The 57409-nt window shown below is 69.5% G+C and carries 51 protein-coding genes (2 of these 51 running past the window's edge); 28 read left to right on the top strand and 23 right to left on the bottom strand.

Features of this window, described 5'->3' with window-relative positions:
* Positions 1–159: the beginning of an MFS transporter gene (locus tag AB0E78_RS19370; RefSeq protein ID WP_361833751.1), read on the bottom strand. 1557 nt of this gene lie to the left of the window's left edge; the window shows 159 of its 1716 coding nt (coding positions 1–159); its start codon is at positions 157–159; its stop codon lies beyond the left edge, outside the window.
* Between the two features lie 127 nt (positions 160–286).
* Between AB0E78_RS19370 and AB0E78_RS19365 the strand changes: the two genes are divergently transcribed.
* Positions 287–925, top strand: a complete 639-nt coding sequence (locus tag AB0E78_RS19365) for a TetR/AcrR family transcriptional regulator (RefSeq protein ID WP_361833749.1) — start codon at positions 287–289, stop codon at positions 923–925.
* Here the strand turns inward: AB0E78_RS19365 and AB0E78_RS19360 are convergent.
* Positions 922–2316, bottom strand: coding sequence for a cation:dicarboxylase symporter family transporter (locus tag AB0E78_RS19360; protein ID WP_361833823.1), 1395 nt, complete (start codon positions 2314–2316; stop codon positions 922–924). The genes AB0E78_RS19365 and AB0E78_RS19360 overlap by 4 nt on opposite strands.
* A gap of 181 nt (positions 2317–2497) precedes the next feature.
* Between AB0E78_RS19360 and AB0E78_RS19355 the strand changes: the two genes are divergently transcribed.
* The 6 genes from AB0E78_RS19355 (at position 2498) to AB0E78_RS19330 (ending at position 10911) form a co-directional block, all read left to right on the top strand.
* Positions 2498–4222, top strand: a complete 1725-nt coding sequence (locus tag AB0E78_RS19355) for a sensor histidine kinase (RefSeq protein WP_361833747.1) — start codon at positions 2498–2500, stop codon at positions 4220–4222.
* Positions 4219–4905: a response regulator gene (locus AB0E78_RS19350; RefSeq protein ID WP_361833745.1), complete on the top strand. Its 687-nt coding sequence runs from the start codon at positions 4219–4221 to the stop codon at positions 4903–4905. Before AB0E78_RS19355 ends, AB0E78_RS19350 begins: the two co-directional genes overlap by 4 nt.
* Before the next feature lie 210 nt (positions 4906–5115).
* Entirely contained in the window at positions 5116–6477 is a 1362-nt protein-coding gene (locus AB0E78_RS19345) for an extracellular solute-binding protein (protein ID WP_361833743.1), read from the top strand.
* 333 nt (positions 6478–6810) lie between these two features.
* On the top strand, positions 6811–7671 hold the full coding sequence (locus AB0E78_RS19340) for a sugar ABC transporter permease (RefSeq protein WP_361833821.1): 861 nt from the start codon (positions 6811–6813) through the stop codon (positions 7669–7671).
* Positions 7672–7743: 72 nt separating this feature from the next.
* Positions 7744–8571, top strand: a complete 828-nt coding sequence (locus tag AB0E78_RS19335) for a carbohydrate ABC transporter permease (protein ID WP_361833819.1) — start codon at positions 7744–7746, stop codon at positions 8569–8571.
* A gap of 60 nt (positions 8572–8631) precedes the next feature.
* A complete protein-coding gene (locus tag AB0E78_RS19330; RefSeq protein WP_361833741.1) occupies positions 8632–10911 on the top strand; it encodes a protein kinase in 2280 nt (759 codons plus the stop codon).
* Between the two features lie 24 nt (positions 10912–10935).
* Here AB0E78_RS19330 and AB0E78_RS19325 read toward each other — a convergent pair whose 3' ends face one another.
* On the bottom strand, positions 10936–11424 hold the full coding sequence (locus tag AB0E78_RS19325) for an HIT family protein (RefSeq protein WP_361833739.1): 489 nt from the start codon (positions 11422–11424) through the stop codon (positions 10936–10938).
* Between the two features lie 206 nt (positions 11425–11630).
* Here AB0E78_RS19325 and AB0E78_RS19320 point away from each other — a divergent pair, with 206 nt between their 5' ends.
* From AB0E78_RS19320 to AB0E78_RS19295, 6 genes are all read left to right on the top strand, one after another.
* Positions 11631–12284, top strand: a complete 654-nt coding sequence (locus AB0E78_RS19320; protein ID WP_361833737.1) for a hypothetical protein — start codon at positions 11631–11633, stop codon at positions 12282–12284.
* Positions 12272–13306 carry a hypothetical protein gene (locus tag AB0E78_RS19315; RefSeq protein ID WP_361833735.1) on the top strand — a complete coding sequence of 345 codons (1035 nt, stop codon included), beginning with the start codon at positions 12272–12274 and terminating at the stop codon, positions 13304–13306. The genes AB0E78_RS19320 and AB0E78_RS19315 overlap by 13 nt, the downstream gene beginning before the upstream one ends.
* A 379-nt stretch (positions 13307–13685) precedes the next feature.
* Positions 13686–13988 (top strand): hypothetical protein, encoded by a 303-nt coding sequence (locus AB0E78_RS19310; protein WP_361833733.1) that lies wholly within the window; start codon positions 13686–13688, stop codon positions 13986–13988.
* A gap of 115 nt (positions 13989–14103) precedes the next feature.
* Positions 14104–18654, top strand: coding sequence for a DUF6531 domain-containing protein (locus AB0E78_RS19305; protein ID WP_361833731.1), 4551 nt, complete (start codon positions 14104–14106; stop codon positions 18652–18654).
* Positions 18651–18953: a hypothetical protein gene (locus AB0E78_RS19300; protein ID WP_361833729.1), complete on the top strand. Its 303-nt coding sequence runs from the start codon at positions 18651–18653 to the stop codon at positions 18951–18953. The genes AB0E78_RS19305 and AB0E78_RS19300 overlap by 4 nt, the downstream gene beginning before the upstream one ends.
* A gap of 101 nt (positions 18954–19054) precedes the next feature.
* Positions 19055–19744, top strand: coding sequence for a helix-turn-helix transcriptional regulator (locus AB0E78_RS19295; protein ID WP_361833817.1), 690 nt, complete (start codon positions 19055–19057; stop codon positions 19742–19744).
* A 45-nt stretch (positions 19745–19789) separates the two neighbouring features.
* Here the strand turns inward: AB0E78_RS19295 and AB0E78_RS19290 are convergent, their stop codons facing one another.
* Complete coding sequence (locus tag AB0E78_RS19290) at positions 19790–20815, bottom strand: 6-phosphofructokinase (protein ID WP_361833727.1); 1026 nt, start codon at positions 20813–20815, stop codon at positions 19790–19792.
* A 320-nt stretch (positions 20816–21135) separates the two neighbouring features.
* Here AB0E78_RS19290 and pta point away from each other — a divergent pair, with 320 nt between their 5' ends.
* The 3 genes from pta (at position 21136) to pyk (ending at position 26003) form a co-directional block, all read left to right on the top strand.
* Positions 21136–23220, top strand: a complete 2085-nt coding sequence (gene pta / locus AB0E78_RS19285; protein ID WP_361833725.1) for a phosphate acetyltransferase — start codon at positions 21136–21138, stop codon at positions 23218–23220.
* Between the two features lie 44 nt (positions 23221–23264).
* Positions 23265–24485 (top strand): acetate kinase, encoded by a 1221-nt coding sequence (locus tag AB0E78_RS19280; RefSeq protein WP_361833723.1) that lies wholly within the window; start codon positions 23265–23267, stop codon positions 24483–24485.
* An 87-nt stretch (positions 24486–24572) separates the two neighbouring features.
* Positions 24573–26003, top strand: a complete 1431-nt coding sequence (gene pyk / locus AB0E78_RS19275; protein ID WP_361833721.1) for a pyruvate kinase — start codon at positions 24573–24575, stop codon at positions 26001–26003.
* 103 nt (positions 26004–26106) lie between these two features.
* Here pyk and AB0E78_RS19270 read toward each other — a convergent pair whose 3' ends face one another.
* The 4 genes from AB0E78_RS19270 to AB0E78_RS19255 all read right to left on the bottom strand — a co-directional run bounded on the left by AB0E78_RS19270 (position 26107) and on the right by AB0E78_RS19255 (position 30404).
* Positions 26107–27294, bottom strand: coding sequence for a hypothetical protein (locus tag AB0E78_RS19270; protein ID WP_361833719.1), 1188 nt, complete (start codon positions 27292–27294; stop codon positions 26107–26109).
* A 127-nt stretch (positions 27295–27421) separates the two neighbouring features.
* Positions 27422–27976, bottom strand: a complete 555-nt coding sequence (locus AB0E78_RS19265; RefSeq protein ID WP_361833717.1) for a DUF6114 domain-containing protein — start codon at positions 27974–27976, stop codon at positions 27422–27424.
* 136 nt (positions 27977–28112) lie between these two features.
* The gene (locus AB0E78_RS19260; RefSeq protein WP_361833715.1) at positions 28113–28730 is read right to left on the bottom strand and encodes a DUF6230 family protein; all 618 of its coding nucleotides are present in this window, start codon (positions 28728–28730) and stop codon (positions 28113–28115) included.
* Positions 28731–29417: 687 nt separating this feature from the next.
* On the bottom strand, positions 29418–30404 hold the full coding sequence (locus AB0E78_RS19255; protein WP_361833713.1) for a tetratricopeptide repeat protein: 987 nt from the start codon (positions 30402–30404) through the stop codon (positions 29418–29420).
* 374 nt (positions 30405–30778) lie between these two features.
* Here AB0E78_RS19255 and AB0E78_RS19250 point away from each other — a divergent pair, with 374 nt between their 5' ends.
* A complete protein-coding gene (locus AB0E78_RS19250; protein ID WP_361833711.1) occupies positions 30779–31411 on the top strand; it encodes a TetR/AcrR family transcriptional regulator in 633 nt (210 codons plus the stop codon).
* A 17-nt stretch (positions 31412–31428) separates the two neighbouring features.
* On the opposite strand, the gene AB0E78_RS19245 is transcribed toward AB0E78_RS19250, so the two are convergent.
* A complete protein-coding gene (locus tag AB0E78_RS19245) occupies positions 31429–32436 on the bottom strand; it encodes an SDR family NAD(P)-dependent oxidoreductase (RefSeq protein ID WP_361833709.1) in 1008 nt (335 codons plus the stop codon).
* Entirely contained in the window at positions 32433–33614 is a 1182-nt protein-coding gene (locus AB0E78_RS19240; protein WP_361833707.1) for a UDP-N-acetylglucosamine--N-acetylmuramyl-(pentapeptide) pyrophosphoryl-undecaprenol N-acetylglucosamine transferase, read from the bottom strand. The genes AB0E78_RS19245 and AB0E78_RS19240 overlap by 4 nt, the downstream gene beginning before the upstream one ends.
* Before the next feature lie 64 nt (positions 33615–33678).
* Between AB0E78_RS19240 and AB0E78_RS19235 the strand changes: the two genes are divergently transcribed.
* Together AB0E78_RS19235 and AB0E78_RS19230 are read left to right on the top strand one after the other, a co-directional pair.
* The gene (locus AB0E78_RS19235) at positions 33679–34419 is read left to right on the top strand and encodes a response regulator transcription factor (RefSeq protein WP_361833705.1); all 741 of its coding nucleotides are present in this window, start codon (positions 33679–33681) and stop codon (positions 34417–34419) included.
* Positions 34416–35804 (top strand): HAMP domain-containing sensor histidine kinase, encoded by a 1389-nt coding sequence (locus AB0E78_RS19230; protein ID WP_361833703.1) that lies wholly within the window; start codon positions 34416–34418, stop codon positions 35802–35804. The genes AB0E78_RS19235 and AB0E78_RS19230 overlap by 4 nt, the downstream gene beginning before the upstream one ends.
* Here AB0E78_RS19230 and AB0E78_RS19225 read toward each other — a convergent pair.
* The 5 genes from AB0E78_RS19225 to AB0E78_RS19205 form a co-directional block, all read right to left on the bottom strand.
* Positions 35801–36898, bottom strand: a complete 1098-nt coding sequence (locus tag AB0E78_RS19225; protein ID WP_361833701.1) for an alpha/beta hydrolase — start codon at positions 36896–36898, stop codon at positions 35801–35803. The genes AB0E78_RS19230 and AB0E78_RS19225 overlap by 4 nt on opposite strands.
* A gap of 189 nt (positions 36899–37087) precedes the next feature.
* The gene (locus AB0E78_RS19220) at positions 37088–38788 is read right to left on the bottom strand and encodes a methylmalonyl-CoA mutase family protein (RefSeq protein WP_361833699.1); all 1701 of its coding nucleotides are present in this window, start codon (positions 38786–38788) and stop codon (positions 37088–37090) included.
* Between the two features lie 85 nt (positions 38789–38873).
* Entirely contained in the window at positions 38874–39206 is a 333-nt protein-coding gene (locus tag AB0E78_RS19215) for a DUF3817 domain-containing protein (RefSeq protein ID WP_361833697.1), read from the bottom strand.
* 101 nt (positions 39207–39307) lie between these two features.
* Positions 39308–39817, bottom strand: a complete 510-nt coding sequence (locus AB0E78_RS19210) for a MarR family transcriptional regulator (RefSeq protein WP_361833695.1) — start codon at positions 39815–39817, stop codon at positions 39308–39310.
* A gap of 10 nt (positions 39818–39827) precedes the next feature.
* Positions 39828–41135, bottom strand: a complete 1308-nt coding sequence (locus AB0E78_RS19205) for an MFS transporter (RefSeq protein ID WP_361833693.1) — start codon at positions 41133–41135, stop codon at positions 39828–39830.
* A gap of 71 nt (positions 41136–41206) precedes the next feature.
* Between AB0E78_RS19205 and AB0E78_RS19200 the strand changes: the two genes are divergently transcribed.
* Complete coding sequence (locus tag AB0E78_RS19200) at positions 41207–42193, top strand: DUF5937 family protein (protein WP_361833815.1); 987 nt, start codon at positions 41207–41209, stop codon at positions 42191–42193.
* Between the two features lie 82 nt (positions 42194–42275).
* Complete coding sequence (locus tag AB0E78_RS19195; RefSeq protein ID WP_361833691.1) at positions 42276–43304, top strand: glycoside hydrolase family 6 protein; 1029 nt, start codon at positions 42276–42278, stop codon at positions 43302–43304.
* Between the two features lie 15 nt (positions 43305–43319).
* Here the strand turns inward: AB0E78_RS19195 and AB0E78_RS19190 are convergent, their stop codons facing one another.
* The 4 genes from AB0E78_RS19190 to AB0E78_RS19175 form a co-directional block, all read right to left on the bottom strand.
* Positions 43320–45284, bottom strand: coding sequence for a kelch motif-containing protein (locus AB0E78_RS19190; protein ID WP_361833689.1), 1965 nt, complete (start codon positions 45282–45284; stop codon positions 43320–43322).
* A gap of 3 nt (positions 45285–45287) precedes the next feature.
* Positions 45288–47096, bottom strand: coding sequence for a cellulose synthase catalytic subunit (locus tag AB0E78_RS19185; protein ID WP_361833687.1), 1809 nt, complete (start codon positions 47094–47096; stop codon positions 45288–45290).
* Positions 47097–47413: 317 nt separating this feature from the next.
* Positions 47414–47707: an MTH1187 family thiamine-binding protein gene (locus AB0E78_RS19180; RefSeq protein ID WP_249587703.1), complete on the bottom strand. Its 294-nt coding sequence runs from the start codon at positions 47705–47707 to the stop codon at positions 47414–47416.
* A complete protein-coding gene (locus AB0E78_RS19175) occupies positions 47704–48048 on the bottom strand; it encodes a DUF3817 domain-containing protein (protein WP_361833685.1) in 345 nt (114 codons plus the stop codon). The genes AB0E78_RS19180 and AB0E78_RS19175 overlap by 4 nt, the downstream gene beginning before the upstream one ends.
* 176 nt (positions 48049–48224) lie before the next feature.
* On the opposite strand from AB0E78_RS19175, the gene AB0E78_RS19170 reads away from it, so the two are divergent.
* The 4 genes from AB0E78_RS19170 to AB0E78_RS19155 all read left to right on the top strand — a co-directional run bounded on the left by AB0E78_RS19170 (position 48225) and on the right by AB0E78_RS19155 (position 50960).
* Complete coding sequence (locus AB0E78_RS19170; protein ID WP_361833683.1) at positions 48225–48863, top strand: AIM24 family protein; 639 nt, start codon at positions 48225–48227, stop codon at positions 48861–48863.
* 1 nt (position 48864) lies between these two features.
* A complete protein-coding gene (locus AB0E78_RS19165; protein ID WP_361833681.1) occupies positions 48865–49548 on the top strand; it encodes an AIM24 family protein in 684 nt (227 codons plus the stop codon).
* A gap of 8 nt (positions 49549–49556) precedes the next feature.
* Positions 49557–50363, top strand: a complete 807-nt coding sequence (locus tag AB0E78_RS19160; RefSeq protein WP_361833813.1) for an AIM24 family protein — start codon at positions 49557–49559, stop codon at positions 50361–50363.
* A 120-nt stretch (positions 50364–50483) separates the two neighbouring features.
* Positions 50484–50960: a MarR family transcriptional regulator gene (locus AB0E78_RS19155; protein WP_361833679.1), complete on the top strand. Its 477-nt coding sequence runs from the start codon at positions 50484–50486 to the stop codon at positions 50958–50960.
* A 3-nt stretch (positions 50961–50963) separates the two neighbouring features.
* Here the strand turns inward: AB0E78_RS19155 and AB0E78_RS19150 are convergent, their stop codons facing one another.
* Both AB0E78_RS19150 and AB0E78_RS19145 read right to left on the bottom strand, forming a co-directional pair.
* On the bottom strand, positions 50964–52397 hold the full coding sequence (locus AB0E78_RS19150; protein ID WP_361833677.1) for a HAMP domain-containing sensor histidine kinase: 1434 nt from the start codon (positions 52395–52397) through the stop codon (positions 50964–50966).
* Positions 52394–53062, bottom strand: coding sequence for a response regulator transcription factor (locus tag AB0E78_RS19145; RefSeq protein WP_361833675.1), 669 nt, complete (start codon positions 53060–53062; stop codon positions 52394–52396). Before AB0E78_RS19145 ends, AB0E78_RS19150 begins: the two co-directional genes overlap by 4 nt.
* 145 nt (positions 53063–53207) lie before the next feature.
* Here AB0E78_RS19145 and AB0E78_RS19140 point away from each other — a divergent pair, with 145 nt between their 5' ends.
* Positions 53208–53891, top strand: coding sequence for a PepSY domain-containing protein (locus AB0E78_RS19140; protein WP_361833673.1), 684 nt, complete (start codon positions 53208–53210; stop codon positions 53889–53891).
* Between the two features lie 294 nt (positions 53892–54185).
* Here AB0E78_RS19140 and meaB read toward each other — a convergent pair whose 3' ends face one another.
* Positions 54186–55142 (bottom strand): methylmalonyl Co-A mutase-associated GTPase MeaB, encoded by a 957-nt coding sequence (meaB, locus tag AB0E78_RS19135; protein WP_361833671.1) that lies wholly within the window; start codon positions 55140–55142, stop codon positions 54186–54188.
* A 63-nt stretch (positions 55143–55205) separates the two neighbouring features.
* On the bottom strand, positions 55206–56408 hold the full coding sequence (locus AB0E78_RS19130) for an acetyl-CoA C-acetyltransferase (RefSeq protein ID WP_361833669.1): 1203 nt from the start codon (positions 56406–56408) through the stop codon (positions 55206–55208).
* 136 nt (positions 56409–56544) lie between these two features.
* Between AB0E78_RS19130 and mce the strand changes: the two genes are divergently transcribed.
* Together mce and scy are read left to right on the top strand one after the other, a co-directional pair.
* Positions 56545–56985 carry a methylmalonyl-CoA epimerase gene (gene mce / locus AB0E78_RS19125; protein ID WP_249587713.1) on the top strand — a complete coding sequence of 147 codons (441 nt, stop codon included), beginning with the start codon at positions 56545–56547 and terminating at the stop codon, positions 56983–56985.
* A gap of 231 nt (positions 56986–57216) precedes the next feature.
* Positions 57217–57409, top strand: the 5' portion of a protein-coding gene (scy, locus tag AB0E78_RS19120; protein ID WP_361833666.1) for a polarized growth protein Scy. 3725 nt of this gene lie beyond the right edge of the window; only the first 193 of its 3918 coding nucleotides appear in the window; it begins with the start codon at positions 57217–57219; the stop codon falls past the right edge of the window.

The following is a 57409-nucleotide window of genomic DNA, read 5'->3' as shown; positions in this document are numbered from 1 at the left end:
CAGACCGAGGTCCATGGTCATGTCGGGCGCGGCCACCGTCAGGGCGGTGTTCGCCATCACGGCGATCAGCAGACTCAGACAGAGAACACCCAGGGCCCACCAGCGGCGGGCGTACGGACGGTCCATCCGTTCGACCGGTTCCTTGATCAGCAGAGGCATCTCGATTCCACCCATCCCATCTTGCACAGTCATGTGCAACTACACACTGCTGTGCAAGGTATCGATGTTGCACATCTTTGTGCAAGTGGGGTGACCGGAGGACCGGTGGAGTGGGCAGAATGGGGCCATGAACCCCCGCCCAGCGAGCAGCGTCCGAGCTGATGCCAACCGCCGCCGCATCCTTGACGTCGCCGTCGCGGAGCTGTTGCGCGACCCCGACGCGTCCATGGACCAGATCGCGCGCGCCGCGGGCGTGGTGCGACGGACGGTGTACGGGCACTTCCCCAGCCGTGACGCGCTGATCGAGGCGATCGTGGAGCGTGCCGTCGAGGCGGTGGAGAGCGCGCACGCGGCGGGCCGCGAGGGCATCGACGATCCCGCGGAGGCGGTGGCGAGCTCGCTGCTCGCCGTCTATGACGTCGCCGACCGCTACCGCCTGCTGCTCTCCCTCGCCCAGCGGAGCGTGACGATGAGCGGCATCCGCGAACGGCTCGGCCGCGTCCACGACTCGGGCATGGAGATGTTCCGACGCGGCCTGGAGGACGGCACGTTCGTGTCGCCCCTGCCGACGCGGGCGCTCGGCTACGTGCTCGAAGGGATCCTGTTCGCCATGATGGAGGCCGTCAACGACGGTGTCGTACCAGCGGAAAAGGCGGGCAGGTCCACCGCGATCACGTTTCTGACCGCGGCGGGCCTGCCCGCCTCACAAGCCACCGAGCTGGTGACGAGGGTCGCCGACCGAAGGGCCGCGACCACCGACGGCTAAGCCGTCAGGGACTTCTTCTCGCTGCTCTCCGGCTGCGACGGGACGCCGTCCGCCGTCTCCTGGCCCGCGCCCGCCGGCTCGGGCTCGGGAGCGTCCTCGTCGAGCAGCGTCCTCTCGTCGAACGGCAGCTTCCCGGCAAGCACCAGGTCGACGCGCTCCCGGTCGACCTCCTTGGTCCACGTACCGATCAGGAGCGTGGCGACCGCGTTGCCCGCGAAGTTGGTCAGGGCGCGCGCCTCGCTCATGAAGCGGTCGACGCCGATGATCAGGCCGACGCCGTCCACCAGGGCCGGCTTGTGCGACTGCAGGCCACTGGCCAGGACCGCGATGCCGGAACCGGACACACCGGCCGCGCCCTTCGACGCGATCATCATGAACAGGAGCAGCGAGATCTGCTCGCCGATGCCGAGCGGCTGGTCCATCGCCTCGGCGATGAAGAGCGACGACATGGTCAGGTAGATCATCGTGCCGTCGAGGTTGAACGAGTAGCCCGTGGGGACGGTGATGCCGACGACCGGGCGGCTGACGCCCAGGTGCTCCATCTTCGCGATGAGCCGCGGAAGGGCGGACTCGGAGGAGGAGGTGGAGAGGATCAGCAGGAACTCGCGGCCCAGGTACTTCAGGAGCTTGAAGAGGTTCACGCCGGTCACCAGGCGCAGCAGCGTACCGAGCACGATCAGGATGAACAGCGCACAGGTGACGTAGAACCCGATCATGATCGTGGCAAGAGCCTTCAGGGCATCCGTGCCGGTCTCACCGACCACCGCCGCCATCGCGCCGAACGCGCCGACCGGGGCGGCCCACATGATCATGCCGAGCACGCGGAAGACCAGCTTCTGGATGTGCCCGATGCCGCGCAGGATCGGCTCCCCGGAACGGCCCATGGCCTGCAGCGCGAAGCCCACGAGCAGCGCGACGAGCAGCGTCTGCAGCACCTCGCCCTGGGTGAAGGCGGAGACGAGCGTCTTCGGGATGATGCCGAGCGCGAAGTCGACGAGACCCTTGTCCGCCTCTTCGGCCGCGTCGTGCCCCGCGCCCTTCTCGGAGTCGGAGATGTCCATGCCCGAGCCCGGGTGCAGGATGTTGCCGACGAGCAGACCGATGGCGAGCGCGACGACCGACATCGCGACGAAGTAGCCGAGCGCGAGACCGCCGACCTTGCCGACCTTGGCGGCCTTGCGGACCGAGCCGACGCCCAGGACGATCGTGCAGAAGATGATGGGCGAGATCATCATCTTGATCAGGTTCACGAAGCCGGTGCCGACCGGCTTGAGCTCCTTGGCGAAGTCGGGGAAGAGCAGACCGACACCGATACCGAGGACCACGGCGATGATGACGGCGATGTACAGATAGTGGGTTCGGTCCCGCTTGGCTGCGGGAGCCTTGGCCACCTGGCTGTCGGTGGTGTCGGCCACGAGGGCCCTCCTTGAACGACTACGTCGGCGTTTTCGGCCAGTGCGTGCGGCTCACGTCCTGGGCAGGCGAATCTCGGGTGACTATCTCTCGCCCTGTGAGGGCGGTCACCCTTGCGTTCATTTAGTTCGCACTTATACGGCCAGGCAGACTGGCAGCATGTCCCTCGCCCGCCCGCCCCGGCCCCGCAGCCTCGCCGGGCAGCTCTTCGCGATGCAGATCGTCCTGGTCACCGTCGTGGTGGCCGGATGTGCACTGTTCACGTTCCTGAGCGACCGGCAGCAGGCCGAGGAGGGCGCGCGCCGGCAGGCGACGGCCGCGGCACGGGCGGTCGCGGACTCCCCTTCGGTACGTGAGGCCGCGCGCGGCAAGGATCCGACGAAGCTCCTCCAGCCGTACGCCACCGACGTACGACGCCACACCGGGGTCGACTTCGTCACGATCATGGACCCGGACGGCATCCGCTGGACGCACCCCGACAAGGAGCGGATCGGCGAGCGCTTCCTCGGCCACCGGGCGGACGCGCTGCGGGGCAGGACCTTCACCGAGACGTACACGGGGACGCTGGGCCCCTCGGTGCGCGTGGTCACGCCGATCCTGGCCGACGACGGCACGGACCGCATCACCGGTCTGGTCAGCGCGGGCATCACCATCGAGGAGATCAGCCAGAAGGCGCGCGGCCAGCTGCTCACCCTGCTGGGCGTCGCGGCGGGCGCGCTCGCGCTGGGCGGACTCGGCACCTACGTCATCAACGCCCGCCTGCGCCGCCACACCCACGGCATGAACGCCGCCGAGCTGAGCCGCATGCACGACTATCACGAGGCCGCGCTGCACGCGGTGCGCGAGGGGCTCCTGATGCTGGACGGGCAGCGGCGCATCGCCCTCATCAACGACGGGGGGCGTGAGCTGCTCGGCGTATCGGGTGACCTGGTCGGCCGGAACGTCGCCGAGCTGGGCCTTCCCGCGCCCCTGACGGGCGCGCTGCTCGCGGCCGAGCCGCGGGTGGACGAGCTGCACCTGACGGCGGACCGGGTGGTCGTCGTCAACACCTCACCGGTGTCGAGCGGCGAGCGACGCGGCACGGTGGTCACCTTGCGCGACCATACCGAGCTCCAGGCGCTGACCGGTGAGCTGGACTCGGAACGCGGCTTCACGCGGGCGCTGCGCTCGCAGGCCCACGAGGCGGCGAACCGCCTCCACACGGTGGTCTCCCTCATCGAGCTGGGCCGCGCCGACGAGGCCGTCGACTTCGCCACCGCCGAGCTGGAGCTGGCCCAGACGCTGACGGACCAGGTGGTCGCGGCCGTGAACGAGCCGGTCCTCGCGGCGCTCCTCCTGGGCAAGGCGGCCCAGGCCAACGAACACGGCGTGGAGCTCGTCGTCTCCCCCGACAGCAGCATCGACGACGGGATGCTGCCCGCGGACCTGCCCGCGCGTGACCTGGTGACGGTCCTCGGCAACCTGATCGACAACGCGGTGGACGCGGCCCAGGGCTCCCCCGCGGCCCGCGTGACGGTGACGGCACGCGCGGACGGGGCCGGACTGACGCTGCGGGTGTCCGACACGGGCCCCGGCGTGGACCCCGCCCACACGGAGGCGGTCTTCCGGCGCGGCTGGTCGACGAAGGCCACGGCGGGCCGCGGCCTCGGCCTGGCCCTGGTCCACCAGACGGTGACGAAGCACGAGGGGACGCTTAAGGTGCGGGAGGCGGCCGGGGGTGGCGCGGAGTTCGAGGTCCGCCTCCGGACGGCGACCGCTCCGACGGGGCCGGGTGCCGGTGACGAGGCGTCCCGTACGGAGGCGTCCAGTACCGAGGCGTCCCGTACAGAGACGTCCCGTACGGCGTCCGGCGCAGGGGACGCAGCAGACGGAGGCACCACATGACAGAGCCCATCCGCGTCCTGGTCGTGGAGGACGACCCCGTGGCGGCGGACGCCCACGTCCTCTACGTGAACCGCATCCCCGGATTCCACGCCGTGGGCAAGGCGCACAGCGCCGCCGAGGCGAAACGCGCCCTGGACCGCACCGAGGTGGACCTCCTCCTCCTGGACCTGCACCTCCCGGACGGCCACGGCCTCCAGCTGGCCCGCACCCTGCGCGCCGCGGGCCACCGCACGGACGTCATCGCCGTCACCTCGGCCCGCGATCTCACCGTCGTACGCGAGGGCGTCTCCCTCGGCGTGGTGCAGTACGTCCTGAAGCCCTTCACCTTCGCCACCCTCCGCGACCGCCTCACCCGTTACGCCGAGTTCCGCGCCGCCGCGGGCGAGGCCACCGGCCAGGACGAGGTGGACCGCGCCCTGGCCACCCTGCGTGCGCCCAGCCCCGCCGCTCTGCCCAAAGGGCTCAGCGGCCCCACCCTGGAGAGGGTGACCCGCACCCTGCGCGACGCGCCCGCCGAGGGTGTCACCGCCGCTGCCGCCGCCGAGACCGTGGGCATCTCCCGCATCACCGCGCGCCGCTACCTGGAGCACCTGGTCACCACGGGCCGCGCCGCCCGCACCCCGCAGTACGGCCACGTCGGCCGCCCCGAGTACGCGTACCGCTGGCTGACGTCGAACACCTGAGCCCTCAAGTCCCCGCCGGGGTACGCCGATTGTCACTGTGCGGGCACCCCGGTAACGCCCTGGCGCCGCCTCCAATAACAACGTTGTCACGTTGATGACAAGGGGCGACGCACGGGCATTGACCTTGCTCCGAGCCCGCCCTTACGTTCACCGGGCAGCCCCGCGTTGCGCCCTGCGTGGTTACCCGGCCGTGTCGGCCAGTAGGAGGTCGTGCCCGTGCGTCCCACCACCCCTCTGCTCCTCGCCACCGCCCTGGTCGCCGCCGCCACCCTCACCGCGTGCGGCGGGGACTCCGGCGACGACCCGGACACCGTGAAGGTCTCCTTCAAGCAGTCCACGGACAACCAGGTCAAGGTCATGGACACCTTCCTGGCGGACATCAAGAAGCAGTTCGAGAAGGCGAACCCAGGCAAGAAGGTGAAGCTGGTGCCGATCAAGGCGCCGGACTCCGAGTACTACACCAAGCTGCAGCAGATGATGCGCTCCTCGAAGACCGCGCCCGACCTGGTCTACGAGGACACCTTCCTCATCAACTCGGACATCACCAGCGGGTACTTGAAGCCGCTCGACCCGTATCTGAAGAAGTGGAAGGACTGGGACCAGTTCATCGGCACGTCCAAGTCGGCGGCGAAGGCGGCGGACGGGAAGACGTACGGCGTGCCGGACGGCACCGACACCCGCGGCCTCTGGTTCAGCAAGAGCATCTTCAAGAAGGCCGGGCTGCCCGCCGACTGGCAGCCGAAGTCGTGGGACGAGATCCTGCAGGCCGCGCGCACCATCAAGAAGAAGGTCCCCGGCGTCACGCCCATGAACGTCTACACGGGCAAGCCCGCGGGCGAGGCGGCCACCATGCAGGGCATGGAGATGCTCCTGTACGGCACGGGCGAGGACCCGATGTACGACTCGCGGTCGAAGAAGTGGGTCACCGGCAGCCAGGGTTTCAAGGACTCCCTGGAGTTCGTCGAGACCGTCTACAAGGAGAAGCTCGGCCCTGACGTCTCCGACGCCCTCGACCCGAACTTCGCGACCCGGGTGCGCGGCGAGCTGCTCCCCGAGGACAAGCTCGGCATCAACCTCGACGGCTCCTGGCTGCCGCAGGACTGGGGCAAGGGCGCTGGCCACGAGTGGCCCGAGTGGTCGAAGAAGCTGGGCCTCGCCCACATGCCGACCCAGAACGGCCAGGCTCCCGGCAAGGTGAGCATGTCCGGCGGCTGGACCTGGGCGATCCCGTCCGAGGCGTCCAACCCCGGCCTGGCGTTCAAGTTCATCGAGCAGATGCAGACCAAGGCCAACGCCCAGAAGTGGTACGTGGCGAACTCGGGCATCGCGGTCCGCAAGGACGTCGCCGCCGACCCCGCGTACCTCAAGGCGCAGCCCGGCCTGAAGTTCTTCACCGACCTGGTGCCCACGACGCACTACCGGCCGGCGTACCCGGCGTACCCGAAGGTGTCCACGGCCGTGCAGGAGGCCATGGAGAAGGTCACGACGGGCGACGGGTCCGTGGACGAGGCGGCGAGCGGATACGACAGCGAGGTCAAGGCGGCGACCAACGGCAAGGTCATCGAGAAGTAGACGGAGGGTATGTCGTGGGGGTGGTGCGACGACCACCCCCACGAGGGCAGCCGCCCGTACGCGCGTCCGTCACGCCCATCGCATCCGTCACGTCTGTCACGTCCGTCACGCCACCGCACCCCTCATGTCCGTCGCATCTCTCACGTCCGTCGCACCCCTCATGTCCGTCGCATCTCTCACGTCCGTCGCATCCGTCACGTCTGTCGCATCCGTACGCAAGGGAAGTGAGTGCCCGAGGTGACCACCGCACCCCCCGCCGGGCCGGGCGACATCGCGAAGACCGCGCCGGGCCCGGGCGCCCCGCGCCCCGCGCGGCCCCCGTCCCGCCGCAAGCTGACGGGCCGGGCCCTGTCCCGCGCGCTGCCCGTCTCCCCCGCAGTCGTCCTGCTGCTGCTCTTCCTCGCGGGCCCCATCTGCTACTGCGCCTACATCGCCTTCACCGACCTCCAGCTCACCGGCCAGGCGGAGTCGAGCTTCGTCGGGTTCGACAACTTCCGTAAGGCCTTCGGCGACGAGGCATTCCTCAACGCCGTCTGGCTGACGCTGGTCTTCACGGTCGTGTCCTCGCTCATCGGGCAGAACACCATCGGCCTCGCGCTCGCGTCCCTGATGCAGCGGGCGTCCAAGCCGATCCGTACGATCACCGGCGCGATCGTGATCACGGCGTGGGTGCTGCCGGAGGTGGTGGCGGCCTTCCTCCTGTACGCGTTCTTCCGCCGCGAAGGCACCCTCAACGCGGTCCTGGACTTCCTCCATCTCCCGTCCCAGAACTGGATGTACACGCTGCCGATCCTGGCGGTGTCGTTCGCCAACGTGTGGCGGGGGACGGCGTTCTCGATGCTGGTCTACTCGGCGGCCCTGAACGAGATCCCCAAGGAGATCACCGAGGCGGCAGAGGTGGACGGCGCGGGCGGCTGGCGCCGCATGTGGCACATCACGCTGCCGATGATCCGCCGCTCCATCGGCACGAACCTGATGCTGAACACCCTGCAGACCCTGTCGGTCTTCGGTCTGATCTGGGTGATGACGCGAGGCGGTCCGGGAAACCGCAGCCAGACGCTCCCCCTGTTCATGTACGAGCAGGCCTTCCAGAAGAGCATGATCGGTTACGGCACGGCGGTGGCTCTTCTGCTCCTGGTCGTCGGCTCACTCTTCTCGCTCGTCTACATGCGCCTGCTCCGCACGGAGGTCTGAGTGCCCGCGAATACCGCCAACACCGCAAGCACCGCAAGCACCGCAAGCACCGTCAAGTCTCCTTCCCGGCGCCTGCGTTCACGCCGCACGACGAGACGCCTGGCCGCGGACGGGGGCCTGCTGGTCGTGGCGGCGGCGTTCGTGCTGCCGCTGGCCTGGGTGATCCTGTCGTCGCTCGACACCAAGGCGGACCTCAAGGTGAAGGTCCCCGACGGCCTCACCCTGGACAACTACGACGCGGTCCTGACCCCGGAGATCACCTTCACGCCGCTCCTCAACAGTCTGCTGCTGTGCGGCGGTGGCACTCTCCTGACGGTGGTCTGCGCGGCGCTCGCCGCCTATCCGCTCTCCCGCTTCAGGTCCCGCCTGAACCGCCCCTTCATGCTGACGATCCTCTTCGCGACGAGCCTGCCGATCACCGCGATCATGGTCCCGGTGTACGCGCTGTTCGTCCAGGTCGACCTGATCGACACGATGCAGGGCACGATCTTCTTCTTCGCGGCGTCCCAACTCCCCTTCGCCATCTGGCTGATGAAGAACTTCATGGACGGCGTCCCGAAGGAGCTTGAGGAGGCGGCCTGGACGGACGGCGCCTCGTCGTTCCAGTCCCTGCTGCGCATCGTGCTCCCCTTGATGGGCCCCGGGGTCGCCGTGGTGACGGTCTTCTCCTTCGTCATGATGTGGGGCAACTTCTTCGTCCCGTTCATGCTGCTCCTGACCCCGGAACAGATGCCGGCCTCGGTCAGCATCAACGACTTCTTCGGCAACAAGGGAACAGTGATCTACGGCCAGCTGGCAGCGTTCTCGATCATCTACTCAACCCCGGTGATCCTCCTGTACGTCCTGATCTCACGCCGCCTCGGCGGGGGCTTCGCGTTGGGGGGTGCGGTGAAGGGATGACCGGCCTCGCTTCGGCCGTCCGACCCGCTGGCTAGGATCACCGGGTCTGAGGGAGGGCACATGCGGGGGCGTTCGCTGAACGGCCGGTACGAGCTCCTTGAGCGGCTCGGCGCGGGCGGCATGGGAGAGGTCTGGCGGGCACGGGACCGGAGCCTGGGGCGGGAGGTGGCCGTCAAGGTCTTCGTGCCGGCTGACTCCGCCGGTGCGGACGAGCTGGAGCAGCTCCTTGCCCGGTTCCGGCAGGAGGCGCGTGCCGCGGCCTCGCTGGACAGTCCGTACATCGTCGCCGTCCATGACCACGGCACCGACGAGAACACCCCGTACCTGGTGATGGCCCTGGTGCAGGGGCGCTCGCTCGACCACGTGCTGCGCGAGAGCGTCCGCGTGCCCGTGGTGGACGCGCTGCGCTGGGCGGCGGACATCTGCCGCGCCCTGGACGCCGCGCACTCGGCGGGCATCGTGCACCGTGACATCAAGCCCGGCAACGTCATGATCACGCCGGACGGCACGGCCAAGGTCGTCGACTTCGGCATCGCGACCTTCCTGGAGCGCGCCGCGGGCGACTCCCGCCTCACACAGACGGGGCAACTGCCGTTCGGCAGCGTGCCGTACCTGGCCCCCGAGCGGTTCCGCCAAGAGGCGGGCGACGGACGCACCGACCTGTACGCACTCGGCTGTGTCCTCTACGAACTCCTCGTCGGCAGACCGCCGTTCACCGGTACGGCGGTCGGTGTGATGTACAACCACGTCAACGACGCACCGCTGCGGCCCTCGCGGGCACGGGCCGAGGTGACGGCGCCGGTCGAACGCCTCGTACTCGACCTCCTCGCCAAGGACCCGGCCGACCGGCCGACGGACGCGGCTACGACGCTCGAGCGGATCCTGGGTGTCGCGGTGGGGGCGCGGGGCGGCTCCTCCGCATACGAGGCTTCGGCTTCGGCGCCGGCTTCGGACGACGTGCAGGATGCCGTTCCGGGTGCGGCCGGGCCGTCCCACCCGCTGACGGTCCGCTCGGAGGACCGGCCCGAGCAGACCGCGCCCGCCGCTGCCCGGGGCGCGAACGCCCGCACCGAGCCCGCCTCCCGCATCGAGGACGCCCGCCCTCACCCGCCATCCGTCCGCAAGGACCCCGCTCCCGAGCCCCGCCGCCGCTCGCGCGGACGGCGTCTGCTGATCCCCGCCGCGCTCGTCCTGGCGGTCAGCATCCCGACGGGCCTCGGCATACGCTCCCTCGCCGCATCCGACACCGGGTCCGCGTCCGGCGCCGGTGACGCCCCGGCCGTCTACACGATCGGCGTCGCCCACAGCTACCGGCACGTCGGCGCCGAACACTCCGGGGGCGGGGACACGTACGAGAAGTCGGAGTACGGCCAGTTCACGACGCAGCAGCGGCGCACCGTCGCGTCCGCCTTCTCGGAGGCGCTCGGCACGAAGAGCCGCAGCCGCTTCCGGCTCGTCCCCGTGTCCGCCGACCCGGACACGACGTCGCGCAAGATGCTCGCCGAGCACCCGGACATGCTTGCCGTCATCGGTGACACCGCCGACTTCTCCTGGGTGCACGACACGGACGAGGCGTTCCTGCCGGAGATCAGCACGTGCTCCGAAGTCGCCCACGCCGAGGGCGCGTTCGCGATCCCGGCCGATGACGCGCGGCAGGGCGAGGCGATGGCCGAGTACCTCCGGTCGGAGACGAAGGCGCGCCGGGTACTGGTGGCCGAGGACAAGCTCTGGGTGAACCGCGAGGACGGCATCGGCACCGCGCTGCGCAAGGGCGGCGTCACCCCGGAGGCGCTGGACGTCGACCCCCACAAGGTGACGGCGTCGCAGATCCCCGCGCTGGTCGCCGGGGCGCGCGCGGACGCGGTGGTGGTGCCCACGGGCACGTCCGCCGGTGTCTGGGCCAAGGCGCTGAAGGCGGACGGCTTCGACGGCCCCGTGCTGACCCAGAGCGGCCCGGTGGGCATCTGCGAGGACTCGGAGGAGCGGGCCGCGGCCGAGAGGCGGGACAAGTCCATCCCCGAAGGGGTCCTGCGCGCCCGCAACTACGCGGGCGAGCCCGACGACAACCTCCCCGCACGCGGAAACCAGGAGCTGTACGACGGCGCCCTGGCCCTGGCCACCGCGCTCAAGGAGCTCCCCGCCGGGGGCGCGGCCACGTCGCTGCGGCACACCCTGGACCGCGGGATCCAGCGCGTCTCGGTCAACGGCGTACTCGCCGGGGTCTCCTTCGAGAAGCGCCGCTCGGCCCGCGAACGGCCGGTGTGGTTCGACCGCCGGGGCGGGCACGCCTGGAGCGAGATCGGCAAGGTGGACAAGAGGTACGAGCCGACGAAGCAGTAGGGGCCGTGGCCATGACCGTGGCCGCTAGGACTCGACGGCGGCCCGGATCCGCGCGGCGAGGTCGGCCAACTCCTCCGGCTCCGCATCCAGTACACCGTTCTCGGTCATGAGGACGTGGAACTGCTGCTCCTCGTACGGGACTCCGGGCGGCAGGGCCGCGATGTGCCAGTGGAGGTGGCTGTTCCCTTCCTGACTGCCGAGGGAGTAGAGGTAGGTCCGCTCGGCGCCGAGGACCTGCTCGACGGCGAGGGCGACCTTCCGTACGACGAGCATGATCCGCGTGTACGCCGCCTCGTCGAGGTCGCGGACGACGTGCTCGACGTGGGCTTTCGGCGCGACGAGAACCTTGCCGGGGAGGGTGGGCCACCGATCGAGGAACGCGACGTGGGCGTGGTCCTCGTAGACGGTGTGATGGGCGTAGCCGGGGTCCCCGGCGACGAACGCACAAACAAAGCAGGGGCCGCTGCGCGCCCGCTCCATATATCCCTCAAGGTCCATGGCTTTCCGGTCCATACCCATGAGCATGCACTCCCCACTCGACTTCTGACTGCCCCCGGTCACAGACCGGTGCGTGAGCCCTGCGATGAATACCCCGCCCGGATTCACCGGGATACGCACCTCCCGCCCCATTGCGTAGCAGATATCTCTCTGGTGCCGCCGATCAGTGCCCACTAGCGTGCTTAGCTCGCGCCAACTCCCACCCTCACCAGGAGCCTCCAGTGAACCGCCCTATCCGTCTCGCGACGGTCGCCCTCACCGCGTCCGCAGCTCTGCTGCTGACTGCTTGCGGAAGCGGCGACGACGAGTCCAAGGACAACGACAAGATCGCTGGAGCGGAGCAGGACGCGAAGAAGTCACCTTCGCCAAGCGCATCGAAGGTGACTGACGTAGAGCGCCCGAAGATCAAGTTGCCGTCGGATCTCCACTACAAGTTCGAGTGGGCCAAGACCGGCGACGAGAACAAGGACACCGTCCTGTCCGACACCGAGGAGTACCTCAAGGCGGTCGACATGGCCATCGCCGAACAGGACGCGCTCCACAAGTCCTACCGCTTCTACTCCGAGGGCGAAGCAGCCGCCGGGAGTCAAAAGTTCATTCAGGAATTTGTCCAGTACAAGGACCGGATCACGGGGACGAAGCGCTTCTACAACGCCCGGGTGAACGTCACGGGCGGAAAGAAGGCATCGCTCGTCTACTGCGAGGACCAGGGCAAGGCATTCAACAAGAGCCTCAAGACGGGGAAGACCGATGTGACATCCCCGTCGAAGGATGACCTGGTCATCTACACCAGCCGCCTGCACCTCAACAAGCAGGGCGTTTGGATCACCGAGCAGACCACATCTGATCGCGGGAGTGCCGCATGCCAGTCATGAAACCGGGACGGCTCGCTGTCGTCATGGCCGTAGCACTGGCCTCGTCCCTGTTCGTCTCCGGACAGGCATGGGCAGGCTACGGGCACGGTGGCAGCACGAACGGCGACGCCGAGGGCCCGGACAAGCCGGGAGGCGACGGAAAGGCCTCCGCCACCGCCTCCGGCATCGTCTACGACCGCTCCAAGAACGGCACCGGAGCCAAGGCCGGCGCCATGACCCCCGCCACGAACTGGACCCCGCCCGCCTGCTGGTATGCCCCCAAGTACTCGCCGGAGGAGTTCAAGAAGTACGTCGAGCCGATCTGGCAGGCCGAATCGACGGGCTACCAGTGGGACTTGGAGCAAAAGAAGCGGTACGTGGACGGCGAGCCCTACAAGAACTTCAACCTGGACAAGGCGGGCAAGGGCTACTGGTGGACGTCCTTCTCCAACGAGAGCTACCCACCCGGCTGGGACTCCTGCGAGAAGCCCACCTTCTGGGTCGACAAGGGCGACCCGCCTCCGGCGGACATCCCCGAGGCCATCACCCCTGAGATCCTCGCGAAGCTCGCGTACGCCGAAGTCCGCGTACCCGGCACCGAGGTGACCCTCGCCCCGGAAGGCAAGACGAAGGTCAACCTGCCGACCTGGGCCTGGCTGAACGACGCGGAGTTCAAGCCGGTGTCGGTGACGGCTTCCGTCCCCGAGCTCGCCATCGAGGCAACCACAACCGCCGAGCCGATCTCTCTCAAGATCGACCCGGGAACGAAGGACGCCGAGACGTACCCCGCCTCCGGGGTGTGCCCGATCGAGAACGGCAAGATCGGCGAACCGTACGCCAAGGGCAAGTCCGACCAGACCCCGCCCTGCGGCGTGAAGTACCTCCGCTCATCCGGCGACGGCTCCTACCCGCTCAAGGCAACCGTCACCTGGAAGATCCACTGGACCGGCACGGGTGTGACCGGCGAAAAGCCCCTGCCTGACGGCGAGTTCGGGGCAGATCAGGACGTGATCGTCGAGGAGATCCAGTCGATCAACCGATAGCCGACCGGTAGGTCTGAGTCAGCAATCGCCGGTCACCACCGAAGAGATACCGGCCAGTTGAGCGCACCGAAGCCGAAGTGGGACATCCCGGAAGACACGCTCGCCCGTTCCATCTTCGGGCCCCTGGGGGGCATCGTCGAGATCGGGACGGTTGCCGCGGCAGGGACCTGGGACCTGGCGGACGTGTCCGTGGGTGGGTTCGTGTCGGCCCGGCAGGGCGATGTGGCGGGGCTTCTCGAAGTGGTCCAGGAAATCGGGGACTTCGGGGAGCAGGTCATGGGGATCTTCGACGAGCTCGGCTATCTGCGCGAGCATCACGTGGAGACGCCGAACCTGCTGTTGTGGTCCTCGGGGTACGAGGACGTGCGGAACCCATTCGATGCGCCCGACGCGCCGCATGGGCGCGGACCTGCAGCTGACACGGTCCCTCCAGGCGCTGGTCAACGCGGCGATCGCCCGGGGCCTCGATGTCGCGCGCGGGGCCGGGCTCGTCGCCGAGGCGTTGCGGATCACGGTGGGGCTGGTCGGCGGGGCTAGGGATGAGGGACCTGGTCCCGCCCACGGAGCCCACACCGTCCTCCGGATGCGGCCCGTCGCCTTCCTCGCCGATCTGCCGCTTCCCGATTTCGGCGGCGCGGCTCGACGCCCGGGCACTCTTCCGGGGGTACGGACATGCGCTTGAGGAGCTGCTGGGTGCGTAGCCGGAGGAGGATCATGCATGACGCGCGCACACCACCTCATGTAACTTCGCACCTGCGTACGGTTGTCGTAATGACGAACGCAGCGGGGGTTGCGGCATGGCAGGGAATCGTCCGGCGGATTGGCATGTCCTGGACCTGGACAAGGATCCGACGCCCGGTGATCCGGACCGGGTGCGGAACCTCGCCAAGAACCTGCATGACTTCGCAGACGACGTCTCCAAGGTCCTCCGCGATATCAAGGGGATGGCGGGCGAGGACGCGATCCTGACCTGGGCGGGCAAGACCGCCGAATCCTTCACCTCGGAGTTCGAGGACGCGCCGGGCAAGCTGAAGAAGCTCAAGAAGAGCTACGAGATGGCTGGCGATGCCCTCTCCACCTACTGGCCCGAGCTGGAACGCGCCCAGGCCCTGGCCGACAAGGCCCTGGCCAAGGGCCGCGAAGCGCAAGGCGACTTGAGCAGCGCCCAGACCCGCCTCACCTCCGCCGACTCGTGGATGGACAAGGCGGGCAAGGAAGCCGACAAGTACAAGGACGACGACGGCGGTTCCAAGTCCAAGGACGTCCCGAAGCCCGACCCGGACAAGGTCAAGGCCGCCACCCGCAACGCCACCTCCGCCGAGAAAGCCCAGACGGCAGCGAAGTCGGATGTCTCCGCCGCGAAGAGCAACCTCGACGCCGCGAAGAAGATGGCCGAAGACGCCCGCAAGATGCGCGAAGACGCCGCGGGTACCGCCAAGAAGAAGCTGGAAGACGCCTCCGACGCGGGCATTCAGAACCGCAAGTGGTGGGAGGAGGTCGGGGACTGGGTCACCGACAACTGGGACACCATCGTCGCCGTCTGCAAGGTCGTCGTCGCCGTCCTCGGCGTCATCGCCATGATCATCGGTGGCCCGATCCTCGGCGCGATCGTCCTCATCGCCGCCCTCGTCGTCCTCGCCGACACCCTCAATAAATACGCGAAGGGGGAAGCAGGCCTACTCGACGTCGCCTTCGCCGCCCTCGACTGCATCCCCGGCATGAAGGGCCTCACCTCCCTCCGCGGCCTCGCCAAGGGCATGAAGGGCCTCAAGAGCGGACTGAGGGGGCTGAACTCGGCCCGTGGCGCGCTGACGAAGGGCGCGAAGGGTGCGTTCAACCGAGTCAAGAGCAAAATCAAGGGCTGCGGAGACCCGGTGGACGTGGCCACCGGGCAGATGTTCCTGAACGAGACCGACCTCACTCTGCCGGGCACGTTGCCGCTGACCTTCACCCGCCGTGTCGCCTCGGGCTACCGCACCGGCGGCTGGTTCGGCCCCACCTGGACCTCCACCGCCGACCAGCGCCTGGAGATCGACGAGCACGGCATCGTATTCGTCACCGAGGACGGCATGCTCCTCGCCTATCCCCACCCCGAGGGCCCGGACACTTCCGTACTGCCTGCCTCCGGCCCGCACTGGCCGCTGGAACGCCTCGACGACGGCAGCTATCACGTCACGGACCCCGTCGTCGGCCGGCGCCGTCATTTCGTGACCACCCGCGACGACCTCGCCTTGCTGGCGCGCATCACCGACCGCAATCACAATGCCATCGACTTCGACTATGACTCCGAGGGCACCCCGCTCACGATCCGGCACTCGGGTGGCTACCACCTCAATCTGACAGTGGACGACGGCCAGATCACGTCACTGATCCTGGTCGGAGCCGGTGCCGGTGCTGACTCCGACGCCGCAGTCGATGCCGCAGCCGCATCCACCGAGCGCCCCTCCCAGCTCTGTATCAAGCAGTACGGCTACACCGACGGCAACCTCACATCGATCGTCAACTCCTCTGGTCTGCCAATAGAGTTCACCTACGATGAACAGTGCCGCATCACCTCGTGGAAAGACACAAACGACAGTCGCTACCACTACACATACGACGACCAGGACCGCTGCGTCGCCCAGGGCCACGAGGCCGGGTATGTGACCAACACCTTCGCCCACGACGTCGTGGATCCGGCCTGGCCCGGCCATCGCGTCACGGAAGTCACCACGGCCGAGGGCGCCATCTCCCGCTTCGTCATCAACGAAGACTGCCTCGTCGTCGCCGAGATCGATCCACTGGGTGGCACGATCCGCACCGCGTACGACACGCACCATCACCTCGTCTCGTCCACCGATCAGCTCGGCCACACCACGCGCGTCGTGAACAACCAGTGGGGCCAGCCCGTCGAGGTGACACGGTCGGACGGGGCCATCGTCCGCATCACGTACAACGACCTCAATCTCGCCACGTCCATCAGCCTGCCGGACGGCACTTCCTGGCGACACCGCTACGACGATCGAGGCAATTGCACATCCATCACGGACCCGGGGGGAAACACCTCCCGGAGCACCTACAGCGCGTCAGGGCATGCCCTGACGGTCGACGACGCGTTGGGCCACACCATCGCGGTGCGGTACAACGCCGCGGGGCTCCCTGTAGAGGCCACGGATCCGCTGGGCGCCCTCACCACCTGGGAGCGTGACGCGTTCGGGCGCACCGTCGCCCTGACCGACTCCGTCGGGAACACCACTCGGCTGGAATGGTCGACGGAGGGCAAGCTCATCCGGCGCACCGCGCCGGACGGTGAGGTCGAGACCTGGACATATGACGGAGAGGGCAACTGCACCAGTTATACCGACCAGTTGAGACAGGTTTCCCGCTACGAGTACACGCATTTCGACCTCCTCGCGGCCCGCATCAGTCCCGACGGCGCACGCCACGAGTTCGCCTACGACACCTCTCTTCGCCTGACCGAGGTCACCAACCCCCTTGGTTTCGCCTGGAGTTATGAGCATGATGCCGCCGGACACCTGAGGTCCGAGACGGACTTCGACGGCCGAACCCTCACCTACGAGCACGACGCCGCCGGCCGTCTCACCGCCCGCACGAACGCCGCGGGCGAGACCGTCACGTTCGATCACGACGAGCTCGGCCAGATCATCCGCAAGGATGCCGCCGGATCGGTCACCACCTTTGCCTACGACCTCTTCGGCCAGCTCAGCCAAGCCACCGGGCCTGACGCCTCGCTGACCATCGAGCGTGACCATGGCGGTCGGCCGCTCTCCGAGACCGTCGACGGCCGCACGCTCACCTTCGCCCACGACGCGATGGGCCGCCGCACACGGCGTACCACAGCCACCGGAGCGACCAGCACGTGGACGTATGACGCCGCGGGTAACCACGCCCTGCTCAGCACCGGTGGCCGCACCATCAGCTTCGAGCACGATCCTTCGGGTCGGGAAGTGGCCCGGCACGTCGGTGCGAACCTCACGCTGGCCCACGCCTTCGACGAGGTGGGCCGCCTCACCGCGCAGTCGGTGACGACCGCCGACAGGCGATCGGTGCAGAGCCGCGCGTACACCTATCGCGCCGACGGTCACCTCGCGAGCCTCGACGACCAGCTCGCAGGGACGCGCCGGTTCGACCTGGACGCGGCCGGCCGGGTGACCGCCGTCCACGCGGGCAACTGGACCGAGACGTACGCCTATGACGCGGCCGGGAACCAGACACAGGCCACCAGTCCGAGCAACCATCCGGGCCACGAAAGCAACGGTCCGCGCGCCTACACCGGCACGCGCATCACCCGCGCCGGTCACCTCCGTTACGAACACGACGATCTCGGCCGCGTCACACTGCGCCAGAAGACGCGGCTGTCCCGCAAGCCGGACACCTGGCACTACACCTGGGACGCCGAGGACCGGCTCATGGCCGTCATCACACCGGACGGCACACGCTGGCGCTATCGATACGACCCGCTCGGGCGTCGCATCGCCAAGCTGCGCCTGGCCCCCGACGGCGAGACGGTGCTCGAGCAGACCGTCTTCTCCTGGGACGGCACCCTTCTCTGCGAACAGACCACCACGTCCGCGGAGTTGCCCAACCCGGTGACCGTGACGTGGGACCACCAAGGTCTGCACCCCATCGCCCAGACGGAACGGGTGTCGGCCGCCGACATGCCCCAGGACGAGATCGACTCACGGTTCTTCTCGATCGTCACCGACCTGGTCGGCACGCCCACGGAACTCATCGACGAGACCGGGGACATCGCCTGGCGCGCCCGCAGCACGCTCTGGGGTACGACCGCCTGGACGGCCAGCAGCACCACATACACACCGCTCCGGTTCCCCGGCCAGTACTTCGACCCCGAGACGGGCCTCCATTACAACTACTTCCGCCATTACGACCCCGAGACCGCCCGCTACCTCACCAACGACCCTCTCGGCCTCGCGCCCTCCCCCAACCCCAGCGGCTACGTCCCGAATCCCCAGGTCTGGACCGACCATCTCGGGCTTTCGCCGGATGAATGCACCCAGTCCATCTTCAAGGCTTCAGCGAGAGGGAAGGGCGATGTCCACGAACAGCACGGGTACAGCGCCGACGACTTCCCCGGTGACCCGCGTAAGTCCGAAGGCATGTACCCCAACGGCCGGGCATACTTCGGAAAGAAGCGGGACATCGCCGAGAAGTACGCCCAGTCGTACGGCGAGGGCGTCATCGAGATCAAGATTCCGAAGTCCGAGTACGATGCCAAGTGGGCGAAGTACGAGCAGGATTACATGGACAGCCCGGGCGACAAGGAACTGGTGATTCCGAACAATGTCGTCGAGGACTTGAACCAATACCCGAGGATCAGACACAAGTGACGAAGGAAATTTCCTGGGAGGAAGCAAAGCGGCTCTACCCCGTGGGTTCCCCCGCGCGTGGAGTGGTCAAGCTTCGGCTGCCTTTCGGTGTGTTCCTGGACCTGGACGAAGCTCCCGGAATCAGCGCTCTCATCGACCTGCTGTCCTACGACCCCGAGGGCACGATCAACGACCCCGCCGCTCCCCCCGCCCCCTTGCCGGACGTCGGGGAACGCGTTGAAGGCGTCGTAGGGCAGCACGGCGACGAGCAGATCAAGATCCGTGTCGGCCCGCCGTACTGGGAAACACGCGCCCCGTAGGTTCGCACCAATCCGCAACCTCGTATGAACGCACCGTAGTCGTCGGCGCCCCGCACCCATACCGTGTGCCCGTGCAACCGAGCCGACCGCCGCACCAGCCCATGCCACCGTTCGACTTCCCCGCCGCCCGGCGCCTCCGTGAGGCCCTGGGGATGGCGCACGGGCACGTCGCCTACGGGATGCGAGCGAGCTATGGGCTCACCTACATCACCCCGGAGACCATCGCCGCCTGGGAGCGCGGGCTCGCCGCGCCCACCTCCGCCGAGCTCACCGCGCTCGCCGGCACCCTGTGGTGCTCCCCCGGCGAGCTCATGGGCGCCGCGACCACCCTGCGCGAGCACCGTCTCGCCCGCGGGCTCGCGCCCGAGGACGTGGCGCGGGGGTCCGGCGTCGAGATCCAGGCCTATCTGCACATGGAGGAGACCAACACCTGGCGCGGCAACGACCGGCAGTCCGCCGCGCTCGCCGAGGTGCTCCAGCTCCCCCTGCCCGACTTCATCAACGTCATCGGGCGCGCCGACGACCTCGCCGAGCTGCTGCGCAGCGCCGTCACGAGCCGTTGGCAGGGGTACGTGCGGCCCGTCAGCAAGATGCTGCCCGTGCAGAAGCGGCACGTCGAGGACGTGCTGCAGCAGCTCCACGCCGACTACCAGTCGCGCATGGTCCGGACGCTCAGCTGGGGCGGCGGGGCCGGGGCCGATGCCTCGGGGAGCGCCGGGAAGGACTTCCTGGACAAGATCCTGGAGCACTTCTGGACGCAGGTACGGGGGACCCGGGGCGCCGGGGGCTGATGCCCCGGCCGTCAGGCAGTCAAGACGCCCGCCAGACAATCGCCCCTAGAACACCGACTCCGCCTCGTCCATCCGGTCCTTCGGCACCGTCTTCAGCTCGGTGACCGCCTCCGCCAGCGGCACCATCGTGATGTCCGTGCCCCGCAGCGCCGTCATCCGGCCGAACTCCTCGCGGTGCGCCGCCTCCACCGCGTGCCAGCCGAAGCGGGTGGCGAGGACGCGGTCGTACGCCGTCGGGGTGCCGCCGCGCTGGACGTGGCCCAGGATGACCGGCTTGGCCTCCTTGCCGAGGCGGGTCTCCAGTTCGTACGCGAGCGCCGTGCCGATGCCCTGGAAGCGCTCGTGGCCGAACTGGTCGATCGCGCCGACACCGTAATTCATGGTGCCCTCCTGCGGGTGCGCGCCCTCGGCCACGCAGATCACCGCGAACTTCTTGCCCCGCGAGAACCGCTCCTCGACCAGTTTGACCAGGTCAGCGGGGTCGAAGGGACGCTCGGGGAGGCAGATGCCGTGGGCGCCGCCCGCCATGCCGGACTCCAGGGCGATCCAGCCCGCGTGGCGGCCCATGACCTCGACGACCATCACGCGCTGGTGGGACTCGGCCGTCGTCTTGAGGCGGTCCATCGCCTCCGTCGCGACGCCCACCGCCGTGTCGAAGCCGAAGGTTCGGTCGGTGGAGGAGATGTCGTTGTCGATGGTCTTGGGGACGCCCACCACCGGGAGGCCCGCGTCCGACAGCATCTTTGCCGCCGTGAGCGTGCCCTCGCCGCCGATGGGGATCAGGACGTCGAAGCCGATCTCCTTGGCGAGCGCGGGCGCGTCCTCGCAGGCCGCACGGAAGCGGTCGCGCTCCAGGCGGGAGGAGCCCAGAATCGTTCCGCCACGGGCCAGGATGCCGCTGACCTCGTTCAGGCCGAGGGAGCGGTAGCGGCCGTCGAGCAGGCCCGCGTAACCGTCCTCGAAGCCGATGACCTCGTCGCCGTAGTGCGTGACGGCTCGGTGCACGACCGACCGGATCACTGCGTTGAGGCCGGGGCAGTCGCCGCCTGCGGTGAGAATTCCGATGCGCATCGTGCTGTGTCTCCTGCTCGCTGTTGATCCTTGTGAGCCGGTCTGATTGTTCCATGGCCGCGCAGCGGTCGCTGCTCGCACAACCACCACTCCCGCCCCACGCCTGCTCCGCCCGATCCTGGGGAGACCTGGGGAGAGGGCCTTTGTGCCCACCCCCTGAGGCCTTTCGTCCGGCGGGCGACCTAGCCAGCCGCAGAGGTATTGTCAAGAAGGCACGGCAACCATATCGGGTCATTTGTCCGGCCTTGACGGAAGTCGCCCGGTCTCGCCGGGCGGCCAGGGAAAACCGCAGCGGAGCAGCGACGAAGGGGAGAGCACGCGTGACGCGCAGCGTGTACGTGACCGGGATCGACCGGGGCGACGGCCGCCAGGTCATCGAGCTGGGAGTCATGGAACTCCTGACCCGTCAGGTCGACCGGGTGGGGGTCTTCCGTCCGCTCGTCCACGACGGGCCGGATCGTCTTTTCGATCTTCTAAGGGCCCGCTACCGGCTGGCGCAGGACGCGGCGTCCGGGTACGGGATGGATTACCACGAGGCCTCCGCGATCCAGGCCGAGCAGGGCACCGACGAGCTGGTCTCCCAGCTCGTCGACCGTTTTCACCGGGTGGCGCGGGACTACGAGATCGTTCTGGTGCTCGGCACGGACTTCGCCGACACCCAGCTCCCGGACGAGCTGTCGCTCAACGCGCGCCTCGCCAACGAGTTCGGCGCCTCCGTGATACCCGTCGTCGGCGGCAAGAACCAGACCGCCGAATCGGTCCGCTCCGAGACGCGCAACGCCTATCGCGCGTACGAGAGCCTGGGCTGCGACGTCCTCGCGATGGTCACCAACCGGGTGTCGCCCGCCGACCGCGACGAGATCCACGACAGCCTCGCGGCCGGCCTCCCCGTGCCCAGCTACGTCCTGCCGGACGAGCCCGCGCTCGCCGCCCCCACGGTCGCCCAGATCACCCACGCGCTCGGCGGGCGCGTCGTGCTCGGCGACGACGCGGGCCTGGCCCGTGACGCGCTCGACTTCGTCTTCGGCGGCGCGATGCTGCCGAACTTCCTGAACGCCCTGACCCCGGGCTGCCTCGTGGTCACCCCCGGCGACCGCGCCGACCTCGTCGTGGGCTCGCTCGCCGCGCACAGCGCCGGTACGCCGCCCATCGCGGGCGTCCTGCTCACCCTCAACGAGCAGCCCGGCGAGGCGATCCTGAAGCTCGCCGACCGCCTCGCGCCCGGCACCCCGGTCATCGCGGTCTCCGGCGGCTCCTTCCCCACCGCGGGCGAACTCTTCGCCCTGGAGGGGAAGTTGAACGCCGCCACGCCCCGCAAGGCGGAGACGGCCCTCGGGCTCTTCGAGCGGTACGTCGACACGGCGGGGCTGCTCAGCCGCGTACAGGCCCCCAGCAGCGACCGCGTCACGCCGATGATGTTCGAGCACAAGCTCCTGGAGCAGGCGCGCTCCGACAAGCGCCGCGTCGTCCTGCCCGAGGGCACCGAGGAGCGCGTCCTGCGCGCCGCCGACGTGCTGCTGCGCCGCGGTGTCTGCGACCTGACGCTGCTCGGCCCCGTCGAGCAGATCCGCAAGAAGGCCGCGGACCTCGGCGTCGACCTCGCCGACTCGCAGCTCATCGACCCGCAGACCTCCGAGCTGCGGGACGCGTTCGCCGCCAAGTACGCCGAGCTCCGTGCCCACAAGGGTGTCACCGTCGAGCTCGCGCACGACGTCGTCGCGGACGTGAACTACTTCGGCACCCTGATGGTGCAGGAGGGCTTCGCCGACGGCATGGTGTCGGGGTCCGTGCACTCCACGGCCGCCACGATCCGGCCCGCCTTCGAGATCATCAAGACGAAGCCCGACGCCTCGATCGTCAGCTCCGTCTTCTTCATGTGCCTGGCCGACAAGGTGCTCGTCTACGGCGACTGCGCGGTCAATCCGGACCCGAACGCGGTGCAGCTCGCCGACATCGCCGTCCAGGCGGCGGCCACCGCCGAGCAGTTCGGCGTGGAGCCGCGGATCGCGATGCTCTCGTACTCGACGGGCACGTCCGGTTCGGGCGCCGACGTCGACAAGGTGCGCGAGGCGACCGAGCTGGTGCGGGAGAGCCGCAGCGACCTGAAGATCGAGGGACCGATCCAGTACGACGCCGCCGTGGAGCCCTCGGTCGCGGCGACGAAGCTGCCGGAATCGGAGGTCGCGGGCCAGGCCAGCGTGCTGATCTTCCCGGACCTGAACACCGGCAACAACACGTACAAGGCCGTGCAGCGCTCGGCCGGCGCGATCGCCGTCGGCCCGGTCCTCCAGGGCCTGCGCAAGCCGGTCAACGACCTGTCCCGCGGCGCCCTCGTGCAGGACATCGTCAACACCGTCGTGATCACCGCGATCCAGGCCCAGGGCGGCCCGACCGCCTCCGCGTAGCACCCGGCAGTCCCCGTATGACGTCTACAGAAAGCATTCCTCCTGTGAGCGCCACCCGTGTCCTCGTCCTCAACTCCGGCTCCTCGTCGGTGAAGTACCAGCTGCTCGACATGCGGGACAGCTCTCGTCTCGCGGTCGGCCTGGTCGAGCGCATCGGCGAGGCGACCTCGCGGCTCAAGCACACCCCGCTGACGGGTGGCCGCGAGGAGCGCGAGCGCGACGAGCCGATCGCCGACCACGAGGCGGCCCTGAAGGCGGTCGCCGCCGAGCTGGCCGCCGACGGGCTCGGCCTGGACTCCCCCGACCTCGCCGCGATCGGCCACCGCGTGGTGCACGGCGGTCTGAAGTTCACCGCGCCGACGGTCATCACGGACGAGGTGCTCGCGGAGATCCAGCGGCTCGTGCCGGTGGCGCCGCTGCACAACCCGGCCAACATCACCGGCATCCGCACGGCCCAGGCACTGCGCCCGGACCTTCCCCAGGTCGCCGTCTTCGACACGGCGTTCCACACGACGATGCCGGAGTCGGCGGCGCGCTACGCGATCGACGTGGCCACCGCCGACCAGCACCGCGTGCGGCGCTACGGCTTCCACGGGACGTCGCACGCGTATGTGTCCCGGGAGACCGCCAAGCTGCTCGGCAGGACGCCCGAGGACGTGAACGTCATCGTGCTGCACCTGGGCAACGGCGCCTCCGCGAGCGCCGTGCGGGGCGGCAGGTGCGTGGAGACATCGATGGGGCTCACGCCGCTTGAGGGGCTCGTGATGGGTACCCGTTCCGGTGACGTGGACCCGGCGGTCGTCTTCCATCTGGCCCGCGTCGGCGGGATGTCGATCGACGAGGTGGACACCCTGCTCAACAAGAAGAGCGGTCTGGTCGGACTCTGCGGCGACAACGACATGCGGGAGATCCGGCGCCGGATCGACGAGGGCGACGAGGCCGCCGCGCTCGCCTTCGACATCTACATCCACCGTCTGAAGAAGTACATCGGCGCCTACTACGCGGTGCTCGGCCGGGTGGACGCCATCGCGTTCACGGCGGGGGTCGGTGAGAACGCGGCGCCGGTGCGGGAGGCTGCCGTCGCGGGTCTGGAGGAACTGGGCCTCGTGGTCGACGGAGAGCTCAACGCTGTACGTTCCGACGAGGCCCGGCTGATCTCGCCGGAGTACGCGCGGGTCGCGGTCGCCGTCGTCCCCACCGACGAGGAGCTGGAGATCGCGCAGCAGACCTACGCGCTCGTGGCGTCGTTCGGCGACCCGTCGTGAACGCCACGCCTGAGCGGCCTTACGCCCATTTGTAGATTCCACCAGACGGAATATTCCGAAGCGAAACAAACCGATAGGATCGCCCCTATGCGCCGTTCCAAAATCGTCTGCACGCTGGGCCCCGCCGTCGACTCCGAAGAGCAGCTCGTCTCGCTGATCGAAGCCGGCATGAACGTGGCCCGCTTCAACTTCAGCCACGGCACGCACGCCGAGCACCAGGGGCGGTACGACCGCGTCCGTGCGGCTGCCGACAAGACCGGACGTGCCGTCGGCGTCCTCGCCGACCTGCAGGGTCCGAAGATCCGTCTGGAGACCTTCGCCGAGGGCCCCGTCGAGCTGGTGCGCGGTGACGAGTTCACCATCACCACCGAGGACGTCCCCGGCGACAAGTCCATCTGTGGCACCACCTACAAGGGCCTGCCCGGTGACGTCTCCAAGGGCGACCAGGTCCTGATCAACGACGGCAACGTCGAGCTGCGCGTCGTCGAGGTGAGCGGCCCGCAGGTGAAGACGATCGTCGTCGAGGGCGGTGTCATCTCCGACCACAAGGGCATCAACCTGCCCGGCGCGGCCGTGAACGTTCCCGCGCTCTCCGAGAAGGACGTCGAGGACCTGCGCTTCGCCCTGAAGATGGGCTGCGACATGGTCGCGCTGTCCTTCGTGCGCGACGCCGGCGACGTCAAGGACGTCCACAAGGTGATGGACGAGGAGGGCCGCCGGGTCCCCGTCATCGCCAAGGTGGAGAAGCCGCAGGCCGTCGCCAACATGGAGGGCGTCGTCGCGGCCTTCGACGCCGTCATGGTCGCCCGTGGCGACCTGGCCGTCGAGTACCCGCTCGAAAAGGTCCCGATGGTGCAGAAGCGCCTCGTGGAGATGTGCCGCCGCAACGCCAAGCCGGTGATCGTCGCGACCCAGATGATGGAGTCGATGATCACCAACTCGCGCCCCACGCGCGCCGAGGCGTCCGACGTCGCCAACGCGATCCTGGACGGCGCGGACGCGGTCATGCTGTCCGCCGAGTCGTCCGTGGGCGCGTACCCGATCGAGACCGTCAAGACGATGTCGAAGATCGTCGTGGCGGCCGAGGAAGAGCTGCTCGCCAAGGGCCTGCAGCCGCTCGTGCCCGGCAAGAAGCCGCGTACGCAGGGTGGTTCGGTGGCCCGTGCCGCGTGCGAGATCGCGGACTTCCTGGGCGGCGAGGCGCTGATCGCCTTCACGCAGTCCGGTGACACGGCCCGCCGTCTGTCCCGCTACCGCGCGGCCCAGCCGATCCTGGCCTTCACCACCGATGAGGCGACCCGCAACCAGCTCTCCCTGAGCTGGGGCGTGGACTCGTACGTCGTGCCGCACGTCGACAACACCGACGCGATGGTCGACCTCGTGGACGCCGAGCTGGTCAAGCTGAACCGCTTCAACGACGGCGACACCGTGATCATCACGGCCGGTTCGCCCCCCGGTGTCCCCGGCACCACCAACATGGTCCGGGTGCACCACCTGGGCGGCGTCGGCCGCGACTGACGCACCGCCTCCCCCGTACGACACTGAGGGCGCCCCCTGGTTCAGGGGGCGCCCTCAGCGCTTTCGCGGCTCCCGGTGGTTCGTGGGACCGGGTGGTCCGAGGTCAGTCGGTGATCGACTGGTGCAGACCGGGTACGTGCAGTTCGCCGCCGAACTGGCCCGCCTGCTTGACCTTCACGTCCGTGAAGTAGATCAGCGGGATGTTCAGGGGCGGCGGGTGCTCCGGGTCGAACGTGATCGGGATCAGGCCGAAGAGCTTGCCGGAGATCGACTCGGTGTACATCGTCGTCTTGCCGTTACGGATCGTGGACGTGGATCCCTTGGCGGCCTCGACGTGGTACTTCTTGCCGGCCGGGCCGTCGACGATCTGGTGCAGGTCGCCGATGTCCGTGCTGTCGATGACGTACTTCAAGGACTGCTTGGTCTCGCCGTTGGGCATCGTCAGGTTCACGACCCCCTGGTAGTCGGCGCCCTTCAGCGTCAGCGAGCTGGCTTCCAGGTACCACGGCTGGTTCGGGATCGGCGAGGGCGTCTGCTCGGCGTCTCCGGCGACCTTCTTCTCGACCACGCACGGGAACGGCTTCTTGCCGTCCTCGTCCGGCGCCATCGGGTCCGCGGACTCCTCGGCCTTCGCCTTGTCGGCAGCCTCTTCGGCGGCCTTCTCGGCGTCTTCCTTGGCCTTGTCGACCGTGTCCCCAGCCTTGTCGGCACCGTCCTTGACCCCGTCGAGGGTGTCGTCGACCGGCTTGGTGACGTCGTCGACCGTGTCCTTCGCCTTGTCCTCGGGGGACTCGGGGGACGTGGTCTCCTCCGAGGCGGAGGGGGTCGGCTCGGGGCTCTCGGACTTCTTCTCGTCGGGCGTGAAGATGTCCTTGAGCGCGTCACCGACGCCCAGCGGGTCCAGCGGGTTCTTGGTCTCGGAGGGCTCCGGAGCGGGCTCCTCGGTCTTCTCCTCCGAGGCCGACGGGGCCGGGTCGGCCTTGTCGGAGCCGTCGGCGGAGTCCGAGCCCGCCTTGTCACCGGCGGAGGGCGAGGGCGTCGGCTCGGCGGTGGCCTTGCCGGAGTCGTCCTTGCCGCTCTTGCCGGCCTTCTCGGCGGCAGCCTTCTTGTCGGCCTTCTCCTGCTCGGCCTTCTCCTTCTCCGCCTTGTCCGCGGCAGCCTTGTCGGCTTCCTTGGAGGCGTCGTCCGGCGCCGTGACGCACGGGCCGTCCTGGAAGGGGTTCTTCGGCAGCGGCTTGGCCTGCGCGAGCTGGGGGGTCAGACCCATGCCCATGAGGACTGCGGTCGGCATGGCCGCGATGGCTATCGCCTTGCCCGCCGGAACGTGCAGGCGAGTGAGGAGCGGCTTTCTGGGTGCCGCGTGGCGCGGCCCGGATCTCGCGCGGGGCTCCCCCGCGGAGTCCGCATGGTGCACCTCGTCAGCCGGCACGGTGCCTCCCGTTCGTCCCGTTGTCCGGGCTCGTTCCTGACAGATCGTCCGTAGTGCCGCTCACCCCGTTCGCGGCCCCCGCTGCCGCGGGCTCCGGCGCCCCGTCGTCGGGGCCTTCGGTCCGCTTCCGCGCGGACCCCTTCACGGGCTTGGCCGCCGCCCAGGAGATGCCGAGGGCACCGCCGAGCAGAGCGAGCAGGAAGCCGATGACGAAGCCGCCGAAGTTGGAGACCACCAGAGAGACCAGGGCGAGCAGAATCGCCGCGACACCCGCGAAGATCCGGGAATGCGGCTGGAACCACATGGTCAGGCCGAGCACGACAAGCAGGACGCCGATGATCAGCGAACCGGCACCGGCGGTCGTCGCCATCCGGATCGTCATCGTGCCGAGCGTGAGGTTCGCGTACGGGAAGTACATGATCGGGATGCCGCCGAGCAACGTCAGCAGACCACCCCAGAACGGGCGCTGACCGCGCCACCCTCGGAACGATTGGCGCATCCGGCCGAGCTTGTCTCCCAGCCCCACTTGCGCTTCGGCGCTCATGTCGTACAGCTCCTCGGGGAACGGCGTTGGTTCTGTGTCCTGCGGATTCGGGCACGGGGACGGTTGTCGAGTACCGTCGCGCCCCCGCGCCCGGCCGTGTTTCGCAACAAGTACCGCTGCTAAGGCATCAGTCGCCTCAGTAGCACTCGTGCTTGCCCTTCTTGACCGACATGCCCAGACCAGAGAGCTTGAAGGTACCGGCGGTGGTCGCCCACGCACGCTGCTTGACGTCGACGAACTTGACCTTGTCAGCCTGCTGCGCGAACGAGTCGGGGGCGTACTTGTCGCCCTTCGACGGACCCGGGCCCTTGGTGGTCCGGTCGACCGAGACACCGATGTCGACGTTGGTGAACGTCGCGTCGGCCTTCAGGTCATCGGCGTCGATGTAGAGCTTCTTCGCCTCGACCCTCGGGCCGCCCTTGGCGCCGGCCTTGAGGGTCATCGACACATCGCCGAAGACGGGGACCGGAACGACGACGGACTGACACAGGTTGGTGATCTTGGCCGATTCGAGGCCGACGACGGCGACCGGGTGATTACCCGACTTACCGCTGTCAAGCGCCCCGTACTGGACGAAACCCGTACCGTCGAGCTGGTCGGCAGTCACCTTGAACTGCTGACCGGACACACTGAACGATGCCGCGAGTGCACCCTGCGAGAGGGCCACGCCTATCGCGGCAGTCGCCGCGACGCTCGGCACCATGACTACGGCGAACCGCTTCCATCTGGTTCCGCCACGAGCCACGGACTCCATGACTTTCCTCCTTCTCGGACGTACATCTCCGGCCCTGACTGGTCCCTTTCGGGCAGCTCAGCCGGGCAGGGATGGGAGAAGCGCTACGTCCTCGGGAAGGAGAGCGCCCGCATGGGAGGCGCGCAAACTGCGCCACTCAGCACCGGCGATCACCCCCGAGCGACAACCACTGGTCGCACGCGACACGCACAACCTGCCGGACAGGCCCTGCCGGACGGCAGAGACCCCCCTGTCCAAGACCGGCGACGGGGTGTCTCCGGCCTGCTCGGTGGGGACCCAGAAAGCCCGCTCCCGACTGGCTTTCGGGCTGCGGGTTATTGGACCGAGCGTCGCCGATCGTGGTGCATTCTCGGCCCCCGCACAAGGGGGTTCGTTACTCGCTAGTAACGGTGCGATAACCGAACCACGACCGCGCGGTATCGGTCGGCCACGGACGGTGCATCCATGGGCAGGAACAGAACGGGATGTTGAAGGGCACACCAGGACAGAAGAACGGCCTGGGCTTACTCCAAGTAACAGTGGCCGCGATTACCAAGTTTTGGTAAAGCGCGGCCACTGGGGCGCCTTGACGGCAAATTTTCACTCGGGCATCACAAGCCCCAGCGTTTAAGGACTGGTCAGCGAACGGCCCACGACGAGTCGAACGGCCAGGTCCGGGTCGAACGTCCGAACAGGGTCGGAAACCGGTCAGAAAAGCACCCGCGCGAGCTGCGTACGCGCGGCGGTCACCCGCGGGTCGTCCGAGCCGACCACTTCGAGGAGTTCGAGCAGCCGCACGCGTGCGGCGTCCCGGTCCTCGCCCGCCGTGCGCCGGACCGCCTCGATGAGCCGCCCGAAGGCGTCCTCCACATGACCGCCCACCAGATCCAGGTCGGCGGCGGCGATCTGCGCGGCCACGTCCGCGGGCCGGTCGGCGGCGTCCTTGCGGACCTGCTGCGGGTCCAGGCCCTGGACGCGCTGCAGCAGTTCGGCCTGGGCCAGGCCGAGCTTGGCCTCGGTGTTGCCCGGGTCGTCGTTCAGTACGTTGCGGTACGCCTGGACCGCGCCGCCCAAGTCGCCCGCGTCCAGCGCCTGGACGGCCGCTTCGAGCAGGGCGTCGTACGGGCCGGCGGGCACCTCGGCGACCGGGGCCTCCTGCTGGTCCCCGCCCTCGGCACCCGGGTCGACGACGATGCCGGTCAGGCCGAAGCGCTCCTCGCCGACCTGGATGAGCTGGTCCAGGGTCTGGCGGATCTGCTCCACCGGGGCCGCGCCCTGGAAGAGCGGCAGGGCCTGCCCGGCCACCACCGCGAAGACGGCCGGGATCCCCTGGACCCCGAACTGCTGCATCAGCATCTGATTGGCGTCCACGTCGATCTTGGCGAGGACGAAACGGCCGTTGTACTCCCGCGCGAGGCCTTCGAGCAGCGGGCTCAGCTGCTTGCACGGCTCGCACCACTCGGCCCAGAAGTCGATGACGACGGGCACTTCGGTGGAGCGCTGGAGGACATCGCGCTCGAAACCGGCCTCGTCGACGTCGATGACGAGACTCGACGGTGAGACGCCCGGTACGGCACCCCCGCCCTGCCTGGCCGCTTCGGCGCGCGCCTGCTCCGCCTTCGCCTTCGCCTCCTGGGCCGCCTTCACGGCGGCGAGGTCGACGACTCCGCTCATGGACATGTTCCGTGGCTGCATGAGTACATCCTCCCCCAAGCCGTGCGGGAACCGCGCCCGTCCGAGGCCCCCCGCCGGATTGCGGGGCCGCGGGCGGTCGTGGCGCCAAGGTCCCGAGGAGGACCGATGGTTGTGGCGCAGGGTCCCCACCCTGTGCCGGTGCTCGCTGCTGTGGTTGTCGCTGTGCTGGTCACTCTGGTTGCCGCTGTTCGTCCGCCGCGAAAGAACGTGGGCGCCGAGGAGTTGCCGTTCGTCCCGCCCACGTCTCTTTCGCTACGGGTCGTAGCGTAACTGCCAGGCGTACGCGTGTGGGCGGCGGGCCTGCGCGAATCAGGGTGATCTGCCTCACTCGCCGTCTCTCAGGCCCCTTTCGTACTGGCCGGTATGGTCGCGGGATGCAGAGCCGCACCCCGCCTCCCGCCCGCACCGGTGGCCGCCCCCGCAGCGCCGCGGCGGACACCGCGATCCTGGAGTCGACCCGCCAGGCCCTGGTGGAGCTCGGCTGGTCCAAGCTGACCCTCGGCGATGTGGCCACCCGTGCGGGCGTGGCCAAGACGACCCTCTACCGGCGCTGGGCGGGCAAGAGCGAGCTGGTCGTGGACGCGGTGGCGGAGCTGTTCGACCAGCTGGAGCTGCCGGACCGGGGCAGCCTGTCGGCGGACATCGAGGGCGTGGTCCTGCAGTTCGCGGCGCTGCTGTGCCGCCCCGAGACGAAGACGGCACTGATGGCCGTGGTCGCCGAGTCCACCTCGGACGAGCCGCTGCGGGAGCGGATCCGTACGTCGATCGTGGACCGCCAGAAACGTTTGGTCCTCGCGGGGCGGAAGCGGGCGCAGGAGCGGGGTGAGCTGCCGCCGGAGCCCGACCCCGACGCCGCAGGGCGCACGGCCGACCTCATCTTCGACGTGATCGCCGGCGCGGTGGTCCACCGCGCCCTGGTCAGCGGCGAACAGGTCGACGAGGACTGGGCCCGCCGCTTCACCCTGCTCCTCCTGGGCGGACTCGCGGCAGCCGCGTCCCAGCAGTAGCGGGCCCCGGCGAAGCCTCAGACCTGGTAGCGGTCCGCCGCGAACAGGTGGAGGTTTTCGGCGACCCAGGAGGACGTGCGCTTCAGGCCCTCCGTCAAGGACACCGCCGGAGTCCAGCCCGCCCACTGCCTCGCCCGGGAGTTGTCCGACAGGAGCCGCTGGACCTCGCTGCCCGAAGGGCGCAGACGGGACGGGTCCACGACCACCTTCGCGTCCCGCCCCGACGCCTCGATCAGCGCCTCCGCAAGGTCGCCGATCGAAATCTCCTGGCCCACCCCGAGGTTGACCGCGTGGCCCAGCGCCGCCTCGCACTCCGCGAGCGCGATGAAGCCCCGCGCGGTGTCCGTCACGTAGGTGAAGTCACGAGTGGGCGTGAGCGAGCCCAGCTTGATCTCCCGTGCGCCGGAGTGCAGTTGGGCCAGGATCGTGGGGATCACCGCACGGGCCGACTGCCGCGGGCCGTAGGTGTTGAAGGGGCGTACGACCGTCACCGGCAGCTCGAAGGCGTGCCAGTGCGAGAGCGCCATCATGTCGGCGCCGATCTTCGAGGCGGAGTAGGGGGACTGGGGCTGGAGCGGGTGCTCCTCGGAGATGGGGGCGGTCAGCGCCGTCCCGTACACCTCGCTCGTGGAGGTGTGGACCAGCCGCCGCACCGAGTGCCGCCGGCACGCCTCCGCCACGTTCTCCGTGCCGACGACGTTCGTCTGGACGTACGCCCCCGGGGAGTCGTACGAGTACGGGATGCCGATCAGCGCGGCCAGGTGGAAGACCGTGTCGCAGCCCTCCACCGCGTCCATCACGCGCCCCGCGTCCCGGACGTCACCCGCGAGCATCTCGACCCGCGGGTCCCCCATCAGATGCGCGAGGTGGCCCTTGTCGGCGTACGGCTTGTAGTGCACGAAGGCGCGGACCTTCGCCCCCTGCTCCAGGAGCAGGTCGACGAGCGTCGAGCCGATGAAGCCCTCCGCCCCGGTGACGAGGACCGTGCGCCCTGCCCAGCTGAACGTGCTGCCGTTGTTGCTCATGCGTACTCCAAGTGGGGTGTGTGGTGCGTCAGTTGGATGACCCGCTCGGCGAGCAGGTCGGCGGCCCGTGCGTGCGGGCCCGGATCCGCCGCCCCGCTCATCGCGGCGAGCCGCGCCGGATCGGCGAGCAGCGGACCGACCAGCTCCGCGAGCCGCGCGGCCGTCGTCTCGCCGTCGGGGAGGAGCAGACCCGCGCCCGCGTCGGAGAGGACCCGCGCGTTGTGGGTCTGGTGGTCGCCGGGCGCGTGCGGATAGGGGACGAGGACGGCGGGCACCCCGGTGGCGGCGAGCTCGGCGACGGTCGCCGAACCGGCGCGGCAGACCACCAGATCGGCGGCGGCGTACGCGAGGTCCATCCGGTCGAGGTAGGGCACGGCGCGGGCGATCCCCTCCAGGCCCGCCTGGGTCAGCCGCCGCCGCGTCTCGTCGAGCGCGGCGGGCCCGGTCTTGATCAGGAGCTGTACGTCGTCGCGGTGCCGCCAGCGTTCCGCGAGCCCCACGGCCGCCTCGGTGAGCCGGGTGGCGCCGAGGCTGCCACCGTTGAAGAGCAGCAGCCGGGCCTCGTCCGGTATCCCGTACTCCCGCCGGGCCTCGGCCCGCAGCGCCGCACGGTCGAGCGCGGCGAGCGGCGCCGCGATGGGCATCCCCGTGGTGTACGCGCGCTCACCGCCCGGCAGATGCTCCCGGCTGCGGTCGAACGCGACGGCGATGTTCGGGGTGAGGCGGGCCGCGAAGCGGTTGGCCCGGCCCGGGACCGCGTTGGACTCGTGGATCAGGCTCGGCAGGCCCGCCATCCGGGCGCCGACGATGACGGGAGCGCTGGGGTAGCCGCCCATCCCGACCGCGACCTGCGCGCCCTGGTCCCGCAGGATCGCCCGGCACTGGGCGCCGGACTTCACCAGGGCGGCGGGCAGCAGGAACCGTCTGGCGCCGAGCGAGGGGTCGAAGGGGATCATGTCGACGGTGTGCAGGCGGTATCCGGCGTCCGGTATCAGCCGGGTCTCCAGGCCTCGTTCCGTGCCGACGAAGGAGACGACGGCGGCCGGCACGGCGCGGCGCAGGGCGTCGGCGAGGGCAAGACCGGGATAGATGTGTCCCCCGGTGCCGCCCGCGCCGATGACGACGGAGAGAGGGGCTCGGACCCCTGTCCCGGAAGCTCGCATATCGGGTGTTCGCATGGCAACGGAGCATTACGAGCAGGTCTAAGAGGGTTTTAAGAGCCTCGTTTGGCACCTTTGACCCATGAGTCTCACGAGCAGGCCGGGCCCATCCGTGACCGGCGGCGGCCCGCCACCGGCCAAGATCCTCGTGGTCGACGACGATCCGGAGGTCCGCGCGGCGGTCGAGGACGGCCTCACGATCGAGGGCCACCTGGTCCGCGGCGCCGTCGACGGCAGCCGCGCGCTCAGCGCCATCGCCCGGTGGGAGCCGGACCTCGTGGTCCTGGACGTCATGATGCCCGTCATGGACGGCCTCGCCGTCTGCCGTCAGATGCGCGCGCTCGGCGACCGCACCCCGGTCCTCGTCCTCACCGCCCTCGGCTCCGTCAGCGAACGCGTGGACGGCCTCGACGCGGGCGCCGACGACTATCTGGTGAAGCCCTTCGCCCTCGACGAGCTCGTCGCCCGCGTCCGTGCCCTCCTGCGCCGCGCCGCCCCGGAGCAGCACTCCACCGCCGAGGGCGACGACCTCGCGTACGGGGATCTCGTCCTCGATCCCTCGACCCGCACCGGCCGCCGCGGCCACCGCACGGTCGAGTTCAGCCGCACCGAGGCCGCCCTCCTCGAACTGCTGCTGCGGAACGCGGGGCAGGTTCTTCCGCGCGACCTCATCCAGGAGTCGGTCTGGGGGCGCGACTTCGGCCCCGACTCCAACTCCCTCGCCGTGTACGTCGGTTATCTGCGCCGCAAGCTGGAGTCGGGCGGCGAACCACGCCTGGTGCACACCGTGCACGGGGTCGGCTACCGGCTGGGCAGCCCGTGAGCGCCCGGCGCAGGCTCGGCGCGCGGTGGCGGCGCAGGCGTCCGCTGCGCACCCGGCTCGCGCTCGCCGCGGCGGCGGCCGTGGCGCTGGTCGCGGTCGGGGTGTGCGTGGCCGCGTTCCTCGTCATCCGCTTCAAGCTCTACCAGCAGCTCGACCAGAACCTCGCCCAGTCGGCGGGGCTCATCGCCCAGCAGCGGCACTTCGACAACGGGCCGGGCGTCGTCACGGGCGAGTGCCGTTTCCTGGGCGCCCCGGCCTGCTCGCAGATCGTTCCCGCCGATCCGGCGAACGACCCGTCGAAGCCGTATCTGCTCCCGGTCACCGAGTCCACCCGGAAGGTCGCGGCCGGCAAGGCGGGGCCGTACTACACGAGCCTCACCTTCCAGGGGAAGCCGACGCGGATGTACACCACCGTGGCCGGCAAGGGCGACGCCGTTCAGGTCGCCCTGCGCGCCGACATCGCGGAGCGCGGCGTGCGGCAGGCCGCCGGTCTGCTGTCCGCGGTGGGCGGCGCCGGAGTGCTCCTGTCCGGGCTCGGCGGCTACTGGGTCTCGCGCACCGGCCTCGCCCCGGTCGCCCGCCTCACCGCCACCGCGGAACGCATCGCGGCGACCCGTGACGCCCGCCACCGCATCGAGCTGCCACCGGGGCCGCCGGGCCGCGAGGACGAGGTGACGCGCCTTGCCGCGTCGTTCAACGCGATGCTGGCCGAGCTGGAGGAGTCGGTCACCGCACGCCGCCGCCTGGTCGCCGACGCCTCGCACGAGCTGCGGACGCCGCTGACCGCGCTGCGCACGAACGCCGAACTCCTGGCCCGCGCCGACCGGTTGACCGACGCGCAGCGCGAGCGGGCGTCCGGCGCGCTCGGCCGTCAGCTCCGCGAAGTCACCGGCATGGTCAACGACCTGATCGAGCTGGCACGCGACGAGGAGCCGCAGCCCCTCCTGGAGGAGGTGCGGCTCGCACCCCTGGTCACCCACGTCGTGGACGCGGCGCGCGGCCACTGGCCGCAGGTGCCCTTCACGCTCCACGTGACGCCGGACGCCGTCGGCGCGAGCCTCCCCGGCGTCCCCGCGCGCCTGTCCCGCCTCGTCACCAACCTCCTGGACAACGCGGCCAAGTTCAGCCCGTCGGGCACTCCCGTGGAGGTCGCGCTCACGCCCGCCGCCCTGACGGTCCGCGACCACGGCCCCGGCATCGCCCAAGAGGATCTGCCGTACGTCTTCGACCGCTTCTACCGCGCGGAGAAGGCCCGCGCCCTGCCGGGCTCGGGCCTGGGTCTCGCGATGGCCCGCCAGATCGCCCACGCGCACGGGGCGGAACTGACGGCGGAGAGGGCGCCGGGCGGCGGCGCGCTGTTCAGACTGGCACTCGGTGCCCGCTAGTTCTTCCAGGCGCAACTGCCGAGATCAGCGCGCCCCTTCGCGACGAGGCGGTCCGCTTCCCCCGCGGGCAGGACACGCGTGTGCTTGCCGCGGCAGACGACCGTACGGTCACCGTGTCCCGCCAGGTCGACCAGGATCTGGTCCCAGTGGCGGTACTGCACGTCGTGCCCGGAGTCGGCGTACGAACGCACCGTCGCCTTGCCGGGCAGCGCCTCCTGCCAGGTCTTGAGGGTCTCCGGCGGCACGGTCGTGTCCTTCTTGCCGCCGTAGAGGTAGACGGGGGCGTCGAGCTTCGAGAGATCGGGGCCCGGCCGTCCGCAGTACAGCTTCTGCTCGTGCACCTGCGGCGCGGGGTCGGCCTGCTGGCCGCGCTGGTTGTAGGTGCGCGCGCCTTCCTCGTACGCCGTGTCGGCGAAGCCCGGTATCGACTTCACGGGGCTGTCGTCGGGGAACGCCCACCACTTGCGCGGGTCCTTGATGGACTCCTTCACCGTGCCGGCGAGCTCGTCGTCGGACATCGAGCAGTACGCGGGCTTCGTGCCGTAGGGCGGCAGGGCCGCCGCGAGGTGCAGGGCCGAGATCCGCTCGGGGGCGCGCCCGGCGAGCTCCGCCGCGTACGGGCCGCCGCCGGAGATCGCGATCACGCTGACGTCGTCCACGCCGAGCTGGTCGAGCACTTCGAGGGTGTCAGCGGCGAAGTCGGCCTTGCCGAGCTTCTTGTCGAACTCCGTGTCACCGAAGCCGTTGCGCTCGACGGATATGAGGCGCAGGCCGAGGTCCTCGCGGGTCGTCCGGAAGAAGTCCGTCATGTGCGCGGCGCGGGCGCTCGTGCCGGTGCCGCCGATGAACAGGACGGGCTTGCCCTTCTTGTTCCCGGTGTCGGAGTAGTGAGCCGTCCGGCCGTTCGAGAGCTTCGCCGCGTGCACCTCGGGGCCGAGCGAGTCGAAGGAGTCCTGCACCTTCGGCTCGGCCGGCGGGCTCGCGCTGACCTCGCCGGACCCGTACACCGTCAGGGCACCGAGGAGAGTGAGCGTCGCGGCTCCGATGGCGATCACGGCGGTGCGGGTGGGGCCGGGCAGGCTCACGGGTGACACAGGGTGACTCCAGGGGCAGGACGGTGGGACGGGCGGCGCCTACCCAGCTCCTTGCATCTGACACCCACACTTTTCGGCCGGGTTCCAAGAGGGCCCCGAGGAGGCCCCGCAGGGGCCTTCCAGGGGCGCGGGGAACTGCGCGACCAGCCACAACGGCCCGCAGATCCCCGCACACCCGGAGCACCCGAACTAGAACCCGGGCGGCTCGGTGTAGACCCCCCACTCGTCCCGCAGGACCCCGCAGATCTCCCCGAGGGTCGCCTCGGCCCGCACCGCCTCCAGCATGGGGGCGATCATGTTCGACCCGTCACGGGCAGCCGCCAGCATGGCGTCGAGCGAGGCACGAACCCGCGCGTCGTCCCGCGCCGAGCGGCGCGCGCCCAGGACCTTGACCTGCTCGCGCTCCACCTCGTGGGAGACCCGCAGGATCTCCAGGTCACCGGTGACGGACCCGTGGTGGACGTTCACGCCCACGACGCGCTTGTCGCCCTTCTCCAGGGACTGCTGGTACTGGAACGCCGACTCGGCGATCTCCCCGGTGAACCAGCCGTCCTCGATGCCGCGCAGGATCCCGGAGGTGATGGGCCCGATGGGGTGCTCCCCGTTCGGGTGCGCCCGGCGCCCCCGCTCCTTGATCTGCTCGAAGATCTTCTCGGCGTCGGCCTCGATGCGGTCGGTGAGCTGCTCGACGTACCAGGAGCCGCCCAGCGGGTCCGCCACGTTGGCGACACCCGTCTCCTCCATGAGCACCTGCTGCGTGCGCAGCGCGATCTCGGCGGCCTGCTCGCTCGGCAGCGCGAGCGTCTCGTCGAGGGCGTTCGTGTGCAGGGAGTTCGTGCCGCCGAGGACCGCGGAGAGGGCCTCGACCGCGGTGCGTACGACGTTGTTGTAGGGCTGCTGCGCGGTGAGCGAGACACCCGCGGTCTGCGTGTGGAAGCGCAGCCACTGGGCCTTGTCGGTCTGCGCGCCGTACACGTCCCGCATCCAGCGGGCCCAGATGCGGCGGGCGGCGCGGAACTTGGCGATCTCCTCGAAGAAGTCCAGGTGGGCGTCGAAGAAGAAGCTCAGCCCGGGCGCGAAGACGTCCACGTCCATACCGCGGCTGAGCCCCAGCTCCACGTATCCGAAGCCGTCCGCGAGGGTGTATGCGAGCTCCTGCGCGGCCGTCGCCCCGGCCTCGCGGATGTGATAGCCGGAGACCGACAGGGGCTTGTACGCGGGGATGTCGCGCGCGCAGTGCTCCATCAGGTCGCCGATGAGGCGCAGGTGCGGCTCGGGCTGGAAGAGCCACTCCTTCTGCGCGATGTACTCCTTGAAGATGTCCGTCTGGAGCGTGCCGTTCAGGACGCCCGGGTCGATGCCCTGGCGCTCGGCGGCGACCAGGTACATGCAGAAGACAGGGACGGCGGGTCCGGAGATCGTCATCGACGTCGTGACGTCACCGAGCGGGATGTCCTGGAACAGGACCTCCATGTCGGCGGCCGAGTCGATGGCGACCCCGCAGTGCCCGACCTCACCGAGGGACTGCGGCTCGTCGGAGTCGCGGCCCATCAGGGTCGGCATGTCGAAGGCCACGGAGAGTCCGCCGCCGCCGGCGGCCAGGATCATCTTGTAGCGCTCGTTCGTCTGCTCGGCGTTGCCGAAGCCCGCGAACTGGCGGATGGTCCAGGTCCGGCCGCGGTAGCCGGTGGGGTGGAGTCCGCGGGTGAAGGGGTATTCGCCGGGCCATCCGATCCGCTCGAATCCCTCGTAGGCGTCCCCTGGCCGTGGCCCGTAGACGGGCTCGACCGGGTCGCCGGAGAGCGTGGTGAAATCCGCGTCGCGCTTCTTCGCGGTGTCGTACCGGGCCTGCCAGCGACGGCGGCCCTCCTCGATGGCGTCAGCGTCCATACCCTCGAATTTACTTGGACGTCCTAGTAAATGTCGATGGCTCACCGCCACGGGTATGTCCGTGGCGGTGTTCCCGGGCGGGGCGCTACGCCTTCGCGGTGGCCGGGGAGCCGTCGACGATCAGCGGCTCGACCTCGCGGACGACCTTGCGCTCGACGAAGAACGCGGCCGTCGGGATGGTGCCGGAGATCAGCACCCACAGCAGCTTGCCGAAGGGCCACTTCGCCTTGGAGCCCAGGTCGAAGGCGAAGATCAGGTAGATGATGTAGAGGACGCCGTGGACCTGGGAGACGACCAGCGTCAGGCCCTCACCCTTCTCGAAGCCGTACTTGAACACCATGCAGGTGCACAGGATGAGCAGCATGACGGCGGTGACGTAGGCCATCACCCGGTAACGGGTCAGCACGGATCGCTTCATGCCTACGAGCGTATCGGCCCGATTTGCGCGATCTTCCGGCGGCCCCGGCACGACCGGAACGGCCGGTTCTACCGCCCCGCCGGGTTGCCCTCCGGGTGCTCCTACCGCTCCTCGAAGTCCTCCGCCGCCACCCGCAGCGGCCGCAGCATCGCGAAGATCTCCGCGCACTCCTCGGCGTCGTACACCCCGAGCCCGAAGTCCATCGCCATCAGCTCACGGGTGGCGGACTCGACGACCTCGCGGCCCTTCTCCGTGATGGAGGCCAGCGTGCCGCGCCCGTCGTTCGGATTGGGGCGCTTGTCGACGAGACCGGACTTGACCAGGCGGTCGACGGTGTTGGTGACGGACGTGGGGTGGACCATGAGCCGCTCGCCGATCTTGGACATCGGCAACTCGCCCGCCTGCGAGAACGTGAGCAGGACCAGCGCCTCGTACCGCGCGAAGGTCAGCCCGTACGGCTTGACGACCGCGTCGACCTCGCCGAGCAGGATCTGCTGCGCGCGCATGATCGAGGTGATCGCGCCCATGGCCGGTACGGATCCCCAGCGCTGCTTCCAGAGCTCGTCGGCGCGGGCGATGGGATCGAAGGGAAGGCTGAGCGGCTTCGGCACGCCAAAGACCTTACCCGCCGGTCACATGGTGGTCAGCCCCGTCTCGCGATTCGGTCGCCTGTTCCCGGGTGTTGGCGGGTTCATCGGCGGCCGTACGTCCCGTGGCGCGGACCTCGGCCGCGAGCACGAGGCAGCAGACCGTGCCGAGCACACCCGACGCCGTGACGACGGTGCTCACCGCGAAGAACTCCGCCGCGAGCCCGGCGAGCGCCATCCCCACCCCCTGGATCGTCATGAGCCCGGCCGTGTGCACGGTCATGGCCCGTCCGCGCAGCTCCGCCGGAACCGCGTCGACGAACCACCGGTCGACGCCCAGTGTGTACGCGGATCCGGCGCCGGCCAGCGCGAGGGCGAGCATCGCCCAGAGGAGGCCGGGGGTGAGCGCGTACACGGTGAGCGGCAGCAGCGTGAACGAGGCGAGCGGCAGGGCGATGCGGGCCCGGGCGGAGACGGAGAGCACGGACCCCGCGTACAGCTCCGCCGCGATCGTGCCGACCGGCAGGGCGCACATCAGAAGTCCGACGCCCGCGACGCCGGTCCCGATCTGATCGGCGTACGGAGCGGCGAGCGCCTCCGGGGCGACCATGAACATGGGCGGCGCCCACAGGAGGAGCAGGAGCGCCCTGGTCCGCCGGTCGCCGAGCACCTGCCTGGCGCCGCTGAGCGAGTACTTCAGCAGGGCGGGACCGACGCCCCCACGCGCGGGCCTGCGCCGCGTCCCGCACCGCAGGAGCAGCGCCGACGCGGCGAACGTACAGACGGTGATGAGGAGCGCCCCGCGCGGCGGCACGAGGGTGAGCAGGACGCCGCCGAGCCCGAAGCCGACGAGCACGGAGCTCTGCGAGACGATCCGGAGCAGGGAGCGCCCGAGGACGAACAGGTCGCCGTCGCCCAGGATGTCGGTGAGGGTCGCCATCCGCGTCCCGTTGAAGACGGGCGACACGAGGGCGATGACGCACCGCAGCGCGAGCAGCCCGAAGACGGGCGTGGCGGGCAGGGCCATGAGCGCCGCGCACCCGGCGCACACCGCATCGCACAGCACGAGCACGCGCCGCGGCGGATACCGGTCGGCGATCCCGGAGAGGAGGGTCCCGCCGATCAGGTACGGCAGCATCCCCAGGGCGAAGGTGAGCGCACTGAGCAGCGGCGATCCGGTGAGTCCGTACACGAGCACGGTGAGCGCGACCTCGCTGATGACGACGCCGAGCAGCGAGAGGGCGTGGGCGAGGAAGACGGCACGGAACTCTCGGACGGTGAACAGGCGGAGGTAGCCGGTGGGTTCGGGGGCGCGCGCCCCGGGGTTGGCATCGTGAGACATGTCCGCACCCTGCACGCGTGCGTGCCCGTCGCCCTAGAGTTTCGGTTCCAGGCGAATCTTGGGGGGTGCGCGTGCCGAACCGGTTGCATTTCGGGCCCGACGATCTCTTGCGGTGCCGGTTCGCCGTGTCGCCGCTGTGGGAGACGCAGGAAGCCGTGCGGACCCTGAAGCGGCCGGACCGGCACGGCTACCACCCGCAGTGGCTGCGGCGGATCCGCGGGGCGAGCGCCGGGCTCGACCTCGGGCCGCTGTGGATGCTGATGCCGCAGCGCGGGTACACCCCGGACTTCCTCGGCCCTCCCCCCATCGGCCCCGCCGCCACCTTCGCGGAGGAGATCGCGGCGGTGCGCGCGGCCGACCCCGAGGCCGCGCGGGAGGAGCTGGCGCGAGCGCTCGCCTGCACCGCGGGGGCCACCGAGTCCCCTCGGGGGCGCGCGCTGCTCGCCGATCCCGTACGCGCGGTGCGGGACCTCGCGGATGCCGTGGAGGCCGCCTGGCACACCCTCGTCGAGCCGGACTGGCCCCGGCTCCGCGCGCTCCTCGACGCGGATGTCGCCTTCCACTCGCGGCGGCTCGCGGAGGTCGGCCTCGGCGCGCTGATCGCCGAGCTCGACCCCCGGTTCACCTGGGAGTCGAAGACGCTGACCGTCGCGCGGTCGGCCGACCATGTGCGGCATCTGGCGGGCGAGGGCCTCGTCCTGCTGCCCAGTGTCTTCGCCTGGCCCGACGTGGTGGGCGGCCACGAGCCGCCCTGGCAACCGACCCTGGCCTATCCCGCCCGTGGCCTCGCCGGGCTCTGGGCCGAGCCGGGCGACCGTACCTCCGAGGCGCTCGTACGGCTGCTCGGGCGGGGCAGGGCGACCGTCCTCGCCGCGCTCACCGACCCCGCCACCACCTCGGCCCTGGCGCATCGGCTGGGGCTCGCCCCGTCGTCGGTCTCCGCGCACCTCGGGGCCCTGCGTGACGCGGGGCTGCTGATCTCGCGGCGGTACGGACACCAGGTGCTCTACGAACGCACCCCGCTCGGCATCGCGCTGGCGAGCGGTGGCGGTATCTGAGGTTCCCCGCCCGGTGTCGTAACCGAGGGCGGTTGGACCGTTATGTAACGATTGCCCGGTCACCGTCGCCCAAGGGGGCTGGATGCACCGGCTGCTCCGCACGTTCACCGCACTCACGGCCCTCACGGCCCTCGGGCTCACGGCGGGGTGCTCCGCCGAATCCGGCACGGGCAAGGAGCGGACGGCCACCGAGGCCGGACCCTCCACCGACGCCACCAAGAACGCCTCGCGGAGCGCCTTCTGGGTCGACCCGGAGAGCGCCGCCGCCCGGCAGGTCAGGCAGTGGGAGCAGGAGGGCCGCACCCAGGACGCCGCCGCGCTCAAGCGGATCTCCGAGCAGCCCATGGCCGTGTGGCCCGCGGGCGACGACCCCGCCCCGGACATCAAGGCCGCCGTGGACGGCGCCGCACAGGGCGACCGCACCGCCGTGCTCGTCGCGTACAACATCCCGCACCGCGACTGCGGCCAGCACTCCGCGGGCGGCGCGCACAGCTCGGACTTCTACCGGCAGTGGATCGACTCGTTCGCGGGCGCCGTCGGCGACCGGTCGGCCGTCGTCATCCTGGAGCCCGACGCGGTCGCGCACATCGTGGACGGCTGCACCCCCGCCGAGTACCACGCGGAGCGCTACCAGCTGCTCTCCGACGCCATCCAGCGGCTCAAGAAGCAGCCCCGGGTGAAGGTCTACCTGGACGCGGGCAACCCGGGCTGGATCAGCCAGGCGGACAAGCTCGCCGAACCGCTCAAGCAGGCGGGCATCGACCAGGCCGACGGCTTCTCGCTGAACGTCTCGAACTTCCAGGGCGACGACACCATCAAGGCGTACGGCCGCAGCCTCTCCGAGGTCGTCGGCGGCAAGCACTTCGTGATGGACACCAGCCGCAACGGCAAGGGCCCGCTCGCCGGGGACCGCGCGGACGCCTGGTGCAATCCGCCGGGCCGTGGCCTCGGCACCCCGCCCACGGACCAGACGGGTGACGCGCTGCTCGACGCGGTCCTGTGGATCAAGCGGCCCGGGGACTCGGACGGACCGTGCCGCGGCGGCCCGGCGGCCGGCCAGTGGTGGCCCGACTACGCGCTGGGTCTCGCGCGCAACGCCAAGGCCACCTGACCGCGGCGGATCCGGCTACTTCCCGTTCACGTGGATCCACTTCGCCTCCGACGAGGCGCCGTCCTGGTCCGTCACGAACAGCATGTACCAGCCGGGCGGCACCAGGGCGGTGTCGCCCTTGGGCACGTCCACCGTCACCTCGCCCTTGCCCTTGGTGAGGCCGAGCGCGATCGACCGCTGCTCGACGTCCGTCGTGTGCGTCACCGCGCTGGGGCGCATCAGACGGGCCGAGGCGATCTTCCCGGGGTGCTCCGTACGGAACGTCGCGCGGCCGTCGGCCGCCAGCTGCTCGGGGCCCTCGCCCAGGACCGGCCGGTTGTCGCCCGCCTTGTGCAGCGTGGGCGGCGTGAAGACCTCCATGCGCTGCTCGAAGTGGCCGAGCTTGGTGTTCTGGTGGTCGTCGAAGAGCGGGTCCGAGCCAAACGTGACGACCCGTCCGTCGGGCAGGAGCAGCGCCTCCGAGTGGTAGTTGCGGCCCACCTTGGGGGACGCCGCCGACCGGAAGCTGTTCGTCTTGGGGTCGTAGAACTGCGCCTTGAGGATGTTGCTCCCGCCGCGCCCCCGGTAGTCCTTGGAGCCGTTGGACGTGAACACCGAGTCGTCCGGCAGGATCACGCTGTTCAGGTAGCGCGTGCCCTGCGGGAGTTCGGGCCCGGTCCTGAAGGCGGGGCTCTTCTCCTTGAGGTCGACCACGGCCGTGCGCCGGGTCGCCTTCTCGGACTCGCCGACACCACCGCCGCCCATGATCATCACTTTCTGGTCCTGCGCCGGGGGCAGCAGGAGGGACGCGGACGTCTCGGTCTGGTCGAGGTCGACGAGGCCGGGGATCTTGTCGAACTTGTTCGTCTTCAGGTCCCAGAGGCCGGGCTGACGGCCCTTGTCGGCGGGGCCGTAGCCCGCGTTCGACGCCGGGTAGAAGAGCTTGCCGCCCTTGGTGAGGAAGAGCGCCGGGTAGGTCGGGAAGTAGCGCTTGGGACCGTTGGTCCACTTCTTCGTCTTCGGGTCGTAGATCTCGTTGTCGCCCGGGTCGATCATGCCCACGTCGTCGAGGCCGGAGACCGCGAGCACCTTGCCGTCGTCAAGACCGACGAGCGTGGGGTACCAGCGGGCCTTCTTCATCGGGTCCACGGCGATGTACTTCTCGGCCGTCGGGTCGAACTCGTACGCCGCCTTGATCCCCTGGAAGTCCTGCTTGTCCATGGTGATCTTCTCGGCGATCCCGTACGCGTTGTCCGCGTCCTTGCCGGTGAGACCCTCGATCTCGTACTGCGCGGACTTCCGCGTGACGAACTCGTCGCCCTCCTGGGCGGCCTCGACGAAGACGCGTGCCTCGCTCGCCTTGACCGTCGTCTTCCAGGGCTGCATCACACCGCTCTTGGAGTACGTGATCTCGTAGTCCCGCTTGGCCTTGGGGACCTTGACGTCGAACTTGCTCACGTACTCGACGCCCGACGGCGAGCGGAAACGGGTGCCCTTCTTAAGGACGATGGCCTTGTCGGGGCTCTCGTTCTTGACGCGCATGCCGCCGCCGGCCCGGTTGATCTCCCCGTCGAGGAGTTCGTAGCGCGCCGTGCCGCCCGCCACCAGAAGGCGGCCATCGGGGAGCTGGGCGTGACCCGAGCAGAAGAAGTCCTCCGGGGTCCTGATCTTCTTGAAGGTGTCCGTCTTCGGGTCCCAGAGGATCGTGTCGAACGACCCCGCGTCGAACTTCTTCTGCTCGTTCCCGGAACCCGCGACGATCAGGACCTTGCCGGTGTGCAGGAGCGCGGCGTGGATGGCGTTGGTGCGGAACTCCTCGGGGATGCCGATCTGCTTCCAGGAGCCGTACTTGGCCTTGTAGCCGGGCTGGGCGATCTTGTACTCGTAGTACTGCTCCTCGGCGAAGGAGACTGCCGCCGGTGCGTTGAGTCCTACGAGCAGCGCGCCCGCCCCGACGCCTAGGAGCGTCTTCTTGGTGCGCTGCGAGGGCCGGTAAGCCATGGGTCAGTTCCCTCCTGTCGTCGTACCGGTGGCGAACGCCGGCTCCGGCTCGCCCTCCGCGCCGGTGGCGGCCATGCTGTCCGCGTCTTCCCTGCCGAGCCGCCGCGCCTTCTGGCGGGCCGCTCCGCGGACCCTGCGCTCCTTGAAGAGCGTGCAGCTCCAGATCGCCACCGGGGCGAGCGAGATGGCCATCGCCAGTACGGCCCAGGTGCGCATCGCCACATGCGTGTGGCCGAGCACGAACGAGGCGACCAGTGAACTGGCCAGGACCGCCGCCCAGAAGAGATGGATGCGGAAGGTCAGCACCCGGTCCGGGCTGGCGTCACCGCCCTTGGGCGTGACCACGAAGCGGCTCGGGCGGCGCACGACGGCGGCGCCGAGCGATTTGGCGTAGATGGGCGCGGAGAGCGCGGACATCGCCATGCCCGCGAGGCCTCCGGAGCCCTCCGGTTCGTGCGGGGAGACGTTGTGGCGGCGGTTCCAGAGATAGAGCCCCACCTGGAGCGCTGCCGCGTCGCTGTAGAGCATCAGCCAGACGGATGCGGCGACCTGTGTGCCGGAGGCGCCGAACCAGAGGAAGAGCACGCAGCTCAGCACGCCGAGCAGCCAGTTGACGGCCGTCATGGGGTAGTAGACGAGCATCATCGTGTACGAGAAGAGCCGGCCGGGCGGCATCGTGAACGGCGCCTTCCAGTACTGCTTGAACAGCGTCTCGTACGTCCCGCGCGACCAGCGCATCTGCTGGGTGAAGAAGTCCGTCCAGGAGGCGGGGCCCTCGCCGACGGCGAGCACGTCGGGGGTGTAGACCGACCGCCAGTGGTGCTTGGTGCCGGGGTTCTTGTGGCGGTGCATCTCGAAGCCGGTGGCCATGTCCTCGGTGATGGAGTCGTACAGGCCGCCGATCTGGCGGAGCGCCGCGATGCGTACGACGTTGTTGGTGCCGACGAACATGGGGGCGCGGTAGCAGTTGCCGGCGCGCTGGATCAGGGCGTGAAAGAGGAACTGCTGGGACTCGGCGGCCTTGGTGACGGCGCTGTCGTAGTTCCCGTAGACCTGCGGCCCCACGACGAACGCGACGTCCTCGTCCCGGAAGTAACCCATCATCCGTTCAAGGAAGTTGGGGAGCGGGACGTGGTCGGTGTCCACGGAGGCGAAGAACTCGTACGCGTCGCCGTGCATCGCGAGCCAGGCGTTGTAGTTGCCGTGCTTGGTGCGGGCCTTGTGGACACCCTTCGTGCGGTTCCACTCGGGCACTCCGTTGCGGGTGAAGTGACGTACGCCGAGCTCGGCGCAGAGCGCCTTGGCATCCGCGTCGTCGCCCTCGTCCAGGAGCCAGACGTCGAGGGGGCCGGTGTGGTGTATCCGCTTGGCCCCTTCGAGGGTCGCGCGCACCATGCCGAGGGGTTCCTTGCCCGGCACGTACGTCGTGAGGAACGCGACGCGGGTGCCGGGTTCGGGGGTGACCGGGACCGGGTCCCTCGCCACCATCGTCGCGTGGGCGATCGAGATGACGTTGACGAGCATGAAGAGCTCGATCAGGCCGATGGCCACGAGCATCGTGATGTCGAGCCCGATGAGCCAGCGGTCGGCGCCCTCGCGTTCCGTCCAGTGCGTCGGCCACACGAGGTAGACGAGGAGGAGGCCGGTGAGAACGGGGGCCAGCGTCATGAGGATGACGGCTCGTATTCGGTGGGGCTCGCTGGCGAGGAGCTTGTTGTACTGCACCCGATAGCGGCCACCTTCGCCGTCCGGCTCTGTGAGCGGTCCGGCGAGTGTGCTGTGGGTTTCGTAGTCGTAGCCCTCCGGCCGCACAGCGCCTCCAGGTCTTGAGTGATCTGGCTCTGGCAGGTTCGGGTCCGAACGAGCCGATACCCACACAAAAGTGGAGTTTTCTCGGCGTGTCGAACCGGATGCGTCCGTGCGGGCGGTCTTAGGGTGAGCGGTTCGGCCATGGTTGCGGGGCGGGGCGCCCTGGGGCGCGTGTCCCGCCGCGTTGCTCCGTCAGTGGACGGGCTCGCCGATCTCCCCCGCCGGACGCACGGCACTTCGGCGCCGACGGCGCCGGCTCCCGTACGCGAAGAAGCCCCCGCCGAGCTGTCGGCAGGGGCTTCTTCACACGTACGTGGCGGCTACTCGGAGAGGTGTCGCTCCACCGTCTCGACCTTCGACGTCATCCCGTCCGTCACCCCGGGGCGGATGTCCGCCTTCATGACGACGGATACGCGCGGCGCCCGGGCCTCGACCGCGGCGACGGCGCGCTTGACGACGTCCATCACCTCGTCCCACTCGCCCTCGACCGACGTGAACATCGCGTCGGTGCGGTTGGGCAGGCCCGACTCGCGGACCACGCGGACCGCGTCGGCGACGTACTCGCCCACGTCCTCGCCGACGCCCAGCGGGGTCACGGAGAAGGCGACGATCATGCGCTGACCACTCCTTCGCGGCGGGCGCGCGACGCGATCACGGCGGCCTCGGCCTCACGCTTCAGCTTCCGCTCGGCGAAGAAGCCGCCGGTCGGCAGGACGGAGAGGATGAAGTAGAGGGCGGCCGTCTTCACGTTCCACTTCGTGCGGTTCCAGGCGTCGAGCCAGAACAGCACGTACAGGACGAAGAGCACGCCGTGGACCATGCCCATCACCGGCACGGCGTTGAACTCCGTGGTCCGCTTCAGCACCGAGCAGACGATCAGCAGCAGGAAGGAGACGGCCTCGGGGGCCGAGACCAGACGGAGGCGGCGGAGTGCGGAAGCGGTCTTGATGTCCACGGAACACCTTCGGTGGGAGGCGGGAGCGAGGGGCGGGGCCGCTCGACGGCATTGCTGGCATGGATCTTGTGAATGCGCGCACAAGCGACCCCCATTGTGACATCGGGGTGTTCTCGGGGTTCGCTCAGGGGCCGTTGCCCTGTTCCGACCCCATATCCGACGGCTACCGTCGATACGTGGCAACGTTCCGACTGCAAGGCAGCAGGGTGCTCGCCGTGGACATGTCCGGCGACGCCGTCAAGGCGAAGAACGGCTCGATGGTCGCGTACGACGGCCAGATGGCCTTCAAAAAGATGACCGGCGGAGGCGAGGGCATACGGGGCATGGTGACCCGCCGACTCACCGGCGAGCAGATGACGGTGATGGAGGTGAAGGGGCACGGCACCTGCTGGTTCGCGGACCGCGCCACCGAGATCAACCTGGTGCAGCTGCGCGGCGAGACGCTCTTCGTCGAGGCGGGCAATCTCCTGTGCACGGACGGGGGCCTGCGCACCGGCACCCATTTCACCGGTGTCCGCGGCGCCTCGCAGGGCAATGGTCTGTTCACTACGACCGTCGAGGGCTCGGGCCAGGCGGCGATCATGTCCGACGGCCCCGCGGTGGTACTGCGCGTGAGCCGGCAGTATCCCCTCACGGTGGACCCGGGGGCCTATGTCGCACACCAGGGAGACCTCCGGCAGAACCTCCAGTCGGGGGTCACTTTCCGTACGCTGCTCGGCGAGGGCGGCGGCGAGGCCTTCCAGATCCGCTTCGAGGGCGACGGACTCGTCTACGTCCAGCCCAGCGAGCGGAACACGATCGCGGGGGACGTCTGACATGCCCTTCCGAGAGATCAACTCGAAGATGGTCGAGGCGACCCTCCTTCCGGGCCAGCGGCTGTTCAGCCAGCGCGGCGCCATGCTCGCCTACAAAGGAGACGTGGTCTTCACGCCCAATATCCAGGGCGGGCAGGGCGGCCTGGCCTCCATGATCGGCCGCCGCGTCGCCAACGAGGCGACACCCCTGATGACCGTCGAGGTCCCCCAAGGTCTTGATGACCAGGGAGGCACCTCCGTCGGCACCGTCCTCTTCGGGCACGGCGGCCACCACATCCAGGTGATCAGCCTCACCGGGGACACCCTCTACGTGGAAGCGGACCGGCTGCTCGCCTTCGACGGGACGCTCCAGCAGGGCACGATGTTCATGGGCTCGCAGGGCGGCGTCATGGGCATGGTCCGCGGACAGGTCACCGGCCAGGGCCTCTTCACGACCACCCTCAAGGGACAGGGCGCGGTCGCCGTCATGGCGCACGGCGGTGTCATCGAGGTGCCGATCACCCCACAGCGCCCGGTCCATGTCGACCCGCAGGCGTATGTGGCGCACCACGGCGACGTGCGCAACAAACTCTCCACGGCGCTCGGCTGGCGCGACATGGTGGGGCGGGGCTCGGGCGAGGCGTTCCAGCTGGAGCTGTCCGGGAGCGGTGCGGTGTACGTCCAGGCGTCGGAGGAGAAGCTGTGAACCCCTCAATGCCCGCGGGCGGGCCCACGGTCTTCGACCCGATGACGCTGCCGAGCGACGACAGCGTGAACGCGTACACCTTCTGCGTGGAGCTCAAGGGGAGCCAGTGGTTCCTGCAGAAGGGGAAGATGATCGCCTACTACGGGTCGATCGAGTTCAACGGCATCGGGCACGGCCGCCTGGACCGTCTGGTGCGCACGAGTTTTCATTCGCCCCTGCACGCGAGCGACTGGGTGGTGGCCGACGGCCAGGGCAAGATGCTCCTCGCCGACCGGGCCTTCGACGTGAATTCGTACGACCTGGAAGACGGCAACCTGACCATTCGCTCCGGCAACCTCCTCGCTTTTCAGCCAACTCTCGCGCTGAAGCAGTCCATCGTTCCGGGCTTTCTGACCCTGATCGGAACGGGCAAGTTCGTGGCCGCGTCGAACGGCCCGGTCGTCTTCATGGAGCCGCCGATCCGGGTCGATCCGCAGGCCTTGGTGGGCTGGGCCGACTGCCCTTCGCCCTGCCATCACTACGACCACGGATATCTGACCGGAGTCATCGGCGGCGTGCGGGCACTGACCGGGATCGGCGGAACCTCAAGTGAGGAGCACCAGTTCGAGTTCGTGGGCGCGGGCACGGTGCTTCTGCAGTCCTCGGAGGCCCTCATGGCCGAGCAGGCGACGGGTGCGGTGCCGCAGCAGGCGGGCGTGCCGGGCGGCCAGGGCGCGCCGGGCCGGCAAGGCCAACACGGACAACACGGTCAGCAGCCGGGGCAACCGCGCCTTCCCGGACAACTGGGGGACCTCCAGCGTCGCTTCGGCCTGTGAGCGGTAGTCTGCGGAGTGTGACGGCGAACGCCTGTGCCCCTCTTTCACCTGGAGGGTGAGAGGCGCGTGTCACACACCGACATTCGTTCACCTTTCAACTTCTTAGGTAGAATCGATTCCATGGAGACCGAGACGGCCCCGCAGTGGCTGACCAACGAGGAACAGTGCGCCTGGCGCACCCACGTGGAGGTCAACAGGATGCTGACATATCAGCTCGAGAAAGACCTCCAGCCGTTCAACCTGACCATGAACGACTACGACATCCTCGTGCATCTCTCCGAATCGGAAGAGAAGCGGATGCGCATGAGCGATCTGGCGGCCGCCACACTGCAGTCCAAGAGCCGCCTGTCCCACCAGATCACCCGCATGGAGAACGCGGGCCTGGTCCGCCGGGAGAACTGCGAGTCCGACCGGCGCGGGCTCTACACCGTCCTCACGGACGAGGGCATGGAGACCATGCAGCGGGTCGCCCCGCACCACGTGGACTCCGTCCGCCGGCACTTCGTCGACCTGATCTCACCCGAGGCGCTCGGCGAACTCCACAAGGCGCTGACCCCGATCGCGGAACATCTCCGCGCCCAGCGGGGCAAGCCCTGACCCTCACCGGGTGACGGCAGGGACCCTGAGCTCGAAGAGCGCTCCCCCACCGGGAGCCTCCGAGACCGTGAGGGTCCCGCCGTGGCGTGCGGCGACGTCGCGTGCGATGGCAAGGCCCAGACCCGCCCCGCCGTCATCCCTGGTGCGGGCGTCGTCGAGGCGGACGAAGCGCTCGAAGATCCGGTCGCGTTCGCCCTCCGGCACACCGTCCCCGTCGTCGGAGACCTCGATGACCGCCCACGCGCCGTCGGCGCGGGTGGCGACCGTGACGTGCGAGCGCGCGTGACGCTGGGCGTTGTTCACGAGGTTGCCGAGCACCCGCGCCAACTGGCCGCGGGAGCCGGTGACTTCGACGCTCTCCAGATCCATGCGGACGTCGGCGCGGTCCCGCGTGCGCTGCGAGAGCTCCTCGCGGGCCAGGGCCGCCAGGTCCACATGCCCGCCGCCCGGCTTCTCACCCGCGTCGAGACGGGCCAGGAGCAGCAGATCGGCGGCCAGTTCCTGAAGTCGTACGGTGTCCTCGACCGCACCGTCCACATCCAGCAACTCCGGGTGGGCCACGCCGACTTCGAGCTGGGTGCGCAAGGAGGCGATGGGGCTGCGCAGTTCGTGCGAGGCGTCGGCCACGAAGCGGCGCTGACGTTCCACCGAGCTCTGCAGGGCGGCGAGCGTCTCGTTGGTGGTCGTGGCCAGGCGGGCGATCTCGTCGTGCGTGTCCGGCTCGGGCACGCGGCGCGCGAGGTCCTCCGACGCGGTGATCGCGGCCATCTCCGAGCGGATCGCGTCCACCGGGCGCAGGGCGCGGCGGGTCACCAGCCAGGTCACCAGGGCGATGACGGCCAGGAGCAGCGGGAAACCGATGAGCATGGACGTCAGCGCCGTGGAGACCGCGCTCTGCTGGGCGCCGAGCGAGGCGCCCGCGTAGACGGTGAGGTCGCCCTTCTTCTCGACGTTCACCTCGACCGCGGCGAAGCGGTAGTCCTGCGTCTCGCCGTCGACGGTGGCGGAGCCGGAAGTGACCTTCGCCGGATCCTCGGAGATCTCCCCCGCTTCGAGCGCGTCACCCTCACTCTCGTCGTCGTCATCGCCCTCGCTCTTGGGGGGCGCGGACGCTGCCGGCCGGGGCTTCACCGAGTCGACCCCGGTGCCGCTGATGCTCTCCAGGTCGTCGCCGACGGCGACGAGCCGTCCGTCGCCGTCCACGACCTGGACCGGATGGTCCTCCCCGTCCAGATCCAGATCGCCGTACGGCACGTTCGCGGCGAGCTGCGAGGCCACCCCGCGGGCGGCGGACTCGGCCTGGCCGCTCGCCTGGTCGGTCAGGTTCGCGCGCAGCGAGAGCAGGACGGCGGCACCGGCGGCGACCAGCGCGACGGCCACGACGAGGCTGGCGCCGAGGGTGGCGCGGGCCCGGACGGAACTGAAGAATCTCTTCATCGGGGGGTCTCCAGGCGGTATCCGGCGCCGCGCACCGTCTTGATCAGCGGCGCACCGAGCTTGCGCCGCAAGGCGCTGATGTACACCTCGACGATGTTCGGGTCGCCCTCGTAGGCGAAGTCCCAGACGTGTTCGAGGATGTCGCCCTTGGAGACCACCTCGCCCGCCCGCAGGACGAGCTGTTCAAGGACCGCGAACTCCTTGGCGGTGAGCGTCACTTCGTCGTCCCCGCCGCGGAAGACGCGGCGCGCCGCGGTGTCGACCTTGAGGTCGCCGAGGGTGTGGACGGGGGAAGGGCCGCCGTTGCCGCGGCGGCGCAGGAGCGCCTTCACCCGGGCAACGAGCACGACGTACGAGAAGGGCTTGGTCAGGTAGTCGTCGGCGCCCGTGTCGAGCCCCTCGGCCTCGTCGTACTCGCCGTCCTTGGCGGTCAGCATCAGGATCGGCACGTCGTGACCGGCGGCGCGCAGGGTGGAGCAGACGCGGTAGCCGTTCATGCCGGGCAGCATGATGTCGAGGATGACGAGGTCGTACGTCCCCTCGCTCGCCCGGTGCAGTCCGTCGATGCCGTCGTGCACGACGTCCACGGCGTACCCCTCGGCCGTCAGGCCCTTGGCCAGGGACAGCGCGAGGCGCTTTTCGTCTTCCACGATCAACAGGCGCATGCGTTCAGGGTCCCAGAGCGAACCTGAAGAGTTCTTCAGGCGGCTTCAGCCTGGCTTCAGGGTCGCTCAGCCAGATTGGTTCTTGTCGAAAGCGAACGGCAGCGGCCCATCGGCCGCACAGCCACCGACTCGGGAGGACCCCCTCATGAAGCGCAACATCGTCATCGCCACAGTCGCCGCCATCGCACTGGTCGGGGGCGGCACGGCGTCGGCTCTCGCCGTCACCGGCGACGACGACTCGTCGGCCACCGCGAAGAAGTCGAGCGTTCAGCTGAAGGACGACGACCGCGGTGATGACCGCGGCGACGACAGGGACGACAGCGACGACCGGAACGACGCCAAGGAGAACACCGCCGAGGTGAAGGCCGCCAAGGTGACGGCCGCCGACGCGATCAAGGCGGCGCTGGCGGACAAGTCCGGTACCGCGGTCTCCGCCGAGCTCGACGACGAGGACAACGGCGGCCTGGTCTGGGACGTCGACCTGCTCAAGGGCGACACGTGGCACAGCGTCCAGGTCGACCCCGGCACCGGCAAGGTGCTCGGCTCGCACACCGAGAAGGACGACGACGGCGACGCGGGCCGCGTGGCCGCCGCACTGAAGGGTGCCTCCGTCAACGCCGAGGACGCGGCGAAGGCCGCCGCCGGCAAGGGCACGGTGACGTCCGTGGACCTGGACGACGACGGCACGGCCAAGGCCTGGGAGGCGGAGACCTCCGGTGCGAAGGGTGCGGAGTCCGACTGGAAGGTGGACCTGCAGTCCGGCAAGGTCACCGCGGACCACTCGGACAGCCACGACGACGACTCGGACGACAACGACTCCGACGACTGATACCCCGTCCCCCCGGGAGAGCCGGTCCCGCAGGGTGTGCCCCTGCGGGGCCTGCTCGCGTCGCGCTACTGCCTGAACCGCCGCTTCGCGATGGGTGTTTCCCGCCCACCCGATTACCCCGGGGTGCTCGGGTGGGTGGGCGGGAAAAATCGCCGCGAAGCGGCGGCTAGTGCGCCCGCAAAGCCGCACAGCCACAGAGCGGCCCAGCAGCCCAGCAGCCCAGCAGCGAAGCAACCCCCGCAGTCACCGCAGAGCCCCGCACGGCTCCGCAAGGCCCCGCGGGGCCGGTCCCGCTCAACCCGCGGTCAAGCTCGCCACCAGTTCGTCGGCCGCCGCGTACGGGTCCAGCTCCCCCGCCACGATCCGTTCCGCCAGCGCCGAGAGCCTCGCATCTCCATGGAGATCTGCGATTCGCTCCCGCAAAGCGGTGACCGCGATGGTCTCCACCTCACGGGCCGCCCGAGCGGCGCGACGTTCGGCGAGTACGCCCCGCTCCTCCATCCACGCCCGGTGCTTCTCCAGGGCCTCGACGACCTCGTCGATCCCCTCGCCCCGCGCGGCCACCGTCTTCACGATGGGCGGGCGCCAGTCCCCGGCGCCCCGCGACTCCCCGAGCCCCAGCATGTGGTTCAGCTCGCGCGCGGTCGCGTCCGCGCCGTCCCGGTCCGCCTTGTTGACGACGTACACGTCGCCGATCTCCAGGATTCCGGCCTTCGCCGCCTGGATCCCGTCGCCCATGCCGGGGGCGAGCAGCACCACCGACGTGTCCGCCTGCGAGGCGATCTCCACCTCGGACTGGCCCACGCCGACCGTCTCGACCAGGATCACGTCGCAGCCCGCCGCGTCCAGGACACGGATCGCCTGCGGCGCCGACCACGCGAGGCCGCCCAGGTGGCCGCGCGTCGCCATCGAGCGGATGTAGACCCCGGGGTCGGACGCGTGCTCCGACATCCGGACCCGGTCACCGAGCAGCGCGCCCCCGGAGAAGGGGGACGACGGGTCGACGGCAAGGACGCCGACCCGCTTCCCCGCCCGCCGGTACGCCGACACCAGCGCCGACGTCGAAGTCGACTTGCCGACACCGGGCGATCCCGTGAGGCCCACCACGTACGCATGGCCCGCCAGCGGAGCCAGCGCCGCCATGACCTCGCGGAGCTGCGGCGACGCCCCCTCGATCAGTGAGATCAGCCGGGCCACGGCCCGTGGCCTGCCCTCGCGGGCCTGCGCCACCAGGGAGGGGACGTCCTGCATGTCAGACAGCTCCGTTCCAAGACGTGTCCAAGACGGGGGAGAAGGTTCAAACGCACAACGGCGTCAGGCCTTCGCCACCTTCACGATCAGCGCGTCACCCTGCCCGCCGCCACCGCACAGCGCGGCCGCGCCCACGCCGCCGCCCCGCCGCTTCAGCTCAAGGGCGAGGTGCAGCACGACGCGTGCGCCGGACATGCCGATCGGGTGGCCCAGGGCGATGGCACCGCCGTTGACGTTCACCTTTTCCGAGGACACCCCGAGGTCCTTCATTGACTGCACCGCGACCGCGGCGAAGGCCTCGTTGATCTCGATGAGGTCGAGGTCGGCGACGTCCAGGCCCTCCTTCTTCAGGGCGTGCTGGATGGCGTTCGACGGCTGCGACTGGAGCGAGTTGTCCGGGCCCGCTACGTTGCCGTGCGCCCCGATCTCCGCGATCCAGTCCAGGCCGAGCTCCTCGGCCTTGGCCTTCGACATCACGACGACCGCCGCGGCGCCGTCGGAGATCTGCGAGGACGTGCCCGCCGTGATCGTGCCGTCCTTGGTGAAGGCGGGGCGCAGCTTGCCCAGCGACTCGGCGGTCGTCTCGGCGCGGATGCCCTCGTCCTTGGAGAAGAGGACCGGGTCGCCCTTGCGCTGCGGGATCTCGACCGGGGTGATCTCGGCCTCGAAGATGCCGTTCTTCTGGGCGGCGGCCGCGCGCTGGTGGGAGGCTGCCGCGATCTCGTCCTGCTCGGGACGGGCGATGCCCAGGCGGGTGTTGTGCTTCTCCGTGGACTCGCCCATGGCGATGTTCTCGAAGGGGTCGGTCAGGCCGTCGTGCGCCATGGCGTCGAGCATCTCGATGGCGCCGTACTTGACGCCCTCGCGGGACTTGGGCAGGACGTGCGGCGCGTTCGTCATCGACTCCTGGCCGCCGGCGACGACGATGTCGAACTCGCCCGCGCGGATCAGCTGGTCGGCGAGCGCGATCGCGTCGAGCCCGGAGAGACACACCTTGTTGACGGTGAGTGCGGGGACGTTCATGGGGATGCCCGCCTTGACGGCGGCCTGACGTGCCGGGATCTGCCCTGCCCCGGCCGTGAGCACCTGCCCCATGATCACGTACTGCACCTGGTCGCCGCCGATGCCGGCCCGGTCGAGCGCGGCCTTGATCGCGAAACCGCCCAGGTCGGCGCCGGAGAAGGACTTCAGGGAGCCGAGCAGGCGGCCCATGGGCGTTCGCGCGCCCGCGACGATCACTGAGGTGGTACCGGTCGTTCCAGACATGTGCCACGGCCCCTTGGGAGGAGGAGTTAATGAGGGTTTACTTGAATGTACTGAGCGGTACGCCGTGCGTCATCGGGCGCTAGGTGTGATCGCGCGCACGTTGTGTAATCACTGCCGGAGGGGCTGCACTTAAAACATGCTGACGCGAATCGATCACATCGGGATCGCCTGTTTCGACCTCGACAAGACAGTCGAGTTCTACCGGGAGACGTACGGCTTCACGGTGTTCCACACCGAAGTCAACGAAGAGCAGGGCGTGCGCGAGGCCATGCTCAAGATCAATGAGACGAGCGATGGAGGGGCCTCCTACCTGCAGCTCCTCGAACCCACTCGCGATGATTCCGCGGTGGGCAAGTGGCTGGCGAAGAACGGCGAGGGTGTGCACCACATCGCCTTCGGCACCGCGGACGTGGACGGCGACGCCGCGGCCATCAAGGACAAGGGCGTACGCGTCCTTTACCAGGAGCCCCGAATCGGGTCCATGGGATCCCGCATCACCTTCCTGCACCCCAAGGACTGTCACGGTGTGCTGACCGAACTCGTCACCTCGGCAGCTCAGGAGTCACCGGAGCACTGACCTCCGCATACTTGGGCCGGTAGGGTTGGGGTCGGCCGTCCGAAGTTCGGGCGGCCGGTCGTCCGTACGCTGGGCGGCCGCTTGCCGGGGTCCGGGTTTCGGGGGACGAGCGTCAGGGCAGCAGCCCAAGCTCTGCTGTTGATCTGACACCATTCCCCGTGGGCCCCGTTCGGCGGATGGACAGGGCTCGTACGAAGAGACTTGCGACCAGGGGACGGATGGGACCGCGCAGTGCGGGGCTACGAACGCCAAGAGAGCTCGCGGGCTGAGACGGACCATCTTTCGCGGTTCGAGGCCGAGATGGACCGGCTGAAGACCGAACGAGAGAAGGCTGTTCAGCACGCCGAGGACCTCGGCTATCAGGTCGAGGTGTTGCGCGCCAAGCTGCACGAGGCGCGCCGCAACCTCGCGTCCCGCCCTGCCT

This window comes from Streptomyces sp. NPDC032198 (assembly GCF_040636975.1).
Taxonomy (GTDB): domain Bacteria; phylum Actinomycetota; class Actinomycetes; order Streptomycetales; family Streptomycetaceae; genus Streptomyces.
This window is presented reverse-complemented; position numbering and strand designations above follow the sequence as displayed.

Coding starts and splice junctions, on each gene's coding strand:
- AB0E78_RS19365 (WP_361833749.1), top strand. CDS start 287: ATGAACCCCCGCCCAGCGAGCAGCGTCCGAGCTGATGCCAACCGCCGC.
- AB0E78_RS19355 (WP_361833747.1), top strand. CDS start 2,498: ATGTCCCTCGCCCGCCCGCCCCGGCCCCGCAGCCTCGCCGGGCAGCTC.
- AB0E78_RS19350 (WP_361833745.1), top strand. CDS start 4,219: ATGACAGAGCCCATCCGCGTCCTGGTCGTGGAGGACGACCCCGTGGCG.
- AB0E78_RS19330 (WP_361833741.1), top strand. CDS start 8,632: ATGCGGGGGCGTTCGCTGAACGGCCGGTACGAGCTCCTTGAGCGGCTC.
- AB0E78_RS19325 (WP_361833739.1), bottom strand. CDS start 11,424: ATGGACCGGAAAGCCATGGACCTTGAGGGATATATGGAGCGGGCGCGC.
- AB0E78_RS19315 (WP_361833735.1), top strand. CDS start 12,272: ATGCCAGTCATGAAACCGGGACGGCTCGCTGTCGTCATGGCCGTAGCA.
- AB0E78_RS19310 (WP_361833733.1), top strand. CDS start 13,686: ATGCGCCCGACGCGCCGCATGGGCGCGGACCTGCAGCTGACACGGTCC.
- AB0E78_RS19305 (WP_361833731.1), top strand. CDS start 14,104: ATGGCAGGGAATCGTCCGGCGGATTGGCATGTCCTGGACCTGGACAAG.
- AB0E78_RS19295 (WP_361833817.1), top strand. CDS start 19,055: ATGCCACCGTTCGACTTCCCCGCCGCCCGGCGCCTCCGTGAGGCCCTG.
- AB0E78_RS19290 (WP_361833727.1), bottom strand. CDS start 20,815: ATGCGCATCGGAATTCTCACCGCAGGCGGCGACTGCCCCGGCCTCAAC.
- pyk (WP_361833721.1), top strand. CDS start 24,573: ATGCGCCGTTCCAAAATCGTCTGCACGCTGGGCCCCGCCGTCGACTCC.
- AB0E78_RS19270 (WP_361833719.1), bottom strand. CDS start 27,294: ATGCCGACCGCAGTCCTCATGGGCATGGGTCTGACCCCCCAGCTCGCG.
- AB0E78_RS19265 (WP_361833717.1), bottom strand. CDS start 27,976: ATGAGCGCCGAAGCGCAAGTGGGGCTGGGAGACAAGCTCGGCCGGATG.
- AB0E78_RS19260 (WP_361833715.1), bottom strand. CDS start 28,730: ATGGAGTCCGTGGCTCGTGGCGGAACCAGATGGAAGCGGTTCGCCGTA.
- AB0E78_RS19255 (WP_361833713.1), bottom strand. CDS start 30,404: ATGCAGCCACGGAACATGTCCATGAGCGGAGTCGTCGACCTCGCCGCC.
- AB0E78_RS19250 (WP_361833711.1), top strand. CDS start 30,779: ATGCAGAGCCGCACCCCGCCTCCCGCCCGCACCGGTGGCCGCCCCCGC.
- AB0E78_RS19245 (WP_361833709.1), bottom strand. CDS start 32,436: ATGAGCAACAACGGCAGCACGTTCAGCTGGGCAGGGCGCACGGTCCTC.
- AB0E78_RS19240 (WP_361833707.1), bottom strand. CDS start 33,614: ATGCGAACACCCGATATGCGAGCTTCCGGGACAGGGGTCCGAGCCCCT.
- AB0E78_RS19235 (WP_361833705.1), top strand. CDS start 33,679: ATGAGTCTCACGAGCAGGCCGGGCCCATCCGTGACCGGCGGCGGCCCG.
- AB0E78_RS19220 (WP_361833699.1), bottom strand. CDS start 38,788: ATGGACGCTGACGCCATCGAGGAGGGCCGCCGTCGCTGGCAGGCCCGG.
- AB0E78_RS19215 (WP_361833697.1), bottom strand. CDS start 39,206: ATGAAGCGATCCGTGCTGACCCGTTACCGGGTGATGGCCTACGTCACC.
- AB0E78_RS19205 (WP_361833693.1), bottom strand. CDS start 41,135: ATGTCTCACGATGCCAACCCCGGGGCGCGCGCCCCCGAACCCACCGGC.
- AB0E78_RS19195 (WP_361833691.1), top strand. CDS start 42,276: ATGCACCGGCTGCTCCGCACGTTCACCGCACTCACGGCCCTCACGGCC.
- AB0E78_RS19190 (WP_361833689.1), bottom strand. CDS start 45,284: ATGGCTTACCGGCCCTCGCAGCGCACCAAGAAGACGCTCCTAGGCGTC.
- AB0E78_RS19180 (WP_249587703.1), bottom strand. CDS start 47,707: ATGATCGTCGCCTTCTCCGTGACCCCGCTGGGCGTCGGCGAGGACGTG.
- AB0E78_RS19165 (WP_361833681.1), top strand. CDS start 48,865: ATGCCCTTCCGAGAGATCAACTCGAAGATGGTCGAGGCGACCCTCCTT.
- AB0E78_RS19160 (WP_361833813.1), top strand. CDS start 49,557: ATGCCCGCGGGCGGGCCCACGGTCTTCGACCCGATGACGCTGCCGAGC.
- AB0E78_RS19155 (WP_361833679.1), top strand. CDS start 50,484: ATGGAGACCGAGACGGCCCCGCAGTGGCTGACCAACGAGGAACAGTGC.
- AB0E78_RS19150 (WP_361833677.1), bottom strand. CDS start 52,397: ATGAAGAGATTCTTCAGTTCCGTCCGGGCCCGCGCCACCCTCGGCGCC.
- AB0E78_RS19145 (WP_361833675.1), bottom strand. CDS start 53,062: ATGCGCCTGTTGATCGTGGAAGACGAAAAGCGCCTCGCGCTGTCCCTG.
- AB0E78_RS19140 (WP_361833673.1), top strand. CDS start 53,208: ATGAAGCGCAACATCGTCATCGCCACAGTCGCCGCCATCGCACTGGTC.
- meaB (WP_361833671.1), bottom strand. CDS start 55,142: ATGCAGGACGTCCCCTCCCTGGTGGCGCAGGCCCGCGAGGGCAGGCCA.
- AB0E78_RS19130 (WP_361833669.1), bottom strand. CDS start 56,408: ATGTCTGGAACGACCGGTACCACCTCAGTGATCGTCGCGGGCGCGCGA.
- mce (WP_249587713.1), top strand. CDS start 56,545: ATGCTGACGCGAATCGATCACATCGGGATCGCCTGTTTCGACCTCGAC.